Annotated in this window: 55 protein-coding genes (1 of these 55 only partly in view); 30 read left to right on the top strand and 25 right to left on the bottom strand. The window is 62.5% G+C overall.

The window, feature by feature from the left end:
* Window positions 1-129 precede the first annotated feature (129 nt).
* The gene (locus P8H27_RS15580) at window positions 130-5268 is read left to right on the top strand and encodes a RecQ family ATP-dependent DNA helicase (RefSeq protein ID WP_289638518.1); all 5139 of its coding nucleotides are present in this window, start codon (window positions 130-132) and stop codon (window positions 5266-5268) included.
* A 125-nt stretch (window positions 5269-5393) separates the two neighbouring features.
* On the opposite strand, the gene P8H27_RS15575 is transcribed toward P8H27_RS15580, so the two are convergent.
* The gene (locus P8H27_RS15575) at window positions 5394-6017 is read right to left on the bottom strand and encodes a trimeric intracellular cation channel family protein (protein ID WP_289638517.1); all 624 of its coding nucleotides are present in this window, start codon (window positions 6015-6017) and stop codon (window positions 5394-5396) included.
* Between the two features lie 7 nt (window positions 6018-6024).
* Window positions 6025-7383, bottom strand: coding sequence for a glutathione-disulfide reductase (gene gorA, locus P8H27_RS15570; RefSeq protein WP_289638516.1), 1359 nt, complete (start codon window positions 7381-7383; stop codon window positions 6025-6027).
* A gap of 94 nt (window positions 7384-7477) precedes the next feature.
* Between gorA and P8H27_RS15565 the strand changes: the two genes are divergently transcribed.
* On the top strand, window positions 7478-7900 hold the full coding sequence (locus P8H27_RS15565) for a VOC family protein (protein ID WP_289638515.1): 423 nt from the start codon (window positions 7478-7480) through the stop codon (window positions 7898-7900).
* 55 nt (window positions 7901-7955) lie between these two features.
* Here the strand turns inward: P8H27_RS15565 and galU are convergent, their stop codons facing one another.
* Window positions 7956-8795, bottom strand: a complete 840-nt coding sequence (gene galU / locus P8H27_RS15560) for a UTP--glucose-1-phosphate uridylyltransferase GalU (RefSeq protein WP_289638514.1) — start codon at window positions 8793-8795, stop codon at window positions 7956-7958.
* A 514-nt stretch (window positions 8796-9309) separates the two neighbouring features.
* On the opposite strand from galU, the gene P8H27_RS15555 reads away from it, so the two are divergent.
* The 9 genes from P8H27_RS15555 to P8H27_RS15515 all read left to right on the top strand — a co-directional run bounded on the left by P8H27_RS15555 (window position 9310) and on the right by P8H27_RS15515 (window position 15557).
* Window positions 9310-9840, top strand: a complete 531-nt coding sequence (locus P8H27_RS15555; protein ID WP_289638513.1) for an iron transporter — start codon at window positions 9310-9312, stop codon at window positions 9838-9840.
* 45 nt (window positions 9841-9885) lie between these two features.
* Window positions 9886-10218: a cupredoxin domain-containing protein gene (locus P8H27_RS15550; RefSeq protein ID WP_289638511.1), complete on the top strand. Its 333-nt coding sequence runs from the start codon at window positions 9886-9888 to the stop codon at window positions 10216-10218.
* A 23-nt stretch (window positions 10219-10241) separates the two neighbouring features.
* Window positions 10242-11108, top strand: coding sequence for an FTR1 family protein (locus P8H27_RS15545; protein WP_289638509.1), 867 nt, complete (start codon window positions 10242-10244; stop codon window positions 11106-11108).
* On the top strand, window positions 11096-12478 hold the full coding sequence (locus P8H27_RS15540) for a 4Fe-4S binding protein (protein WP_289638508.1): 1383 nt from the start codon (window positions 11096-11098) through the stop codon (window positions 12476-12478). The genes P8H27_RS15545 and P8H27_RS15540 overlap by 13 nt, the downstream gene beginning before the upstream one ends.
* Before the next feature lie 146 nt (window positions 12479-12624).
* Window positions 12625-13302, top strand: a complete 678-nt coding sequence (locus P8H27_RS15535) for a Crp/Fnr family transcriptional regulator (RefSeq protein ID WP_289638507.1) — start codon at window positions 12625-12627, stop codon at window positions 13300-13302.
* A 79-nt stretch (window positions 13303-13381) separates the two neighbouring features.
* Window positions 13382-13804, top strand: coding sequence for a putative zinc-binding protein (locus tag P8H27_RS15530; RefSeq protein WP_289638506.1), 423 nt, complete (start codon window positions 13382-13384; stop codon window positions 13802-13804).
* A gap of 219 nt (window positions 13805-14023) precedes the next feature.
* Window positions 14024-14533 (top strand): DnrO protein, encoded by a 510-nt coding sequence (locus tag P8H27_RS15525; protein ID WP_289638505.1) that lies wholly within the window; start codon window positions 14024-14026, stop codon window positions 14531-14533.
* 107 nt (window positions 14534-14640) lie between these two features.
* A complete protein-coding gene (locus tag P8H27_RS15520) occupies window positions 14641-15324 on the top strand; it encodes a Crp/Fnr family transcriptional regulator (RefSeq protein WP_289638504.1) in 684 nt (227 codons plus the stop codon).
* A gap of 41 nt (window positions 15325-15365) precedes the next feature.
* The gene (locus tag P8H27_RS15515) at window positions 15366-15557 is read left to right on the top strand and encodes a DnrP protein (RefSeq protein ID WP_289638503.1); all 192 of its coding nucleotides are present in this window, start codon (window positions 15366-15368) and stop codon (window positions 15555-15557) included.
* Window positions 15558-15660: 103 nt separating this feature from the next.
* On the opposite strand, the gene P8H27_RS15510 is transcribed toward P8H27_RS15515, so the two are convergent.
* The 6 genes from P8H27_RS15510 to P8H27_RS15485 all read right to left on the bottom strand — a co-directional run bounded on the left by P8H27_RS15510 (window position 15661) and on the right by P8H27_RS15485 (window position 21391).
* Window positions 15661-17502 carry a nitric oxide reductase activation protein NorD gene (locus P8H27_RS15510; protein WP_289638501.1) on the bottom strand — a complete coding sequence of 614 codons (1842 nt, stop codon included), beginning with the start codon at window positions 17500-17502 and terminating at the stop codon, window positions 15661-15663.
* A gap of 101 nt (window positions 17503-17603) precedes the next feature.
* Complete coding sequence (locus P8H27_RS15505) at window positions 17604-19034, bottom strand: cbb3-type cytochrome c oxidase subunit I (RefSeq protein ID WP_289638500.1); 1431 nt, start codon at window positions 19032-19034, stop codon at window positions 17604-17606.
* Between the two features lie 3 nt (window positions 19035-19037).
* Window positions 19038-19478 carry a cytochrome c gene (locus P8H27_RS15500; protein ID WP_289638499.1) on the bottom strand — a complete coding sequence of 147 codons (441 nt, stop codon included), beginning with the start codon at window positions 19476-19478 and terminating at the stop codon, window positions 19038-19040.
* Window positions 19479-19774: 296 nt separating this feature from the next.
* Window positions 19775-20029, bottom strand: coding sequence for a cytochrome C oxidase subunit IV family protein (locus tag P8H27_RS15495; RefSeq protein WP_289638498.1), 255 nt, complete (start codon window positions 20027-20029; stop codon window positions 19775-19777).
* A gap of 11 nt (window positions 20030-20040) precedes the next feature.
* Entirely contained in the window at window positions 20041-20628 is a 588-nt protein-coding gene (locus tag P8H27_RS15490) for a cytochrome c oxidase subunit 3 (RefSeq protein WP_289638497.1), read from the bottom strand.
* The gene (locus P8H27_RS15485; protein WP_289638528.1) at window positions 20612-21391 is read right to left on the bottom strand and encodes a CbbQ/NirQ/NorQ/GpvN family protein; all 780 of its coding nucleotides are present in this window, start codon (window positions 21389-21391) and stop codon (window positions 20612-20614) included. Before P8H27_RS15485 ends, P8H27_RS15490 begins: the two co-directional genes overlap by 17 nt.
* A 260-nt stretch (window positions 21392-21651) precedes the next feature.
* Between P8H27_RS15485 and P8H27_RS15480 the strand changes: the two genes are divergently transcribed.
* The 13 genes from P8H27_RS15480 to P8H27_RS15420 all read left to right on the top strand — a co-directional run bounded on the left by P8H27_RS15480 (window position 21652) and on the right by P8H27_RS15420 (window position 32898).
* Entirely contained in the window at window positions 21652-23337 is a 1686-nt protein-coding gene (locus tag P8H27_RS15480; protein WP_289638495.1) for a nitrite reductase, read from the top strand.
* 64 nt (window positions 23338-23401) lie between these two features.
* Complete coding sequence (locus P8H27_RS15475; protein WP_289638494.1) at window positions 23402-24013, top strand: NapC/NirT family cytochrome c; 612 nt, start codon at window positions 23402-23404, stop codon at window positions 24011-24013.
* Between the two features lie 45 nt (window positions 24014-24058).
* Entirely contained in the window at window positions 24059-24934 is an 876-nt protein-coding gene (locus tag P8H27_RS15470) for an ethylbenzene dehydrogenase-related protein (RefSeq protein ID WP_289638493.1), read from the top strand.
* A 106-nt stretch (window positions 24935-25040) separates the two neighbouring features.
* On the top strand, window positions 25041-25382 hold the full coding sequence (locus P8H27_RS15465) for a cytochrome c (RefSeq protein ID WP_289638492.1): 342 nt from the start codon (window positions 25041-25043) through the stop codon (window positions 25380-25382).
* Window positions 25379-26557, top strand: coding sequence for a cytochrome D1 domain-containing protein (locus P8H27_RS15460; RefSeq protein ID WP_289638491.1), 1179 nt, complete (start codon window positions 25379-25381; stop codon window positions 26555-26557). Before P8H27_RS15465 ends, P8H27_RS15460 begins: the two co-directional genes overlap by 4 nt.
* A 1-nt stretch (window position 26558) precedes the next feature.
* Complete coding sequence (locus P8H27_RS15455; protein ID WP_289638490.1) at window positions 26559-27017, top strand: Lrp/AsnC family transcriptional regulator; 459 nt, start codon at window positions 26559-26561, stop codon at window positions 27015-27017.
* The gene (locus P8H27_RS15450; RefSeq protein ID WP_289638488.1) at window positions 27014-27529 is read left to right on the top strand and encodes an AsnC family protein; all 516 of its coding nucleotides are present in this window, start codon (window positions 27014-27016) and stop codon (window positions 27527-27529) included. The genes P8H27_RS15455 and P8H27_RS15450 overlap by 4 nt, the downstream gene beginning before the upstream one ends.
* Entirely contained in the window at window positions 27522-27965 is a 444-nt protein-coding gene (locus P8H27_RS15445) for an Lrp/AsnC family transcriptional regulator (RefSeq protein ID WP_289638487.1), read from the top strand. The genes P8H27_RS15450 and P8H27_RS15445 overlap by 8 nt, the downstream gene beginning before the upstream one ends.
* The gene (locus P8H27_RS15440; RefSeq protein WP_289638486.1) at window positions 27940-28482 is read left to right on the top strand and encodes a nitrite reductase; all 543 of its coding nucleotides are present in this window, start codon (window positions 27940-27942) and stop codon (window positions 28480-28482) included. The genes P8H27_RS15445 and P8H27_RS15440 overlap by 26 nt, the downstream gene beginning before the upstream one ends.
* A 61-nt stretch (window positions 28483-28543) precedes the next feature.
* On the top strand, window positions 28544-29731 hold the full coding sequence (gene nirJ, locus P8H27_RS15435; RefSeq protein ID WP_289638485.1) for a heme d1 biosynthesis radical SAM protein NirJ: 1188 nt from the start codon (window positions 28544-28546) through the stop codon (window positions 29729-29731).
* A 59-nt stretch (window positions 29732-29790) separates the two neighbouring features.
* Entirely contained in the window at window positions 29791-30627 is an 837-nt protein-coding gene (gene cobA, locus P8H27_RS15430) for a uroporphyrinogen-III C-methyltransferase (RefSeq protein ID WP_289638484.1), read from the top strand.
* Entirely contained in the window at window positions 30618-32114 is a 1497-nt protein-coding gene (locus P8H27_RS15425) for a nitrite reductase (RefSeq protein ID WP_289638483.1), read from the top strand. Before cobA ends, P8H27_RS15425 begins: the two co-directional genes overlap by 10 nt.
* A 460-nt stretch (window positions 32115-32574) precedes the next feature.
* Window positions 32575-32898 carry a c-type cytochrome gene (locus tag P8H27_RS15420; RefSeq protein ID WP_289638482.1) on the top strand — a complete coding sequence of 108 codons (324 nt, stop codon included), beginning with the start codon at window positions 32575-32577 and terminating at the stop codon, window positions 32896-32898.
* A 197-nt stretch (window positions 32899-33095) separates the two neighbouring features.
* On the opposite strand, the gene P8H27_RS15415 is transcribed toward P8H27_RS15420, so the two are convergent.
* The 11 genes from P8H27_RS15415 to P8H27_RS15365 all read right to left on the bottom strand — a co-directional run bounded on the left by P8H27_RS15415 (window position 33096) and on the right by P8H27_RS15365 (window position 45734).
* Window positions 33096-33446 carry a hypothetical protein gene (locus P8H27_RS15415; RefSeq protein ID WP_289638481.1) on the bottom strand — a complete coding sequence of 117 codons (351 nt, stop codon included), beginning with the start codon at window positions 33444-33446 and terminating at the stop codon, window positions 33096-33098.
* 18 nt (window positions 33447-33464) lie between these two features.
* The gene (locus P8H27_RS15410) at window positions 33465-34208 is read right to left on the bottom strand and encodes an SDR family NAD(P)-dependent oxidoreductase (protein ID WP_289638480.1); all 744 of its coding nucleotides are present in this window, start codon (window positions 34206-34208) and stop codon (window positions 33465-33467) included.
* 157 nt (window positions 34209-34365) lie between these two features.
* Window positions 34366-35556 (bottom strand): NnrS family protein, encoded by a 1191-nt coding sequence (locus P8H27_RS15405; protein WP_289638478.1) that lies wholly within the window; start codon window positions 35554-35556, stop codon window positions 34366-34368.
* 320 nt (window positions 35557-35876) lie between these two features.
* The gene (gene tatA, locus P8H27_RS15400; RefSeq protein ID WP_289638477.1) at window positions 35877-36044 is read right to left on the bottom strand and encodes a twin-arginine translocase TatA/TatE family subunit; all 168 of its coding nucleotides are present in this window, start codon (window positions 36042-36044) and stop codon (window positions 35877-35879) included.
* 43 nt (window positions 36045-36087) lie between these two features.
* Window positions 36088-36639 carry a nitrous oxide reductase accessory protein NosL gene (locus P8H27_RS15395; protein ID WP_289638476.1) on the bottom strand — a complete coding sequence of 184 codons (552 nt, stop codon included), beginning with the start codon at window positions 36637-36639 and terminating at the stop codon, window positions 36088-36090.
* 85 nt (window positions 36640-36724) lie between these two features.
* Window positions 36725-37555 carry an ABC transporter permease gene (locus tag P8H27_RS15390; protein WP_289638475.1) on the bottom strand — a complete coding sequence of 277 codons (831 nt, stop codon included), beginning with the start codon at window positions 37553-37555 and terminating at the stop codon, window positions 36725-36727.
* A complete protein-coding gene (locus P8H27_RS15385) occupies window positions 37552-38478 on the bottom strand; it encodes an ABC transporter ATP-binding protein (RefSeq protein WP_289638474.1) in 927 nt (308 codons plus the stop codon). Before P8H27_RS15385 ends, P8H27_RS15390 begins: the two co-directional genes overlap by 4 nt.
* The gene (locus tag P8H27_RS15380; protein ID WP_289638526.1) at window positions 38475-39761 is read right to left on the bottom strand and encodes a nitrous oxide reductase family maturation protein NosD; all 1287 of its coding nucleotides are present in this window, start codon (window positions 39759-39761) and stop codon (window positions 38475-38477) included. Before P8H27_RS15380 ends, P8H27_RS15385 begins: the two co-directional genes overlap by 4 nt.
* Window positions 39762-39945: 184 nt before the next feature.
* The gene (nosZ, locus tag P8H27_RS15375; protein WP_289638473.1) at window positions 39946-41889 is read right to left on the bottom strand and encodes a TAT-dependent nitrous-oxide reductase; all 1944 of its coding nucleotides are present in this window, start codon (window positions 41887-41889) and stop codon (window positions 39946-39948) included.
* Window positions 41890-41945: 56 nt separating this feature from the next.
* Window positions 41946-44135, bottom strand: coding sequence for a transcriptional regulator NosR (nosR, locus tag P8H27_RS15370; protein WP_289638472.1), 2190 nt, complete (start codon window positions 44133-44135; stop codon window positions 41946-41948).
* Between the two features lie 348 nt (window positions 44136-44483).
* Entirely contained in the window at window positions 44484-45734 is a 1251-nt protein-coding gene (locus P8H27_RS15365; protein WP_289638470.1) for an acyl-CoA dehydrogenase family protein, read from the bottom strand.
* A gap of 134 nt (window positions 45735-45868) precedes the next feature.
* Between P8H27_RS15365 and P8H27_RS15360 the strand changes: the two genes are divergently transcribed.
* Entirely contained in the window at window positions 45869-46561 is a 693-nt protein-coding gene (locus tag P8H27_RS15360) for a disulfide bond formation protein B (protein ID WP_289638469.1), read from the top strand.
* Between the two features lie 175 nt (window positions 46562-46736).
* Here the strand turns inward: P8H27_RS15360 and P8H27_RS15355 are convergent, their stop codons facing one another.
* On the bottom strand, window positions 46737-47471 hold the full coding sequence (locus P8H27_RS15355) for an SDR family oxidoreductase (protein ID WP_289638468.1): 735 nt from the start codon (window positions 47469-47471) through the stop codon (window positions 46737-46739).
* Window positions 47472-47894: 423 nt separating this feature from the next.
* Here P8H27_RS15355 and P8H27_RS15350 point away from each other — a divergent pair, with 423 nt between their 5' ends.
* From P8H27_RS15350 to P8H27_RS15330, 5 genes are all read left to right on the top strand, one after another.
* Window positions 47895-48902, top strand: a complete 1008-nt coding sequence (locus tag P8H27_RS15350) for a TRAP transporter substrate-binding protein (protein WP_289638467.1) — start codon at window positions 47895-47897, stop codon at window positions 48900-48902.
* Window positions 48903-49201: 299 nt separating this feature from the next.
* Window positions 49202-50179, top strand: coding sequence for a ribose-phosphate pyrophosphokinase (locus P8H27_RS15345; RefSeq protein ID WP_289638466.1), 978 nt, complete (start codon window positions 49202-49204; stop codon window positions 50177-50179).
* Between the two features lie 41 nt (window positions 50180-50220).
* Window positions 50221-51336, top strand: coding sequence for a CapA family protein (locus P8H27_RS15340; protein ID WP_289638465.1), 1116 nt, complete (start codon window positions 50221-50223; stop codon window positions 51334-51336).
* A gap of 97 nt (window positions 51337-51433) precedes the next feature.
* A complete protein-coding gene (locus tag P8H27_RS15335) occupies window positions 51434-52000 on the top strand; it encodes a phosphoribosyltransferase family protein (RefSeq protein WP_289638464.1) in 567 nt (188 codons plus the stop codon).
* Window positions 52001-52489: 489 nt separating this feature from the next.
* A complete protein-coding gene (locus tag P8H27_RS15330; protein WP_289638463.1) occupies window positions 52490-52975 on the top strand; it encodes a BCAM0308 family protein in 486 nt (161 codons plus the stop codon).
* Window positions 52976-53136: 161 nt separating this feature from the next.
* Here the strand turns inward: P8H27_RS15330 and P8H27_RS15325 are convergent, their stop codons facing one another.
* The 4 genes from P8H27_RS15325 to P8H27_RS15310 all read right to left on the bottom strand — a co-directional run.
* On the bottom strand, window positions 53137-53802 hold the full coding sequence (locus tag P8H27_RS15325) for a dienelactone hydrolase family protein (RefSeq protein WP_289638462.1): 666 nt from the start codon (window positions 53800-53802) through the stop codon (window positions 53137-53139).
* A gap of 22 nt (window positions 53803-53824) precedes the next feature.
* Entirely contained in the window at window positions 53825-54508 is a 684-nt protein-coding gene (locus tag P8H27_RS15320; protein ID WP_289638461.1) for a phosphoribosyltransferase, read from the bottom strand.
* Window positions 54509-54660: 152 nt separating this feature from the next.
* Window positions 54661-56112 (bottom strand): efflux transporter outer membrane subunit, encoded by a 1452-nt coding sequence (locus P8H27_RS15315; protein ID WP_289638460.1) that lies wholly within the window; start codon window positions 56110-56112, stop codon window positions 54661-54663.
* Window positions 56109-56966, bottom strand: partial view of an efflux RND transporter permease subunit gene (locus P8H27_RS15310; protein WP_289638459.1) — the 3' portion only. Its footprint extends 2250 nt past the window's final position; only the last 858 of its 3108 coding nucleotides appear in the window; the start codon falls outside the window, past its right edge; its stop codon occupies window positions 56109-56111. The genes P8H27_RS15315 and P8H27_RS15310 overlap by 4 nt, the downstream gene beginning before the upstream one ends.

The raw sequence follows: 56966 nt of genomic DNA, 5'->3' as shown, positions 1-56966 counted from the left end.
GAGGACTGAACTAGAGCGCTCAGAACTAATTCATTGAACATAGTTTGCGCGACTATGACGCTCCCACCGCCGTCACTGATAGGTTAAAGTCCCTGCTTTTGTAGTAATTACTTCAGGGGCGTGTAGTACATGGCGCAGCTTCCTCAGCCCAAGTGTTTGGTGTTCGACCTTGAGGTAGTGCCCGAACAACCGAATCAACCGGCCAAGATTTTTAAGATTGGCGCTTTGCGGCCGGATACCGGTGAGGAACTCGAATTAAGCATTAACAAAAATCTTGCTGCGGCGCTGGAACGACTGGATCAAATGGCTGAGGGTGCCAGCTTTCTACTGGGGCATAACCTGCTCGCCCATGATCTGCCTTTGCTTCGCAGCGCCGCCCCCCATCTAAAGCTGCTAACCCTGCCGGTGATCGACACCCTACGTTTATCGCCACTGGCCTTTCCGCAGAACCCTTATCACCGTCTGATCAAAGACTACAAGCTGATCCGCGACAGCCTGAGTTCGCCGCTGGCCGATTGCCGCTCGACGCTGACTTTATTTCAAGACCAGCACCAAGCCTTTACGCGACTGGCTGAAAATCAACCAAACGAACTGCTGTGTTATCAAGCCCTCACCGCACCGCAAATCGGGACTGGTCTGGGTAATTTTTTTCTGGCCATGAGCGGCCAGCCGCCAATAGAGCTACTCCGGCTGCGCGAATTACTTCCTGCATTACTGCAAGAAACAGATCCCGCGCTAAAGCGGGACTTGAAGGTCTGTCGCACACGGCTTACCAGGCTTATTGAACAAGATCTGAGCCTGGCCGACTTGAACTGGCCAATGGCCTATGCCCTGGCATGGCTGCGGGCATCTGGAGGTAACTCTGTACTCGCCCCCTGGGTTCGCTATCAGTTCCCGGCGGTAAGCCGACTGATCTCAGAGCTTCGCGACGTGCCCTGCACCGACAAGAGCTGTCAGTACTGCCAAAGCGTTCACGATCCTCGTCTAGAGCTGAAGCACTACTTCAATTTCGATGATTTCCGTTACGAAGCCGACGGCAAAAGCGCGCAGTACGACATCGTTCTGGCTGGCATGCAGGGCAAATCGATATTGGCGGTACTCGCCACCGGCGGCGGCAAGTCCATTTGTTATCAATTGCCTGCGCTGAACCGCTATCACCGCAACGGTAGCCTGACGATCATCATCTCGCCGTTACAGTCGCTGATGAAAGATCAGGTCGACGGTCTGCTCGCCAGCAATGTGCAATGTGCTGCGGCGCTCAATGGTCTGCTGACGATGCCTGAACGCGCCGATGTGCTGGAAAAAATCCAGATGGGCGATATCGGTATTCTCCTAGTGTCGCCAGAGCAGTTTCGCAATAAGGCCTTCCGCAAGGCCATTGCCAATCGGCAGATCGGCGCCTGGATCTTCGATGAAGCGCACTGTCTATCCAAATGGGGCAACGATTTTCGTCCTGACTACCTGTATGCCGCGCGCTTTATTCGCGAGTTCAGTGCCGACGCACCTGTAGCGCCGCTTGGCTGCTTTACCGCCACGGCCAAGCAGGATGTGCTGGACGATATTCACCAACACTTCAAGGAAGAGTTGGGCGTTACATTTACCGCTTTTATTGGCACGCCCGAACGCACCAATCTGTGTTTTGAGGTGCTTCCAACGGGGGCAGGCGAGAAATGGCAGCGCACCCATCTGCTGCTGGAGGACGAGTTAGGCCCGCAAGACGGCGGCGCGGTAGTTTTTGTTTCCAGTCGCAAGAATGCGGAAGAACTCGCGGCTTTTCTGATTGAGCAAAACTGGGCCTGCCGCTTCTTCCATGCGGGTTTACAGCCCCATGAGAAAAAGGACATTCAGGACGACTTCAAAGCCGGGGCGCTACGCGTGATTGTCGCCACCAACGCCTTCGGCATGGGTGTAGACAAGCCCGATGTGCGACTTGTGGTGCATGCCAACATCCCAGGCTCGCTGGAGAACTATTTACAGGAGGCTGGCCGTGCGGGGCGCGACCAGCAACAAGCCAAATGCGTACTGCTGTACGACCCCCAAGACATCGAAACGCAGTTCGGCCTCAGTGAAAAGTCCAAGCTAAGCCTGCAAGATATTCAACAAATACTGCGCAAAGTTCGCAGTGAGGGTAATAGGCGCAAAGGCGGACAGCTGATTATCACCGCGGGTGAAATCCTTCAGGATGAAAGCGTTAATACCAGCTTCGAGGCTGATGACCGTGATGCCGAAACTAAAGTGGTCACGGCTATTGCCTGGCTTGAGCGCGGTCAATACTTAAGCCGTGAGGAAAACCATACCAAGGTCTTCCCTGCCCGCCTCTGCCTCAGCGAACAAGAAGCCGATGCGCGCTTATTAAAATCCAAACTACCCGCACGCCGACTCGAAGAGTTTCGAGCCGTACTGCGTTTTCTTTATGCGGCGGATGCCGATGAGCGAATCAATACCGATCAACTGATGGCGCTCACCGAGCAAAACCAGGAGGAAATCAGCAGCACGCTAAAACAGTTGGAAAATCTTGGCCTGTTGGAAAATGACTCGCAGCTGACGATCTACCTGCGCCATGGCGTAGTTGGCTCATCCAATGAACGTTTGAGCCAATCAGTGCAGCTGGAAAATGCGTTGTTCAGCGAACTGCGCGAGCAAGCGCCCGATGCCGATCAGGGCGGTTGGCAAGATATCAACTTGCCGCCGCTCACCGCGCAGCTTCGCCAGATCACAGCGCAAGCAGACCTGCTCCCCCTGCACATACTGCGTTTGTTGCGCAGCCTGACCCAGGATCGTGATGGCGAAAGCTCGCAGCGCAGTAGCTTCGAACTTCGCCAGTTAAACCGCGACTACCTGAAGCTGCGTATTCGCAATGGCTACACCTGGCAGAAAGTACAGGAACTTGGTGAAAAGCGCCGTGCCATCGCCGCGGTGCTGTTGCCATTTCTTATCGCCAAGTTGCCCAGCGGCGTGCGTGCCAAAGACCTACTGGTGCAAACGACTTTTGGCGAGCTCGTGAAAATGATCGAAAACGATCTAGTGCTCAACGCCACCATCAAGCCCGAGCAACGACCAAAGGCCATTGAGCATGTGTTGCTCTATCTGCACCAGCAGGAAGTGCTCACGCTGAATCACGGCATGACCGTGATGCGGCGCGCCATGACCATCGAAATCAACCCCGACAAGCATGGCCAGCGCTACCTCAAAGAAGACTTCCTCAAGCTCGATGAGCACTACCGGGAGAAGCGCATTCAGGTGCATGTGATGCGTGAATACGCAGAAGTTGCCCTGAAAGAGATGGCGGCTGCCTTGAGCTTAGTCATGCACTACTTCAAAGAGAGCAAGCAGGACTTCCTCAAGCGGTACTTTTCCGGCAAAGACGAGGTACTCAAGCTGGCGACCAGCGAGGCCTCATGGCAGTCGATTGTCTATGCGTTGAATACCACGCAAAAAATCGTGGTCGCAGACCCCGACGACCGTAACCGCTTGATTCTCGCGGGCCCTGGCTCTGGCAAAACACGCGTTATAGTCCACCGCATTGCGTACCTATTGCGCGTGCGCCGTATGCCGGCCAGCAGCATCATCGGCCTAACTTTTAACCGTCATGCCGCTAACGAAATCCGCCGTCGTCTGTTTGATTTGGTTGGTAACGAAGCCTACGGCTTAACCATATTGACCTATCACGCGATGGCAATGCGCCTGACCGGCGTGAGCTACTCACAACGCGAAAAGATCGATGACGGCGAGCTCGATGCGCTACTCGAACGCGCCGCCGAACTGCTCGAAGGCAAACACTTAGCAGAAGGTGAAGATGATCTGCGCGAGCGTCTACTGCGCGGTTATCGCTACATCCTGGTCGACGAGTATCAAGACATCGACGAGCGCCAGTACAACCTGGTCAGCGCCCTGGCCAAACGCCACAGTGAAAACGACGACGATCTGTGCATTTTGGCCGTCGGCGACGACGATCAAAATATCTACCAATGGCGCGGCGGCAGCAATCGGCATATCGAACGCTACCAGCAAGAGTACAAAGCCGACATCAGCTATCTGGTGGAGAACTTCCGCTCCAGCAAAATGATCATTGCGACCGCCAACCTGCTGATCGAAAAAAACCGTGAACGACTCAAAGCCAAACATCCAATCCAGATCAACAAGACTCGCCAGGAGCTGCCCCCGGGCGGCCGCTGGCAGACTCTTGATCACCTGCGGCAGGGCCGGGTTTCATGTATTCGGCTACCCGCAGCCGACAGCGCAACAGGCAACATCCAGGCACAAGCCGTATTGGCAGAGTTGCAGCGTCTCAAGGATTTAGAGCAGCGCGATGATTGGCGGGGCTGCGCAGTTCTCGCACGCACGCACCGCTTCCTGCTGCCGATTCAGGCCTGGTGTGAGCACAATTCGGTGCCCTACTACCTGGCTGCCGACAAACAGAGCGCACTCCCGCTAACGCGCCAGCGTGGTTACATCCAAGCCATTGAACATCTTCACGCGAGCGAAGCGCCGCTGCTCGATGCGAACAGCGCAAACGCCTCCCTGCAAAGCCTATCGCTCGATGAACAATGGACTGAGTTTTTCCATACGGCCTTCGAACAGCTCAAGGGCGAGTTCGGCGAGTGCCAGCTCGCACGGGCGACGCTGATTGATTGGCTTTATGACTACGCGCGGGAAATACGCCAACAACCGCGAGCCGGACTTTACCTCGGCACCGTGCACTCCGCCAAAGGCTTAGAGTTTCGCCATGTGGCTTTACTGGATGGCGGCTGGAACCCAAAACAGCAACAGTTAGAGGATGAACGCCGCCTGTACTACGTTGGCATGACCCGAGCCGAAGAAACGCTGACTCTTTGTGAATTTGCATCCACCAACGCCTTCACCCAGTCGTTCGGTGGAGCTCTGGTACAACAAAGTTTCAGCGGCCAGCATGACCCGGCATTGGATACCCAGTATCAAGTGTTCAGCATGAAGGACATCGATATTGGCTACCCTGGCCGTCAGCCTGCAACCGCCCTTATTCATCAGGCCATCCGAGAGCTTAAACCGGGCGATTCATTACGTTTACACGCTGAAGGCGAACGCTACTTACTCCAAGACCTGCAAGGACGTACCGTCGGCAGCACATCAAAAGCCTTCCGCTTGAGTCTTGAAGTCGAAACATGCGAGGTCGCGGGCATCATCACTCGCTATGCCGAAGACAGCGAGGATGAATACCGTATGCGCTGCAAATCTGAGCGCTGGGAAATTGTCATACCTAGGGTGAGTGGGCGGAGCACCGCCCAGTAACTCTAGGCCCGAACCATGCCCCCTCGCGTTGTAAAGGCTGAGGTCTTATCGGGCTGAAAGCTGCCCGTCGCAAACGGCAGTTTTCGACAAGGATCAGACCCGCTGATCCGGCCGTTCGATCATGCTCAGTCGCGATCGAGCAGATGGAAGCGTGGCAATGAGAAACGCCAGCGAATCGCCGCCAGACGGATAAACAGCACGGTGAGCATGGCGATGCCGGTATCCAGCCAGTGCGGCGTGTCCAGCGCGCGCAGTCCGATAAACACCAGGGCGCCGGCAATGCAGGCGGTGGCGTAGATTTCTTTCTGGAAGATCAGCGGTATTTCATTACAGATCACATCGCGCATGACGCCGCCAGCGACTCCGGTCATGACCCCCATGATCACCGCGGTACTCAACGGCACGTGGTGCTGCAAGGCCACTTCCGTACCGATCACGGTGAATACGGCCAAACCGAAGGCATCGGCGATCAGCAGTCCCTTCTCATGAATCGGTTGCGTGAAGCGTACCCACACCACGGTGCCGATAGCCGCCAGGGATGCGATGACGATATAGGTGTCGTCACGTATCCAGCTGACCGGATGATTGTCGAGAATCACATCGCGCAAGGTTCCGCCGCCCAGCGCGGTGATGACGGCGATCACCAACACGCCGAACAGATCCATGGATTTACGCCCGGCCATCAAGGCGCCGGTGATGGCGAATACGGCTACGCCGAACAGGTCGGACAGGTAAAAAAGTTGCGGCATGGGGTTTTCAGCTGGTCACGGGGGCGCGCATGGTAACAAACTCTTCGGCAGCCGTCGGATGCACGCCAATGGTCTCGTCGAAAATCTGTTTGGTCGCCCCAGCCTTCAATGCCACGGCAAGGCCCTGGACGATTTCGCCGGCTTCCGGACCGACCATGTGGCAACCCAACACCCGGTCGCTGTCGGCATCCACCACCAGTTTCATCAGGCTGCGCTCCTGGCATTCGGTGAGGGTCAGCTTCATCGGCCGGAAACGGCTTTCGTAAACCTCCACCCGGTAGCCCTCAGCCCTCGCCTGCTCTTCGCTGAGGCCGACGGTGCCGATATTCGGCAGGCTGAAGACCGCCGTCGGAATCGTCCGATAGTCGACCGGGCGGTATTCCTCGGGTTTGAACAGTCGGCGTGCCAGCGCCATGCCTTCGGCCAATGCCACCGGGGTCAGTTGTACCCGGCCGATCACATCGCCCAGCGCCAGAATCGACGGCGCGGTGGTTTGGTACTGCTCGTCGACCTTGATATAACCGCGCTCATCGAGTTCTACCGCGGTGTTTTCCAGGCCCAGATTGTCCAGCATCGGTCGCCGGCCGGTGGCATAGAACACACAGTCGGTTTCTAGTACCCGGCCGTCCTTCAGGGTCGCCTGCAGGCTACCGTCTGGCTGTTTGTCGATGCGTTCGATATCGCTGTTGAACTGCAGATCCAGGCCGCGTTTGCTCAGTTCTTCTTGCAGGTGCTGGCGCACGGCGCCATCGAAACCACGGAGGAACAACTCGCCGCGATACAGCAACGAGGTCTGGGCGCCGAGACCGTGGAAGATCGAGGCGAACTCCACGGCAATATAGCCACCGCCCACCACCAGCACACGCTTGGGCAATTGTTCGAGAAAGAAGGCTTCATTCGAGCCTATGGCATGTTCATGCCCGGGAATTTGCGGGATATGCGGCCAGCCTCCGGTGGCGATAAGGATGTGCTTGGCGCTGTAGCGCTGGCCGCCGAGCTCCACGCTATGCTCATCGAGCAGACGCGCATGGCCCTCGAGCAGGGTCACGCCGCTGCCCAGCAGCAGGTTGCGGTAGATGCCATTGAGACGTTCGATCTCACGGTTCTTGTTGCCGATCAGGGTCGACCAATCGAAGGTCGCTTCACCTAGCGACCAACCAAAACCCTGGGCCTGCTCGAAGTCCTCGGCGAAATGCGCGCCGTACACCAGCAGCTTTTTCGGCACACAGCCAACATTCACGCAGGTGCCGCCCAGGTAGCGGCTTTCGGCTACTGCCACGCGCGCACCATAGCCGGCGGCAAAGCGTGCAGCACGCACACCGCCGGAACCGGCGCCGATTACAAACAGATCGAAGTCATAGGTCATGGTTGGCCTCCAAAGCAGGCCGCCAGCATAACCCAATCGCGGCACAATCCTGTGCAGAGCCTAAGCTTGAGAGGTCGTAATGAGGAGAAACGCCATGCCCCCTACCCTCACCCATCTGGCCTTGCATGTGGCGGATCTAGATGCCTGCGTGGCGTTCTACGCCGATTTCTGTGGCATGCGCGTGATCCACCAGCGCCTGGGCAAGGGCTCGCGTATCGTCTGGATGGCCGAGCCTGGCAGAGAACATGCCTTCATCTTCGTGATCATGCCGGGTGGCCAGGATCGCCAGCTGGCCGCCGACGATTACAGCCATTTCGGTTTCGCCGTGGCCAGCCGCGAGCAGGTCGACCGGATCGCGGCCAAGGCGCAGGCGGCCGGCTGTCTGATCTGGGCACCACGCGATGAGCCCTACCCCGTCGGCTATTATTGCGGCCTGCGTGACCCGGCGGGCAACTACGTCGAGTTCAGCTACGGCCAACCGCTGGGGCCAGGCTCGGAAGCGCTGCCGATTCCCTGAGCCCTTAATACAGAAAGCCACCCGAAGGTGGCTGGCTGCTCGAGCTCAACTCGGCTCAGAAAGCCTTGCCCGGTTTGTAGAGGTTCTCGAAGCAGAAGTTGGTGGCCTCGATATAGCCTTCCGCACCACCACAGTCGAAGCGTTGGCCCTTGAACTTGTAGGCGAGTACGCAACCGTCCTGGGCCTGCTTCATCAGTGCATCGGTGATCTGGATTTCGCCGCCCTTGCCCGGGGGGGTGTCTTTGATGATGTCGAAAATATCCGGGGTGAGGATGTAACGACCGATGATCGCCAGATTCGACGGCGCATCTTCCGGTTTGGGCTTCTCGACCATGTGGTTGACCCGGTAGATGTCGTCGCGAATCATCTCGCCGGCGATCACGCCATACTTGTGGGTCTCCTCCGGCGGCACTTCCTGAATGGCGACGATCGAGCAGCGGAACTGGTTGTACAGCTTGACCATCTGGGTCAATACCCCGTCACCTTCCAGGTTCAGGCACAGGTCATCGGCCAGCACTACGGCAAAGGCCTCGTCACCGATCAGCGGACGGGCGCAGAGAATCGCGTGGCCGAGGCCTTTCATTTCGACCTGACGGGTGTAGGAAAAGCTGCACTCATCGATCAGGCGGCGGATGCCTACCAGGTATTTTTCCTTGTCGGTGTCGCGGATCTGCTGTTCCAACTCGTAGCTGATGTCGAAGTGATCCTCCAGCGAGCGCTTGCCGCGGCCGGTGACCATGGCGATCTCCGTCAGCCCAGCTTCAAGCGCCTCTTCGACGCCATACTGGATCAGTGGCTTGTTCACTATCGGCAACATCTCCTTGGGCATGGCCTTGGTTGCAGGTAGAAAGCGTGTGCCGTAACCGGCTGCTGGGAACAAGCATTTCTTGATCATGAGACTCCTCAAAGTTGGCAAATGCCCAGGCAGTCTATCAGGCTGTACTGGCCTTACAATCTCCGGGCCGTTCGAACGGCGTCGCGGCAGGGCAAGCCCGACACGGCGAGCTGCGCTGAACCGTCAAGGATGCCGGCCAGCGAATACGAGCGGCGCGCGCACCTCGTCACGGCTTCGACGGCACATGCGCGGAGCAGAGCTATCACGCCAGCACAACAGGCTTGTGACACCAGTGGCGGACGCTATCATGCAGCAGCACAGAATCAATATAATCAGCATGTTGAGCTATACTTTTAAGGTTGTTCATGCAAAGCCGCTTGCCTCCGCCAGGCGGTTATGGCTCCAGCCCCGCCGGCCAGTCGCCTCTCTTCGCCGGCACAGCGCTAAATGTCTACCGCTCCGCTCGAATATATTTCACCAATACAAACCTGAGTATTGACGAGAATCATTATGGTTAGTGTGGTTTGCCTTTAAGCTTGGTCTTCACCAGCCCCAAGCTAAGAGGACTACATCAATGCGTGCACCGCTTTCCCTTTCACTCGCCCTTTTGCTAACCGCCCCCTTGGCTCTGGCCAAGGAGTATCCGATTGGCCAGCCCCAGCAGTGCGCGGGCATGGAAGTCGGTGCGGTGTACCTGCAGCCGATCGAGATGGATCCGCCGGGCATGATGCGGCCCTCCGCCGACTCCGACGTGCACCTGGAAGCCGACATCAGCGCCCTGGAAAATAACCCGCATGGCTTCCAGGAAGGCAGTTTCGTGCCTTACCTGAACATTTCCTTCGTGTTGCGCAAGGTCGGTAGCGACGACGAAATCAAGGGCGATTTTCACGCCATGGTCGCCAATGACGGTCCGCACTACGGCGACAACCTCAAGCTGTTTGGTCCCGGCAAGTACAGCCTGACCTACAGCATTCTGCCGCCAGGCGGCCATTCGATGTTCGGCCGACATACCGACAAGGAAACCGGCGTTGCGCCTTGGTTCGAGCGCTGCGAACTGAACTACGAGTTCACCTATGCCGGCATCGGTAAGAAAGGCGGCTATTGATTCAAGCGGGCGCGGCACTCCAGCCGCGCCCCACCGGAGACCGTTATGTCGCGTTCCTTGCTAGTACTGCTGTGGGTGGCCTGTGGACTACCCTTATCGACCTTCGCGGCGAGCCTGCCCAGTTACGAGCTGGTCATCCGCGACGGGCATTTTTCCCCGCAATATTTGGAAGTTCCGGCCGGCCAACGCTTCAAGATCATCCTGCACAACCAGGGACAAGGTCCGGCCGAGTTCGAAAGCATGCCGTTGCGGGTAGAGAAGGTGCTTTCTCCCGGGGTCACCTCCTTTGTCGTGATTCACCCGCTCAGGCCTGGCCAATACCCCTTTTTCGACGAGTTCCATCTCGAGCTGCCCAAGGGCGGCATCATCGCCAAATGAAGTTGCTGCACCAGGAGTGTTGAATGAACCAGTCGCTGTTCATCGTATGGCGGGAAAGTGTCGAGGCTTTGCTGGTGATCGGCATCCTGCACGCCTGGATCAGCCAACAAGCCAGGCCTGGGCGGGCTCGGCTCTATCTTTGGGTCGGGGTGTTCTGCGGTTTGCTGCTGTCGGGTTTGTTGGCGCTGACCGTGCTGTTCGCCGGCGAGTGGCTGGCCGGCACGGCCGGCGAGTGGTTCCAGGCCACCCTGGTGCTGCTGGCCAGCCTGCTGATCCTGCACATGGTGGGCTGGATGCGCCAGCATGGACGCACGCTCGGGCGGAATCTGCGGCAGGCCGCCGACAGCCAGTTGAATAGGCGCGGCGGACTCGGCCTGCTGTTTCTGGCCATGCTCGCAGTGGCCCGCGAAGGCAGCGAAACCGTGGTCTTCCTCTATGGCATGGGCGTGCACAAACAAGGCCTGGAACTCTGGCGTTTCGCCCTGGGCGGAGCCTTGGGTCTGGGCTTGGCCCTGCTGACTTTCGTCATGCTGCAGCGCGGCAGCCGGCTGATCTCCTGGCAGCGCTTCTTCTCGCTCAGCGAGGCGGTGCTGTTGCTGCTCGGCGCGGCACTGCTGGTCGCCGGACTCGATCGCATCAGCGGCCAGTTGATGGCTATGGATCTGCCCGAACAGCTCTATGGCTGGTTCGGCGACGCCCTCTGGGACAGCTCCGCCGGGCTCGATGACGCCAGCGGGCTGGGGGCAGTGTTGGCCAACTTCGTCGGCTACCGGGCTCAGCCCTCGGCCGCCACGGTGACAGCCTTGGTCTGCTACTGGGGGCTGGTCGGCTGCTGGCTGCGACGGCTGTCGTCGAAAAGCTCAGCGGATGGCTCGACATGCCCGGCATAAGCCGACTGAACCAGATTGTCGGCGGTTTTGGCGATGCCCTGCGCCGGCATGCCCGGGTGATCCGAGCCGTGCAATGGGCGGTCGTGGTCTTCTACCTTCTGTTGCTGGTCGCTCCGGCGCTGCTGCCTTTGCCGGGCAATCAGGCGCGTATTCTCGACAACCTGACCCTGCTCGCCCAGTTCATCTTCTGGGGGCTCTGGTGGCCCTTCGTGCTGCTCTCGATCCTGCTGTTCGGTCGGCTCTGGTGCGGCGTGCTCTGCCCCGAAGGTTCCCTCAGCGAGTGGATCAGTTGGCGCGGCCTGGGCCGTGGTACGCCGCGCTGGATCCGCTGGAGCGGCTGGCCGACCCTGGCGTTTATCCTGACCACCGTTTACGGCCAGTTGATCAGCGTCTACGACTACGCCCAGGCGGCCTTGCTGATCCTCGGTGGCTCCACCGTGGCGGCGATGCTGGTGGGCTTTCTCTATGGTCGTGGCAAACGCGTCTGGTGCCGCTACCTGTGCCCGGTCAGCGGCGTGTTCGCCCTGCTCGCCCGTCTGGCGCCGCTGCACTATAAGGTCGACGAACAGCGCTGGCTGGACAACCTGCCGCCGCACCAGTCGCCGCCCAACTGCGCGCCGCTGCTCGACATCCGCCGCATGCAGGGTGGCGCCGACTGCCATGCCTGTGGTCGCTGCAGCGGTCAGCGCGGCGCCGTGCGGCTAAGCGCCCGCCCGCTGAATGCCGAAATACTGATCGTCGGCCCACGGCACGCCAGCCATTGGGACAGCAGCCTGCTGCTGTTCGGCGTCATCGGTCTGGCCATGGGCGCCTTCCAGTGGACGGTCAGCCCCTGGTTCATCAGCGCCAAACAGGCGTTGGCCGGCTGGCTGGTGGAGCGCGACATCTACTGGCCGCTGCAAGCCGATGCGCCCTGGTGGCTGCTGACCCACTACCCGTTGGCAAACGATACCTTCAGTTGGCTCGACGGCCTGCTGATCCTCGCCTATCTGTTTGCCAGCGCGCTGCTGCTAGGCGGCGGGCTGTGGCTGCTGCTGCGGGCTGCGGCCCGGCTGGTGGGGCGGACGGGGAATGCCTTCGAACACCTGGCGCTGAGCCTGATCCCGCTGGGCGCGTGCGGGCTGTTTCTCGGCCTTAGCGCCACCACCGTCAAGCTTCTGCGCTATGAGGGCCTGGCTCTGGCCTGGGCGCAACCGGCCCGCGGCGCCCTGCTCATCGGGGCAATTGCCTGGTGCCTGTGGCTCGGCTGGCAGGTGCTCGAGCGTCATGGCGCCCGCGGAGTGCGCCGACTTGCGGCATTTGCCTGCCTGCTGTTGGGCTCGGCCGGAGTCGGCTATGGTTGGTGGTTGCAGTTCTGGGGCTGGAGTTGAGTCCCATGCGGGGGGCCGATGCCCCCTTCCTTCTTGCCAGTCTTGTCCCATCGGCCGCAGACTTGTTCGAGATCAAGGAAGTACTGGCCGCCGACCTTCTAGCATGCACGTCCGAGTAATCCCGGGCTGGCGTTGTGGGAGAGACCATGCTGACCGAACCATCACTAGTTGCGCAGTTGCGCCGTCATCACCTGTTCAGCCGGCTACCGGAAGCGGCGCTACAGGAAGTGTGCGCCTCGGCCAATCTCAAACGCCTGCCTGCTGGCGCTGCATTATTCCATCAGGGCGATAAGGCCGATCGCTTCTATTTCCTCTTTAGTGGCCAGGTGAAGCTGCATCGGGTGGTCTGCGACGGCCAGGAAAAGCTGGTGGAAATCATTCGGGCCGGCGAATCCTTTGCCGAGGCCCTGCTGTTTACCGGCGCGCCGCATTATCCGGTCAGCGCCACCGCGCTCAAGACCTGCCAGATGGCCAGCCTGCACGCCTCGCAGTACCGGCGCCTGTTGGAAGAACACCCGAGCATCTGCCTGGATATTCTCGCCACCCTGAGCATCCGTCTGCACGAGCGGCTGAACGAGATCGACACCCTGACCCTGGCCAACGCCAGCCATCGGGTCAGACGGTTTCTGGCCCAGGCCCAGGAAGCAGGCGACGGGGTGATCATGCTCGATGTGCCGAAACGCCTGGTCGCCTCGAAGCTGGGCATCCAGCCGGAGACCTTTTCGCGCATCCTCCATCGGCTGATCGACTCGAAGGTGATTGCCGTACAGCGCAGGCGCATCGAAATCATCGACCTGCAGGGGCTGAACAGCTACGACGACTAACAGAATTGATCGCGATCAACGTCAGCCGCTGCATGGCCGTCAAACTGGACGGCCTGCTGACGTGTGAAGGGAGCACGCAATGTCCAAGACAACTCACCCTCTGGTCTACTCCTGCTCTGGTTGCTCCAACGTGGCGCAACTGGCGAACACCCTTGCCGTGCGCTTGGATCGTGCGGGCCTGGCGGAGATGTCCTGTATCGCCGGGGTCGGCGGCCACGTCCAGGCGCTGGTGAGCAAGGCCAGCTCCGGGCGGCCGATCCTTGCCATCGACGGCTGCCCGCTGCACTGCGTTCGCGCTTGCCTGGCCCAGCACGGCATCAGCGCCGACGTGCACATCACCCTCAGCAGCTACGGACTGCGCAAACGCTACCGCGAGGATTGCAGCGCGGCAGAAGCCGAGGAGCTGTTCGAAGACATGCGCCGCATCATCGCCAGCGACCTCGCTCGCCCGCGCCAGACCCCGACCACCCTTACCTCCCACGAGCAGCCGCGGCTGCTGTAGGCATGCCGCGGGCCGCCCAGAGCGGTCTCGCCGTCATGGTTAAAATCACCCGTTATGGTTTTTATGACCATTGCCCTCTGCGGTTATTTTTACCACAAATGCCAATTAAAGCCTTTATAATCAATGGGTTGTAGATGGCATGCGGCTTGCTATTGCTAAAAGGATAGCCGCCCATTTTCGCGCCAGCTAAGCGCGATGACCGCCATACAGGGAGTCTCCATGAAAAAAGTTATCCAGCCACTAGCCTGGTACCTGGTTCTGGCCTCGGTATTGGCCATGGCCAGTGGCATTGCCTTGAGCTTCGCCACCGGCCCGGCCATGGCCGCCAGCAGCCAGCACCAGCACCAGCACGGCGCCGGCGAGCACCTGCCACTACCGCCGCCAGGGCAGCAATGGGCCAGCGATGCCCCCTTGCGCGAGGGCATGGCCCACATCCGCCAAGCGTTTGTTCAGGCGTCTCACGAACCCATCGATGATGCTCAGGCCCGCGAACTGGCACAGAGGATCGAAGCCGAGGTTGCTTCGATGATCAGCCACTGCGTCCTGCCGGAAAAAGCCGACGCGGCCCTGCACGGCCTGTTCGGCGAACTGTTGCGGGGCACCCAGGCGCTGGTTGTCAAGGATCAGCGCGAGCAAGCCATGGCGCAGGTTGTGACGGCGCTGAATCGCTACCCGCAACTGTTCGACGATCCGCATTGGCACGCGTTGGAGATGCCTGCACAGCATTGAATTGGGGCGCCCGCTCGCTGCGCCCAGCACCGCCCGTACCGTCTGGGCTAAACTCCGAGGTGATCTCGGGACTGATCCTCACCCGCCAAGCAATCAGGATGCCTTTTATGGTGCTTCATCGCGTACATAACCAGATTCTTCGCAGTCACCATTTGTTCGAGCCGTTGAACGATGAGCAAATGGATGAGCTGATGAACTCCAGCCAACTGCTCAGCATCGACAAGGGCGAACCGCTGTTCCGTCAGGACGAACCGGCCCACTCGTTCTATTTCGTGATCGCCGGCGCGGTGAAGATCTACCGCCTGACACCGGACGGTCAGGAGAAAGTTTTCGAGGTCATCGGCAATCGGCAGACCTTCGCCGAAGCCATGATGCTGATGGATACCCCCAAATACGTCGCCTCGGCCGAGGCGTTATGCCCCACCCAGCTCTACCGCATCGCCAATAGCACTTACATGCGTCTGCTGCAGAGCAATAGTCGGCTGACCTTCGCCCTGCTCGGCAAACTCTGCGTGCGCCTGCACCAGCGGCTCAACGAGATCGAAACCCTGTCACTGAAAAACGCCACCCACCGCGTGGTGCGTTATCTGACCACCCAGCTAGCCAGCCTGCCGGCCGGCGGTAACAGTTTCGAGCTACCGATGGCCAAACAACTGATTGCCGGGCACCTGTCGATCCAGCCGGAGACTTTTTCGCGGATCATGCGCCGCCTGATCGACGAGGAAATCATCACCCAGGAGGGCCGTCAGGTCAGCATTATCGATCGCCTGCGCTTGGAGCAATTCGAGTGAAATCGCTGTCCTCGCCTCTACTCGAACAATGAGCGGTCGCCATGCCTAAATGCCTGTATTGCCAACAAGACAACCCACCCCGTGAGCCGGAGTGTCGCAACTGCGGCATGCCGCTGCCGGTGCTGGCCGACAGCGCCGGCGAACGGCGCCAGCGGCGCTTTCTGTGGTTCTGCATCGGCCTGAGCCTGTTCTGCGCCGCAATGATCCTCTGGCTGCCTCGCAGCATTGCCTGAGCCGCCGCGCGGGGTGCATGGCGCACTCCTGCGCGCAATCAGTCCCACCACCACCTAACAGCCGCGGACTGTGTCGCGCCCCGGCGCCTGACCGTTCGACCGTTCATGCCTGGGTCAACTGCCGATACAACTGCGGCAGGCGCAGCGGCAGTTGCTGCGGCTGGCGGATCTGGGTGTAGCCGTTGGCGCCGAACATGTACGGCAGATAGTCGCCGGCTTCGCTATCGATGGTGATGCAGAACGGCAACAGACCCTTGCGCCGTGCCTGCAGCACCGCCTCGCGGGTGTCCTCGACGCCGTAACGGCCTTCGTAGAGATCCAGGTCGTTGGGTTTGCCATCGGTTACCAGCAACAACAGCTTGCGCCGTTGCTTGCAGGCACCGAGCAACTCGGTGGCCTGACGGATGGCTGCGCCCATGCGCGTGTAATAACCGGGTTTGAGCGCTTGAATGCGCCCGCGGGTGCCATCGTCGTAGCGTTGTTTGAACGACTTGAGTTCCTGCATGCGCACCTGCTGGCGGCGCAGGGAAGAGAAACCATAGAGGGCGAACTGGTCGCCCAGGGCCGATAACGCCTCACCGAACAGCAGCAGGCTGTCGCCGATCACGTCGATCACCCGGTGTTCGTCGTCCAGGTGCGCGTCGGTGGACATCGACAAATCAGCCAGCAGCAGGCAGGCCAGGTCGCGGCGGTTGGGCCGCTGTTCCATGAACAAGCCCCGCTCGGCGCACTGGCCGTGCTGGCGCTCGACATGAAAATCCAGCCAGGCTTGCATATCCAGCTCAGATCCCTGAGGTTGCTGGCGCAGCCACTGGCGATCATTGCGCAAGTGCTCGAACTGCCGCCGCAGCCGGCTCGCCAAGGGCGCCAGGCGCAAGGGCAGCGGCTGCGGCTCGCTGCCGCGCGGCACCATCATTTGCAGGTTGACGAAGTCTTCACGCAGGCTCTGCTGGCGATAATCCCACTCCGGCAGCTTGATGCCCTCGCCCAGCGGAATGTCGTCGACATCTGCCGGCGGCAGATCGAGGTGCAACTTCAGCCCGCCGCCCTTGCGCATGCGCTGCTTGGACAGGGCCAGTTCGTCGAGATCCTCGGCGACCCGCGCAGCGTCCAGGTCTTCGCTGTCGTCGGTGCAGCGATCCAGCTCGACATGCTCGGACCAACTGAACAGGTTTTCCAGGCGGAAGATCAGTAGGCCGCCCTTGCTGGTGCTTTCCTCGACCCGCTTGGCGCGCTTGGGCCCGACCTTCTGCTCGCCCGGCGGAGTCAGCAGGTTGCCCTCGCTCTCCTCGTTCAGCTGGCTGGCCTGGGGTTCGCCAAGGTTTTCCGCCGGGTACAGCCACATCGGCAGCGGCCAGGGTGCCAGCTCGCTACGCGGGAAATGCTCGACGCTGCCCGGCTCGCGCAACGCCTGTTGCAAAGCGGCCTCCAGCGCGGCCTCGCCCCTGCCCAACTGGGCGGGATCCGGGCGCAATTGCAGATGGGCTTCGACCAGGCGCTGGTAGCGTGGACGCAGGGCCGGGTAGCGCTGCAGCAGGTTCAGGGTCCAGCGCTGATTGTCGCGCGCCCAGTGGCGCATCTCGCCCGCCTCGGCGGCCAGCAGCGCCAGCCAGCGATACAGATCCTGATTCAGCGCGACCTCGGGGTACACCGCCAGGCTCGGCGGCAGACGCAGATTGCTCGCATCGCACCAGGCCACTGGCAATTGCTTGCAGGTACCGGCCACCTGTTGCAGCAGGTTACGCCGCAGCACCAGATCGCGGGCACTGGCGGCTTCCACGCCAACTCCGCTGGCGCCCCCCATGGCGCGGAACAGCAGGGCCAGGGGCCGCTGCATGCTGCTCAGTTCGACTCGCGCTTCGGGAAAATCGGGGCTGGCGCGACGGGTGATAAAGCGGTGCCAGACACTGCCCACCCACTCTTCCAGTTCGACGGTAAAGGCCATCTGCTTCACCTTTATTGAATCACCCTGCCCCGTAGGGAAAGGCAAGAATGCAAAACGGCCCGCTGTACCAGCCGGGCCGAGATCTATTTACCGCGCACCGCTTAGGCCGAAACGGCTGCAGCGGACTCTTCACGGGCCGTGGCCCGGGCACGCTGTTTGAAGCTGTACAGGTAGCAGATCAAGCCAATCAGGAAGACCACCCCGGCCGCCAGACGCAGCCAGAAGAACACGGCCAACTGGTCGACGGTATTCATGAACGACAGCGCAGTGCCATCCACCGGCAAACGCTGCAACTGTACCTGCACCACGCCTGCGGCGGTGAGGAACAGGGTGATTGCCACCATCGACAGGGTCATCAGCCAGAAGCCCCAGATTTCAACGGTTTGCGCCCGCTCATCCGGCGCCTCGCCGAGGCCGCGCAAGCGTGGCATGGCGTAGCTGATCAGGGTCATCACGATCATCGCATAGGCGCCGTAGAAGGCCAGGTGACCATGCGCTGCGGTGAGTTGCGAACCGTGGGTGTAGAAGTTCACCGGCGCCAGGGTGTGCAGGAAGCCCCACACGCCTGCACCGAAGAAGGCGGTCACGGTAGTGCCCTTGGCCCACAGGGTGGCGGCGCGGTTCGGGTGCTGGCGACGGCGCTTGCCGACCATGGTGAAGGCGAACAACACCATGGCGAAGAAGGGAATCGGCTCCATCGCGGAGAAGATCGAACCGACCCACAGCCAGACCTCGGGCGCACCTATCCAGAAGAAGTGGTGACCGGTACCGAGGATGCCGGTGATCAGGGCCATGGCGATGATCACGTACAGCCACTTCTCGACCACTTCACGGTCTACCCCGGTAACCTTGATCAGGACGAAGGCGAGCATCGCACCCATGATCAGTTCCCATACGCCTTCCACCCACAGGTGCACCACGAACCACCAGTAGTACTTGTCGCGCGCCAGGTTTTCCGGGTTGTAGAAGGAGAACAGGAAGAACACCGCCAGGCCGATCAGACCGGTCATCATGACCATGCTGATGGTGGTCTTGCGGCCCTTGAGCAGGGTCATGCCGATGTTGTAGAGGAAGCCCAGGGCGACCACCACTATGCCCATCTTGGTGATGGTCGGCTGCTCGAGGAATTCCCTGCCCATGGTTGGCAGCAGGTCATTGCCGGTCATCTTGGCCAGGCCCGCATAGGGCACGAACAGATAACCGAGAATGGTCAGCACGCCAGCGGCAGCAAATACCCAGAACAGGATAATCGCCAGTTTCGGGCTGTGCAGCTCGCGGTCGGCCTCTTCCGGAATCAGGTAATAGGCCGCCCCCATGAAGCCGAACAACAACCAGACGATCAGCAGGTTGGTGTGCACCATCCGCGCCACGTTGAAGGGAATCAGCGGGAACAGGAAGTCACCGACCACGTACTGCAGGCCCATGATCAAGCCGAACAGGATCTGCCCAAGGAACAGCATCAGGGCAAACACGAAGTAGGGTTTAGCCACGGCTTGCGAGGCGAATTTCAGATGTGGATTGGCAATGGTCATCTATCAGCCCTCCTTGTTTGGCGGCCAGTCGTTGGTATCGATCTTCGAAGTCCACTTGAGGAACTCCGCCATATCGTCCACTTCTTGCTCGCTCAAGTTGAATTGCGGCATCGCCCGGCGACCTGGAATGCCCAGCGGTTGCGCTTTCATCCAGGCATGCAGGAACGGCTTGAAGGCCGCCTCATCGCCACGCCGGGTGAACACATTGCCCAGTTCGGGCGCGAAGTAGGCACCCTCGCCGAGCAGGCTGTGGCAGCCGATGCAGTTGTTGTTTTCCCAGACCGCTTTGCCGCGTACCACCGACTCGTTCATCTCCGACTCGTTGCTACGCTCTGGAAAGGTCTGCTCTGTGTGATAAGTCAGGGCCAGGAATACCAGGAAGAAGAACACGCTTCCCCCAAAGTAAATATTCCTGGCCATGCTTTTAGTGAAGGTCTCTGACATGGGCGCTTCCTCTTTGCTTGGCGTGACCATTCTAGAAAGCCGGCTAACGAAACCTGCTTGATCGCAATCAAGAAAGCCCGATGGTTTTGCTCGGATATGGTTTTGGAATGGGAAAGCCGGGAGCAGGACGCGGGAAATAATGGTGGCCAGGCCTGGCGTCCGCAGCATGAGCGGGCACAGGAGGCGAATGGGCTGGCGCACAACCTTGGCAGGTCGTAACCCCGTATGGCAACCCTGCTAGACCGCCCGAATAAGCGCCAGCAGGCACCGCGTTGCGCGGTTTATCCCGGCGCCGTTCACCAGAGCTGCAGCGTCAGCAGCACGCCCAGCGCCATCGCGACCGGCCAGCCGAGCAATAGCCCGCGCCACAGGCGCGGGGCGTGGCGCAGCTCCATGAAGCCGTCGGTGATCACCCAGGCCTTGCCCAGGGCTGCCAGCAGCACAGCCGCCGCCAGCAGCAGGGTCGCCCCGCTATTGCCCAGTTGCACACTGGCCACGGAGAGCATGGCCAAGGCCAGCCAGCAGAAAATCAAAGTACTCGAAGCAGACATGGTGGCCTCATCTAATTCAGCACATACACCAGCGGAAACAGCAGCACCCAGACCAGATCGACCATGTGCCAATAGAGCACGCCTGATTCCAGCGCGCTGCAATTGCCCGGGCCATAGACGCTCTGCCGGCAGCGCTTGGCCAGCCAACCGAGGATCAACAAGCCGAGCAATACATGGACGAAATGAAAGCCGGTGAGAATCCAGTACAGGGTAAAGAAGGTGTTGCGCTCCATACCCAGCCCGGCATCGATCAAATGGCTGTACTCGCCGAGCTTCAGCAGCACATAGACGCTGGCCGACAGCACTGCCGCCAGCAACAGCCATGCCCCGCGCCGCGCTCGAGCCTGGCGCACCTGCTCCTGGGCCAATGCGGCGAACAAGCCGGAGGTGAGCAGGCTCAGGGTCAGCGCCAGGCCGGTGGAGCTGTCGAGCAGTTGGCGACTGTCGTGGAACAGTTGGGGCTGCAATGCCTGAGCCACCGCGAAGGTGAGAATCAGCAGCGCGAAAACCGTTAGCTCGGCGAGGATGAAGAACCACATCGCCAGGTCGCCCGGCAGATGTCGGGGCGGCCGAGCGGCGGCGTCAAGCGAAGTGGACATCGACCACATCCATCAGGGCGGCGACGGTCTGCGGGTCGTCCGACAAGGGTTCGGCCAGACATGCCAGGCAGGCCTCGCGCGGGCTCATGCCGGCGCCGATCATGCGTGCGGTAAAAATCAGCAAGCGGGTCGAGGCCACCTCCTCCAGATCATGCTGCTCCAGGCGGCGCAATGCCTGCCCCAACTTGACCACCTGGGCCGCCAAGCCGATATCGACCCGTGCCTCGTTGGCGACGATGCGCTCCTCTTCGGCCACCGGCGGGTAGTCGAAACGCAGGGCGACGAAGCGTTGCCGGGTGCTCGGCTTCATGCCCTTGAGCAGGTTCTGGTAGCCGGGATTGTAGGACACCACCAGCATGAACCCGGGCGGCGCGCGCAACACCTCGCCGGTGCGTTCCAGGTACAGCTCGCGGCGATCGTCGGCCAACGAATGGAGAACCACGGCGGTGTCCTGGCGCGCCTCGACCACCTCGTCGAGGTAGCAGATGCCGCCCTCGCGCACCGCGCGGGTCAGCGGACCATCCTGCCACCAGGTGCCTTGCGCACCGATCAGGTGACGACCGACCAGGTCGGCGGCGCTCAGATCGTCATGGCAGGCCACGGTATACAGCGGCAAGCGCAACTGGTGCGCCATGTACTGAATAAAACGGGTCTTGCCGCAACCGGTCGGCCCCTTGATCAGCACCGGCATACCGTGCCGCCAGGCCTTTTCGAACAGCACTTCCTCGTTGCCCAGGGCTTGGTAGAAGGGCGTGGCGCGCACGGCGGCGGTTTCGACTGGATTCACGGGCGCATTCACAACGGGTACCTCACCTAGGGTGATTGATCATGCCTAAACCCTACCCGCGACAAGACGTCACGCTCAAGCACTCTGGCGAACTCACTTGATTGCCGTCAAGCAAGTCGGCGATGGGTTCCCCTAACGATGGCTTCGCGAGCAGAGCTAGACGAAGCAAAGAATCAGCCGTATCGCCGTTACTTAGCCGGAGTCGCTAAAGCACTCCACAAAGGAGCACCATCCATATGAGTATCGTCACACGCCCACTACTGACCGGTTTCATTGCCGGTCTGTCGTTACTCGGCCTGTCGGTCGCCCATGCCAACAATCCGCCCGATATGACGGCTGAGGAAAAGGAATCAGCCAAGCAGATTTACTTCGAACGCTGCGCCGGATGCCACGGCGTACTGCGCAAGGGCGCCACCGGTAAGAACCTCGAACCCCACTGGGAAAAGACCGACGCCGACGGCAACAAGACCAACGGCGGTACGCTGAAGTTGGGCACCAAGCGCCTGGAAAAAATCATCGCTTACGGCACCGAAGGCGGGATGGTCAACTACGACGACATCCTCACCAAGGAAGAAATCAACCTGATGGCGCGCTACATCCAGAACACCCCGGATGTGCCGCCCGAATTCTCCCTGCAGGACATGAAAGACAGCTGGAAACTGATCGTTCCGGTTGACCAGCGGCCGAAGAAGCAGCTGAACAAGATCAATCTGAAGAACGTGTTTGCCATCACCTTGCGTGATGCGGGCAAACTGGCGCTGGTCGACGGCGACACCCACAAAATCTGGAAGGTTCTGGACACCGGCTACGCCGTGCACATCTCGCGCCTGTCCGCCTCCGGTCGCTATGTCTATACCGTGGGCCGCGACGGCCTGACCACCATCATCGACATGTGGTACGAAGAGCCGACGACCGTCGCCACCGTGCGCCTGGGTTCCGACGCCCGCTCCGTAGACACCTCCAAGTTCGAGGGCTTCGAGGACAAGTACCTGATCGGCGGCACCTACTGGCCGCCACAGTTCTCGATCATGGACGGTGAAACCCTCGAGCCGATCAAGGTCGTTTCCACTCGCGGGCAAACCGTGGATGGCGAGTACCACCCCGAGCCGCGCGTCGCCTCCATTGTCGCCTCGCACATCAAGCCCGAGTGGGTAGTGAACGTGAAGGAGACCGGGCAGATCATGCTGGTCGACTACACCGACATCAAGAATCTCAAAACCACCACCATCGAGTCGGCCAAGTTCCTCCATGACGGTGGCTGGGATGCCTCCAAACGCTACTTCATGGTCGCGGCCAACGCCTCCAACAAAGTAGCGGCGGTCGACACCAAGACCGGCAAGCTGGCGGCATTGATCGACACCGCGAAGATCCCGCACCCCGGTCGTGGCGCCAACTTCGTGCACCCGAAATTCGGTCCGGTCTGGTCCACCGGCCACCTCGGCGCCGATGTGGTGTCGCTGATCTCCACCGCATCCGACGAGCCTCAGTACGCCAAGTACAAGGAGCACAACTGGAAGGTGGTGCAAGAGCTGAAGATGCCGGGCGCCGGCAACCTGTTCGTCAAGACCCATCCGAAGTCCGAGCATCTGTGGACAGATGCGCCGATGAACCCCGAGCGCGAAGTGGCCGAATCGGTCTATGTGTTCGACCTCAACGACCTGGACAAGGAGCCCAAGCGCCTGGATGTGGCCAAGGACTCCGGCTTGCCGGAAAGCAAGGCGATCCGCCGCGCCGTTCACCCCGAGTTCAACGCGGCGGGCGACGAAGTGTGGATTTCCCTGTGGGGCGGCAAGGCCGATCAGTCGGCCATCGTCATCTATGACGACAAGACGCTGAAGCTCAAGCAGGTGATCACCGACCCGGCGATCGTCACGCCGACCGGCAAGTTCAACGTTTACAACACCATGTACGACGTTTACTGACCCGAGTCGCAGGCGTACTCAGCCGTCGCCCGTCCGGGCGGCGGTTGAGATTAGGAGCAAGGCTATGATCAATCGAGACACACCACCCGAACACAAACAACCCACCGGACTTTGGGCTCGCCTGCGCAGGCCGAGCCTGACCTGTTCGCTGGGCGGCCTGCTGATTGTTGGCTTTGTCCTCGGCATCCTGTTCTGGGGCGGCTTCAACACGGCCATGGAGGCGACGAACACCGAAGGCTTCTGCCTGTCGTGTCACGAGATGCGCGACAACGTCTACCCGGAATACAAGGAGACCATCCACTACACCAATCGTACCGGCGTACGCGCGGTCTGCTCGGACTGTCACGTCCCCAAGGACTGGACCTACAAGATGCTCCGCAAGATCGAGGCCTCCAAGGAGGTGTGGGGCAAGATCATCGGCACCATCGATACCCGCGAGAAGTTCGAAGCCAAACGCTTGGAGCTGGCACGCCGCGAGTGGAAGCGAATGAAGGCGGCCGACTCACGCGAATGCCGCAATTGCCACAGCCTCGAAAGCATGGAAGCCGAATCGCAGAAACAGCGGGCGCGCAAGCAGCATGAAATGGCCCGCGAAGACAACATGACCTGCATCGATTGCCATAAAGGCATTGCCCACCATAAACCGCAAGGCATGACCGAAGCAGACGAAGAGTAGCGCCAGAACCCATGGCCGCTAACCGCTAGGAATAAGGAGAGCAGCATGAACACACGTATGATGACTTGCGCACTAGGGGCCACACTTGCCTGCGTCACCCTCCCTGCCTGGGCTGCTGTCCCGGCTGACTGGAGTTCGATCAAGTCCAACGACATCACCCTGTTCTACCCGGGCGTCTCGCCGGTCGAATGGGTCACCAAAGGCACCGAGCATGGTGGTGCGCGGGCGCTGAGGAAGGGCGAAATCTGCGCCGACTGCCACTCCGATGAAGCCCAAGACATCGGCAAGACCATCGTCAGCGGCAAGAAGCTCGAACCGGCGCCGATTGCCGGCAAGGCACCTTTCATCGACGTCAAGGTGCAGGCCGCCCATGACAGTGAAAATCTGTATCTGCGCTTCACCTGGCAGCAACCAGCCGCCTCGGGCGCGGCCAAGATGGACGAGCAGAACCCGGTGAAAATTGCCTACATGCTCGAAGCCAGCGATCAGGTTCAGCTGGCTTCCCAGGGCGGCTGCTGGGGCAGTTGCCACGGCGACGCACGCACCATGCCCGGTGCCGACGAGCACAAGACTAAGTACGTCAAGGATGGCTCGCTGGCCAATGGCGTGTTCTACGACCTCAACCAGTGGCGCAGCGGCGACAACAAGGCCTACGACGGCTATGTCGCCGAGAAGCGGGTCATGGAAGGTGGCCAGGCGCTGGTCGGCGCCACCGGCAAGCTCGACGGCAACACCTGGACGGTCGAGTTCACCCGCAAGTTCGCCGGTGGCGAGGGCGATGTGACCCTCGAGCCGGGCAAGGCCTACAACTTCGGCTTCGCCATCCACGACGACAATGCCACCGGGCGTTACCACCATGTATCGCTGGGCTACACCCTGGGCATCGACGCCGAGGCCAGCATCCAGGCGCTCAAACAATAACCTTGACCTGCGCCGGCCCGCGGGCCGGCGCAGCACTCGATACGAGTCAAGGTTCCTTGGCAACCGCCGCAACCTCCTGCTCCCACTGTTATTAGGGAACACCGCCATGCCGCTAGCCCACTCCGCTTTACGCACCCTGGGGCAGCTTCTATTGGTGCTTCTACCGCTTTCCCAGGTCGAGGCCGAGGCGCTTAGCGTCGAGCGTCAAACCCAGTTGCAACACCTGCTGGCACAGGATTGTGGTTCCTGCCACGGCCTGCGCATGACCGGTGGGCTAGGCCCCGCCCTGACCCGTCAGGCCTTGGCCAACAAACCGCGCGAAGCACTGATCGCCACCGTGACCCACGGCCGCCCCGGCACCGCCATGCCGCCCTGGAATGCCCTGCTCAACGAGCCGGACATCGCCTGGTTGGTCGACCGCCTCCTCGAAGGATACCCAACGCCATGATTCGTTCGACCCTGTTGCTGGCTGCGGCCAGCTTGCTACTCAGCGCCTGCGCGCAATCACCGCTGCGCGGCAGCGGCGACCTGGGAGTGGTGGTGGAGCGCGCCACCGGCAGCCTGCAAATCATCGAAAGCAGCCAGCAGTCCAGCCTGGCGCGGGTCGAGGGGCTGGGCGACCTGTCCCATGCCTCTGTGGTGTTCTCCCGCGATCAACGCTACGCCTACGTCTTCGGCCGCGACGGCGGCCTGAGCAAGGTCGACCTGCTGCACATGCGCATCGACAAGCGGGTGATCCAAGGCGGCAACAGCATCGGCGGCGCCATTAGCCAGGACGGCAGCCTGATCGCCGTGGGTAACTACGAACCGGGTGGCGTCAAAGTCTTCGATGTCGAAACCCTGACGCTGGTGGCCGATATTCCCGCCACCCCGCTGGCCGACGGCAGCAAGCATTCACGGGTGGTCGGGGTGGTCGATGCGCCCGGCCGCCGTTTCGTCTTCAGCCTGTTCGACACCGGCGAGATCTGGATCGCCGACTTCAGCCAGGGCAACACCCCGGCGATCAGCCGTTTCACCGGCGTCGGCAACCAGCCTTACGACGCCCTGCTGACCCCGGACGGCCGCTACTACCTGGCCGGCCTGTTCGGTGAGGACGGCATGGCCAAGCTCGACCTCTGGCACCCGGAACGCGGCGTCGAGCGGGTGCTCGGCAACTATGGCCGCGGCCAACAGAAACTGCCGGTGTATAAGATGCCACATCTGGAGGGCTGGGCCGTGGCTGGCAACCAGACCTTCGTGCCGGCCGTGGGCAGGCATCAGGTGCTGGTGATGGATTCGCAGAGTTGGACGCAAACCGCCGCCATCGAGGTCGCCGGTCAGCCGGTGTTCGTCATGGCGCGGCCCGATGCCCGGCAGATCTGGGTCAACTTCGCCCACCCGGATAACCACCGCGTACAGGTTATCGACAGCGAAACCCATGAAATCGTCGCCGACCTGCAACCCGGGCCCGGCGTGCTGCACATGGAGTTCACCGCCCGCGGCGACCAGCTCTGGCTGTCGGTGCGCGACAGCGGCGAGATCCAGATTTGGGATCCCTACCGGATTGAACTGCTACAGCGTCTGCCGGCGGCGAGCCCGAGCGGCATCTTCTTCAGCAGTCGCGCTCACCAGACGGGGTTATAGGATGAACATCGATCCACTCAGCAGTCGTTTGATCGAGCGCTACCAGCATGGCATGCCGCTGTGCGCCGAACCTTACCGGGTCATGGCCGACACCCTCGGTTGTGAGGAAGCCGAAGTGCTCGCCTGCCTCGAACGGCTGCGTGCTGCCGGCAGCCTGTCGCGCATCGGCCCGGTGTTCGACCACAGCCGCGCCGGCGCCAGTACCCTGGTCGCGCTGGCGGTGCCGGAGGCGCGCCTGGAACAAGTGGCCGAGCGCATCAGTCGTTACCCCGAAGTCAATCACAACTACCTGCGCGAGCATGCCTACAACCTGTGGTTCGTGCTGACCGGCCCGGATCGCGCGCACCTCGATCGGCTGCTCGATGAGATCGAAGCCGATACCGGCCTGCCCCCTCTCGACCTGCCAATGCGTAACGCCTATCGCATCGACCTGGGTTTTCCTTTGGTGGATCTACCATGAACCATGCACTCCCCCCCGCGCAGGCCATTAGCCTGCGCCGCCTGTTGGAAACCGGCTTACCGCTGGCGCCACGCCCTTACCGGGTACTCGCCGAACAGATCGGCGTCGACGAAGCGGCGGTACTCGAGCAGATGCAGCAGTGGCAGGCGCAGGGACTGTTTCGCCGCGTCGGCCTGGTGCTCAAACACCGCGCCCTGGGCTTTCTGGCCAACGCCATGCTGGTGATGGACATCCCCGACGAGCAGGTCGAAGCCGTCGGCCTGCGGCTCGGTCAGGCACCCGGCATCAACCTCTGCTACGAGCGCCCACGCCGCTTGCCGCATTGGCGCTACAACCTGTTCTGCATGGTGCATGGCCGCGAACGCGAACAGGTGCGCCAGCAGATCGAGCGTCTGCTGGCCGAGCAGCAACTGAGCGAGGTACCCCATCAACTGCTGTTCAGCAGTCGCGCCTTCAAACAGTGCGGCGGCCGTTACGCCCCCGCAGCAGCCGAGGCGGTGCGCCATGGATGAGTTCGACCGGCGCCTGCTCAATCGTCTGCAACTCGGCCTGCCTCTGGTGCGCCACCCGTGGCAGGCACTGGCCGAAGAACTGGGTAGCGACTCGGCGCACCTGCGCAGTCGCGTGCAAGCGTTGCTGGACGACGGCACCCTGAGCCGCTTCGGGCCGATGTTCGACATCGACCGGCTCGGTGGCGCTTTCACCCTCGCCGCCCTGGCGGTGCCCGAACAGCGTTTCGACGAAGTCGCCGAGCGGCTAGCGGCCATGCCCGAGGTGGCGCACAACTACCGCCGCGAGCACGCCTGGAACATGTGGTTTGTGCTCGGTTGCGCAACCCCGCAGGGCATTCTCGACACCCTGCAACGTATCGAAGCCGAGACCGGGCTGACGGTGCTCAACCTGCCCAAGGAGGAAACCTACCATGTCGGTTTGCACTTCCCCGTCTGAAGATCAGCTAACGCGTCGCCTGATCGAACTCACCGAGGCCGGCCTGCCGCTGCTGGACGACCCCTGGGCCTGGCTCGCCGAACAGTTGCAGCTGAGCGTCGAGGCGACCCTGGCGCTGCTGCAACGGCTGCAGGCCGAGGGCGCTATCCGGCGTATCGCCGCAGTGCCCAATCACTACCGCCTGGGCTATCGGCACAACGGCATGACCGTCTGGGACGTGGACGACAGCGAGATTGCCCGCCTCGGCCCGTTGCTCGGCGCCCAGGCGTTCGTCAGCCACTGTTACCGCCGCCCGCGGCGCGAGGGTTGGCGCTACAACCTGTTCGCCATGGTGCATGGCCGCAGCGCCGAACAGATCGATGCCTATCGCGAACAGATCCGCACCTTGCTGGGCGTTGCCTGCCGCGCCGACGAGATGCTGGTCAGTAGCCGCATCCTGAAGAAAACCGGACTGCGCCTGAGCGCCGCGCAGCGCTTTATTGTTCCCGGTCAAGGAGCGGCAATTCTTCCTCAGTGATGCTGCAAGCATAGAATTACGCGCCCGCCGGGAGCGCTACGATCTCCAAGGAATATCGCTCATGTTGAGAATCAGCCATTACCTGCGCGCCCTGACTGAACCGCACGCCCCAGTGCTCGGCGCCCGTGGCACCGGCCGACCCCGCCCGCCGGTGGTGATCTGGAATTTGCTACGGCGCTGCAACCTGACCTGCAAGCACTGTTATGCGACTTCCGCCGACAGCGAGTTCCGCGACGAACTGGACACCGCCGCCGCCCTGCGCGTGATCGACGATCTGCATGCCACCGGCGTACGCGTACTGATCCTTTCCGGCGGCGAACCCTTGCTCCGCGAGGACATCTTCCAGCTCACCGATTACGCCCGCGACCAAGGTTTCTTCGTCGCCCTGTCCACCAATGGCACGCTGATCGACGAGCGCAACATCGCGCAGATCGCCGCCGCGCGTTTCGACTACGTCGGCATCAGCATCGATGGCCTGGAAGCGGTGCACGACGAATGGCGTCAGCTCAAGGGCAGCTTCGCCGCCTCCCTGCGCGCCGTCGACCTGTGCCGCCAGCACGATATTCGCGTCGGCCTGCGCACCACCCTGACCCAGCACAACTATCCGCAATTGCCGGCGCTGCTGGCGTTGATGCGCGAGCACGACGTGCAGAAGTTCTACCTCTCGCACCTCAACTACAGCGGGCGCGGCAAGCGCAGTCGCAGTCGCAAGGCCGACGCCCACCACCAGATGACCCGCGACGCCATGCAGCAACTGTTCGCCCAGGCCTGGGACGATGTGCAGAACGGCCGCGAGACCGACTTCGTCAGCGGCAACAACGACGCCGACGCCGTCCTGCTGTTGCAGTGGGTCGAGACGCACCTGCCGCAACACCGCGCCCGCCTCGAAGGCATGCTCCAGGCCTGGGGCGGCAATGCGTCCGGCAGCGGTATCGCCAATATCGACAACATCGGCGACGTGCACCCGGACACCTACTGGTGGCAGCACAGCGTCGGCAACGTACGCCGGCAATCCTTTCGCGAGATCTGGCTGGATCAACCCCAGCCCCTGCTCACGCAGCTGCGCCAACACCCGCGGGCGGTCACCGGGCGCTGCGCCCAGTGCCGCTGGCTATCGATCTGCAACGGCAACACCCGCACCCGCGCCTGGGCCGAAGGCAGCCTCTGGGGCGAAGACCCCGGTTGCTACCTGAGCGACGAGGAAATCGGCCTGCAACCGATGCCCTGCATACCCAGCATGACGATCTAACCAAGGCTCCCCGTGGCCACCGACAACCGCTCAGCCCGATGACAGATTCAGGAGTTTGCATGGACCAGCCCATCGCCCTACCCGCTTCGCTGTGCGCCGCCTTCGCCCCCGGGGAGATCGCCCTGGTCGGCGCCGGCCCCGGCGACCCCGGCCTGCTCACCCTGCGTGCCTGGAGCCTGCTGCAACAAGCCGATACGGTGGTTTATGACCGCCTGGTGAGCCAGGCGTTGATGGATTTGCTGCCGGCGGATTGCATCCGTCACTACGTCGGCAAAACCAGCGGCCATCACAGCCTGCCACAGCCGCAGATCAACCAGTTGCTGGTCGACCTCGCCCACCAGGGGCTGCGCGTGGTGCGCCTGAAGGGCGGCGACCCCTTCATCTTCGGCCGCGGCGCGGAAGAACTGGAGTATGCCCTGGAGCGCGGCATCGACTGCCAGGTAGTGCCGGGCATCACCGCCGCCTCCGGTTGCAGCGCCTATGCCGGCATTCCCCTGACCCACCGGGATCTGGCCCATTCCTGCCAGTTCATTACCGGCCACCTGCAAGAAGACGGCGAACTGAAACTGCCCTGGAGCAGCCTCGCCCAGGGCGGCCAGACCCTGGTGTTCTACATGGGTCTGGCCAGCCTCGGGGAAATATCCCAGCAACTGATCGCCGCCGGATTGCCCGCGGATACCCCGGCCGCGCTGATCGGCAACGGCACCCGCGCCGACCAGCAGGTGGCGCGCGGCACCCTGCTGCAGCTGCCCGCCATGGCCGACCGGCATCTGCTGACGCCGCCGACCCTGACCGTGATCGGTAAAGTGGTGGATCTGTTCGCCGGGCTGAACCTCGAATACCCGGCGCGCTTGCGCGGCCATGCCTACTGCCAAATGGAGGCCGTATGCGGCTGATACCCTTGCCCCTGCTATTGCTCGCCAGCCTGGCCCAGGCCGCAACGCCCGCCAGCGTCCCGCACGAGCAAGCCGAAGCGCTCTACCAGCAACATTGCCAGAGCTGTCACGGCGCCAACCGCCTCGGCGCCGCCGGCCCGGCATTGCTGCCGGAAAGCCTCGGTCGAATTAAACCGGACGAGGTGCGCGCGGTGATCCGCGACGGCCGTCCGGCCAGTCAGATGGCCGCCTACGCCAGCGTGCTGGACGCGCCGCAGATCGACGCACTGGTCAGCTACCTCTACCAGCCGGCCGCCACCGCGCCGACCTGGAGCGATGCCGAGATCCGCGCCAGCCACCGTCTGCTCGCCGATCCCGACAAGCTGCCCAGCCGCGCGCAGCACGGCGCCGACCCGCTGAACCTGTTCGTGGTGGTGGAAGCCGGCGATCACCATGTCAGCATCCTCGATGGCGACAAGTTCGAGGTGCTGACCCGCTTTCAGTCACGCTTCGCCCTGCACGGCGGGCCGAAATTTTCGCCCGACGGCCGCTTCGTCTACTTCGCCTCGCGCGACGGCTGGATCAGCCTCTACGACCTGCACAACCTGACCCTGGTCGCCGAGGTGCGCGCCGGACTCAATACCCGCAACCTGGCGGTCAGCAACGACGGCCGCTGGGTGTTGGTGGGCAACTACCTGCCGGGCAATCTGGTGTTGCTGGATGCCCGCGACCTGTCGCTGGTCAAACATATCCCGGCGCTTGGTCAGGACGGCACCCCGTCGCGGGTCAGCGCCGTCTACACCGCGCCACCACGCGACAGTTTCGTGATCGCGCTCAAGGACGTGCAGGAGGTCTGGGAACTGTCCTACGCTGGCGAGCCGACCTTTGTCCCACGGCGCATCCAGAGCCGCGACGTACTCGACGATTTCTCCTTCACCCCGGATTATCGCCACCTCCTCGCCACCTCGCGCAAAGCCAAGGGCGGCCAGGTGATCGACCTCGACAGCGGCGCGGCGGTCATCGACATCGCCCTGCCCGGCATGCCGCACCTGGGTTCGGGCATCTACTGGAAGCGCGACGGCAAATGGGTGTTCGCCACGCCGAACGTCAGCCAGGGGCTGATCTCGGTGCTCGACCTGCAAAACTGGAAGCTAATCAAGGAAATCCCCACCGAAGGGCCGGGATTCTTCATGCGCAGCCACATCAACTCCGCCTACGCCTGGACCGACGTGTTCTTCGGCCCGAACAACGATGCGGTGCACCTGATCGACAAGCAAACCCTGGAGATCGCGCATACCCTGCGACCAATGCCCGGCAAGAACGCCGCCCACGTCGAGTTCACCCGGGACGGCCGCTACGTACTGCTCAGCGTCTGGGATCGCGATGGCGCCTTGATCGTCTACGACAGCAAGACCCTCGAGGAGATCAAACGCATCCCGATGAACAAACCCTCGGGCAAATACAACGTCGGCAACAAGATCGAATTTGCCGAAGGCACTTCCCATTGAGCACGAGCGGCCAGGGGGGCTGTTAACACTGCCCTCCTGTAGAAAAGCCACTGTCCTTAGGTTGAGGAGATCATTTCTTGCGCGCCTATTTCGTTAAATAGAGCGCCTACTCGCCTCAACCGCGCGCAACAGCTACTGCAAACCGAGCGCCCCCGACCGCGGACGATCAAGTTCGCCAGGCGGCTAACCGAGCGTGGTTGCCTGAGGCGATAGACCGCATTGAACCACTGCAGTGCGCAGGCGCATAGTTGGCGGGCGTATCGGTTGATTGAAATCAAGCAATGAAAAACGCCCCCAAGCTATGCTCGGTCGTTTGTAATAAACTGCTGTCGCAGCATTGCTTGCGATTACACATTGGTTGGGGCCGAAGTTGGTTCCGCAATGCAATGAATCACTACACAGGCTAGGTACAACGTTTACCAAGTCATATCGTCCGCGTCACTCGCCTTGAGGAAATACCATGAAGAAGTTTTTGACTCCGCTGTTGGCCTTGGGTGCTGTTCTGAGCATGCAATCTGCCCTGGCGGCCGACCCCGCAGCTGCTGAAGCACTGTTCAAGAGCAAGCCCTGTGCGGCATGCCATAACCTCGACATGAAAATGGTAGGCCCGGCTCTCAAGGAAGTCGCTGCCAAGTACGCGGGTACCGAGGGTGCCGCCGATCTGCTGGCTGGACGTATCAAGAACGGTACCGTCGGCGCCTGGGGTCAGATGCCGATGCCGGCAAACCCGGTCACCGACGAAGAAGCCAAGATCCTTGCCGAATGGGTGCTGGGACTTAAATGATTTACCGCAGGACGCCAGACTGCTGGCGTCCTGCGTCTCCCCTCTTCGCTTGAATCCCATGTGCTGCCGCAACTTGCCGGCGAGGCGACTCGGCGATAGGCAGCAGGCTGATAGCTGATGCTGTGCTGCGCGACGACCGCCCAAGCAAACTTCGCTCTTCCCTCACCCCCGCCTTGCAACTGCCCGCCTTGCAACTGTCAGTGCCGTACCGTCCGCCCTGCGCGGGTACTCGAGCCCGTGAGCGCCCTGCCTGAATGCACCGCCGCCTCGACGCCATGTAGTTGCTCGACTTGCCGGACGCAGTCGGGTTTTTGCAGACCGCGGTTGCCCTCGCCGTAGTGCCAGCGGTGGCTGTAAACCAGGAACTTGAGTGACGGCTCATCCAGGCTGGCCAGCTCGATGCCGGCCCGAAAGGCTGAGGCTTCAATAGCCTGGCGCAGGCTGTCGGCCAGCAGGTGCAGGGATTGCATCGCGCTCGCCGCCTGCTCGCTGGTGCTGCTGAAGCCCTTGGCATCAGGCCGCGGGCGGTTTTCTTCCAGTTGAGCCACATAGGCGGCTCATCCGCATCAGCTCAACGTGTAGCCATTGTCGACCACCCAGTCCTGGCCATAGACGCCGCGGGCGCCTGCCGACAACTGGAACAGGATAACGCTGGCGACAGCCGCCGCATCGAGAAAATGACCGGGCAGCAGACGCTGGGCAACGCTGTCGGCGACCTGACCCAGTTGCTCGTCGCTCAGCCCCAGGCTGCCCCAGATGGCGGTTGCCGTAGGCCCGGGCGAGACCAGGTTGACGCGCACACCGCGCGGCGCGAATTCCACGGCGATGGTGCGTGCCTGGGCGCCAAGCGCCGCCTTGCTGGCGATATAGGCGGCCAGGCCGGGAAAGCTCGAACGGGTGAGAAAACTGCCGATAAACACCACCGAACAGGGTGACGCCAGCACATCACGCAGCGCGGCCAGGGTATTCAAGGCTCCGGCACCGTTGACTGCCCACTGCCGATCGAACGCCGCCAGATCCAGGCTGTCGGCCAGTTCGGCGATACCCGCATTGGGCACCAGGTAATCCACCGGCCCCAGTTGCTCCGCGCGCAGGCGGAGGCTGGCGAGATCCTCGCTCGAGGTGACGTCGCCGGCATGCCAGAACAGGCGCTCAGGGTAGCTCTCCTGCAGACCTTGCAAACCGCCAAGGCTACGGGACATTGCCAGCACCCTGGCGCCGCGCTGCAGCAACGCGGCACACAAGGCCAGACCAATACCTGAACTGGCTCCGGTGACGACGGCCAGACGATCCTGGAATTCGATTCTCATCAGCTTCTCCGATGCTCGGCAGTGCCGAGCGGCAAGGCCACCCACGCCCAGGGCACTGGGGGCCAACTATCAATGACTGGGCAGCCCGCCGCACGCAGCGTTAGATAACACACCGGCAACCCATATTTGGCGTTCAGACGCCACTTAGTGCGGACGATCAGCCCGGGTGGCCATCCACCCTCGCCTTGACCAGCATCGGTACATAGCGCCAGGCATAGATGGCCAACGCCAAGGACCAACCGATTGCCGCCAACCACAGCCCTGCCAGCGGCCAGAGCGGGTAAACCAACACCCGTGCCACGCAGCCCAGGTTGAACAATGCAAAGGCCCAGACCATGCCCGACGGCAGTTGCAGCGGCCGTCCGGTATGCCCCAGGGTGACGCGGGCAAGCATGGCCAGAATCAACCCGCTCATGGCGCCCATGGTCAAGCCATGCAGGGCCGGACTGGGAGTGGCCAACAGGCCGAGATGCCACAACGCCAGACCGACACAAGCGACCACCAGCCAGAGTATCGCCAGGTGCAGGGACCACAGCAGCGGTACCGCCCAGATGCCCTTGTCGTACCAGCGCGCCAGGCGCAGCAAATGCCCCGCCGCCAGCGCCAGGAACAGCCCGGCCAGCAGCGTTCGAGGCTGCAAGGCCAGACCGCTGGCATAGAGTGCGGCGATCAAGCCGCAGCCGAGCAGCAGGGCAATATCCAGCCATACCCAGGGCTTGACCGCTTCCAGGCGGCCCAGGCCGCGCTGGGTAAAGAAGGGAATCACTCGGCCGCCGATCAGCCCCATCAGCGCTGCCACCAGCCATAATCCGGCCAGCACGCCACGGCGCTGCAGCTCATCGTCGCCCAGGGCCAGACCGGCCAGCAGCAAGGCATTGCTCGCCGCCAGCAGACACAACACCAGGACGATCGGATAGTTGCGCTTCTGCCGTACCACCCAGAGCATGCGCGCCAGCAAGGCGGCCACCGCCAGCAGAAAACTCAGGTCGAGCGGAACCAACAGCAGCAGCGGCGCACCGAACAACCAGCCCAGTCGCGCCGCGAGCCAGAGACCGGCCAGCAGCATCAGGCGCTTGCCGCTCAGGCCCGGCTGACCGGTCCAGGTCTGTGCAGCGGTCAGGAGAAAACCGGCCACTATGGCGGCGGCGAAGCCGAACAGCATCTCGTGCCGGTGCCAGGCCAGCCAACCGCCGGTGGGCTGCCAGTGCGGGCCGTTGCCGCTCCAGGCCAGCACCCAGAGGGCAATGGCCAGCAACGCGAACAGGCTGCCGGCGAGGAAGAACGGGCGAAAGGCAAGACGCCAAATGGGTGGAATACTCAGGGCGATACGCCGATCGAGAACGTGCACTGCAAGCCTCCTGAAAAGATCGTCAAGCGCCCGGCAAGCGGCAGATTCTGCACCGCCGGCCAGGGCATTGCGGCTCCGGGGAAAGCAGGAACCGTTATCGTCTTTTTACAGGGAGAGGAGGCTTTGGCGACTTGACCACAATCAGCTTTCCGCGTCAGGCCTGGAAAAGCGCCTGAGGCACAGCGGCTCGCAGATCGCGTTAGCGCAGCACGTGCAGGCGCCACAGCGGCAGGCGGCGGCGCAGCCGACAGGTACAGAGAGTTTGCGCCGCACAATGGCGGGGGGCGTTACGGCCGCCACCCGTAGCAAGCCTGCCTGTTCTAAGGCTGCTTGGTCGACTCCTGTGGTTTCGGGTCTGTGCCCATCGATTTACGAAAGCCGCCGATCGCGCCGCCCAGGTCGGAGCCTAAGCTGCGCAGGCGCTTGCTACCGAACAGCATGACCACGATCAGCAGAACGATCAGAAGCTGCCAGATACTGATACCCATGTGGATCTCCTAGTTGCGAATGATGGCGGGTGCAGGCGATCTGTTAGTGACTGGCTTGTCCGTGCATGCCGGCATGCGGCATGGCGGAGGCTTGTTGCAGCACGCCCTGATCGATTTCGTCGAAACGTAGCACCCGGGCGCCGTGGCTGGCGGCCAGTTTTTGTGCGGCCGCTTCATCGGCAAACGAGGCCAGCACCGCGCCCATGGCGCCCTTGAGCCCGCTGTCGGCGAGGCCGACCACATAGAAGGCCTGGGTGGCATCGATCAGGTGGCTGTCGTCGGGCTTGGCCCATTCGCTACGCCCCATGTCGTGTACATAGAGCTTGGCAGTGCCGATGCGGTTCTCCGGCTGCAGCCACCAGCCGAGCATCTCGGCGGCGGAGCAGAATTTCTTCACCCCGGTCTTATCCACCGCCTGGCCCTTGGGGCCGGGAAAGTCGTTGATGATCATGCCGCACACGTGACACTCGTCAGCCTCGTGAAAAGCCACGGGGCCAAGGCTTTGCTGGGGCTCTGGCGATTCGCTGCAGGCTATCAGCAGCAGGCCGAGCAGCCCTACCAGCAGGGTTCGCGTGGCGATATACAAGTTTTTCATTGCTGTTCTCTCTATCTGAAAAAAATCTCGCCGGGTGCGAGGTGCGCACCCAGGCAGATGCCACTGGCGATAGCGCTCTCGCAGCCTACGTCGGTCGGCGCAGGAATAGCCAATAGGCCAGCAACAGCGGCACGCCGACCCACAGCAGCAGGCACAGCCACAGCAGCGGGCCATCGATGGGCAGGTCGCCGCCCAGCGCCATCACTCCGGCGGCATTGCCGCTGCCCTCGAAGCCGGACAGGTTGATCAGCCGGTACACGTCGGCCGGATTGAGCAGCAGCAACCAGGGCAGTAGATCCGGGCTGAACTTGCCCTGGCTGAGCACCAAGAGCGCCAGCAACACCAGATCGAACACCAGCACGAACAGGAACCACAGCCCCAGGGCCAGCCCGGCGGCGCTGGATTTTTCGCTGGCGGAGCTGCTCAGGACATAGGCCATGGCCAGAAATACCCAGCCCAGTAGGGTGCTGGACAGCATAAAGCGGCCGAAGGACCACGCCAGCAGGCCCAGTTCGATATCGTCGACCAGCACGGCAATGGCCAGGGCCGCACAACCGAAGCCGATCAGGGTGGCCAAGGCGAGAATCAGGCCATGGCCGACGAACTTGCCGAGCAGCATCTGCCCGCGCCCCAGCGGGTAGGTCAGCAGCAACATCAGGGTGCCGGCTTCGTCCTCGCCGACGATGGCGTCGTAGGCCAGCAACAGTGCGATCAGCGGCACCAGGAAGGTGGCCAGACTGGCCAGGCTGGCGATGGTCGCCGGAATCGAGGTGAAACCCAGTTGCCCGGAAGCCGCGGCGCCGAGCCAGGCGATGCCCACCGCCAGCACGGCGAACAGCAGGCTGATGGCCAGCAACCAGCGATTGCGCAGGCCGTCGCTGAGTTCCTTGCGGGCGATATTCCACACCTGGTTCATGTTCTGCCCTCCGCGCTCGGCACAATGCCCGCGCGCTCCATGTAATAACGGTACAGATCCTCCAGCGACGGCTGGTGGATGTCGATGTCCTGTGCCTCGCCTTCACCGAGCAACTGGCGCAGCAGACCGAGCTTGTGGCCGTTGATGACCTCTACTTCGACGCCGTCGACGCCGACCGAGCGCGCCTCATGCCCGGCGACGTGCCAGCGCTGCAATAGTTGCGCGCTCTGCTTCAGTCCGCTGGCACGGATCACTGCCGGCAGACCGGCATTTTCGCGCAGGCAGGCCAGGCTGCCGACCGCCTGCAGCCGACCGTGAGCGAGAATCGCGGCACGGTTGATATGCGCCTCGACCCCCGGCAAGACATGCGAGCAGAGGATGATGCTGGTGCCCTGCTGACGCAGACGGTCGATTAACCGATAGAGATCCTGGGTGGCGATGGGGTCGAGGCCGACCGTGGGCTCGTCGAGCAGCAACAGGCGTGGCACGCCGAGCAAGGCCTGGGCCAGGCCGAGACGCTGGCGCATGCCCTTGGAGTAGGTCTTGACTCGCCGGTTCATAGCGTCGGCCAGGCCGACCTGCTCCAGCAGGTCGTCCACCTGCGCCAGCGCGGCGCCCTTGAGACGGGCGAAATGGCGCAGGGTCTCGCGTCCGCTGAGCTGCGCGTAGAAGGTCACGTTCTCCGGCAGATAGCCGAGCTGGCGGCGTACCGCCGAATCGTTCGGCGTGCGCCCGAGCACCGCGACCCGCCCCTGGCTGGCCTGCAGCAGGCCGAGAATCAGTTTCATAGTGGTGGTCTTGCCGGCACCGTTATGGCCGAACAGGCCCAGTACCTCGCCTTCGCCCAGGCACAGGTGTAAGTCGTGCAGCACGGTCATGCGACCGTAGTGCTGGCTGACGCCTTCGATTTCGACGGCATTCATGGCGTTGGCTCCTGGCTGGCGGGCAGCAGATCGGTGGTCGGCAGTTGCATCAGCGGATGGCTGTCCTGCACCCCGGGCGACTTCATTACCGGAAAAGCACGCTGTACCCAGCGCAGCAACTCGATACTCGGGCTGTTCATCAACAGGCGCACCTGTGGATACAGCCACAGCAGACGGTCGACGTTGTCGTTGGGTTCGTAGGCGATATCGCCCAGGCCGTCTTCATTGCGGTCCCAGCCCAGGTAGTCGCTCCAATAGTTACCGCGCCCGTCCAGCGACCACTCCTGGGTGCGGGTGGCGACATACTTGACCTGCTGCTGGTTACCGACAAAGGCATTGCCGGCGATGCGGTTGTCTTCGGAACCGGCGGTCAGGTGGATGCCCAGGGCGCTGCGCTCGAAGTGGTTGTGCTCGATGCTGTTGAACAGCGAGTTGTAGATGAACAGCGCCTTGCCTTCGGCACCGGAGATCATGCTGTCGCCGGTCGAGCCGCTGCGCACATCGCTGACGAAATTGTCGCGCAGGGTGGAGTAGGTGATGTAGTTCATCAGGATGCCGTAGTTCTCGTCCTGCTCGGAACGATTGCCGATCACCGTGAGCTTGCGGCTCTGCATCAGCGCATAGCCGGTGCGGGTGCGGCGGGTGATGTTGCCGAGCACCTGGTTGTCGTTGGAGAACATGTAGTGCACGCCGTAACGCAGGTCTTCCAGGGTGTTGCCCTCGAGCAGGTTGCCGTTCGAGGTATCGATGTAGATGCCGTCGCGGGCATCGCGCACCTGGTTGCCGATGACCTTGGCGCCACGTACCGCATACAGGTGGATGCCATTGCCGCGATCCTGGGAACGAATGCTCGGATCGCCCTGGATGCTGTTGCCAAGCAGGCTGACATCCGCCGCGCCATCGACCCAGATGCCGAAGCTCGCGCCTTGCAGGCGGTTGTCCTTGATCACCGCGCCGCGGGCCTTGGGCTGAATGAACACGGCGGCGTTCATGGCCGTCATGTCCCGCCCCCAATCGAGCAGCGTGCAGCCCTCGATGGTCACCTCGGGCGCGTTGATCAGCAGGCCGTTACCCTGCCCCTGACCCTGCAATACGGCGCCTGGCTCGCAGCGAATGTGCATCGGCTGATCGACGCTGAACGAACCTTGGTATTGCCCGGCGGGCAGTCGCCAGCGATTGTCACCCTCGGCCTGCAGCGGCAGATCGGTGATCGGTTGCGGCGCTGCCTGGGCAGCGCCGGGAAGAATAAGCAGCAATAGAGCCGTGGCATGCAACCAGGCTATTGCCTGAGGTTTTAACACTGAGGTTTACCTTGTACCTTGAAGCATTCAAAGCGTGTGTCGTGACTGGAGGAGTCAGTCTGCTGGCGATCGAGAGAAATCGCCAGCAGACTGACTCCTCCAAGAGCCACGGGTTCAGCCGTTGCGCAAGGGGTTCCCGGGCTGGAGCCCGGAAACCCTCCCGGAGTTACGCGGGTTCGACCATCATGCGCCCGACCATTTCCATGTGCAGGGCATGGCAGAACCAGCTGCAGTAGTACCAGTGCAGGCCAGGTTTGTCGGCGATAAAGGTGATCGACGAGGTCTGCTGCGGGCTGATTTCCATGCTCGCACCATGGTTGACCATGACGAAACCGTGGGACACGTCCTCGATCTGGTCGATGTTGGTGATGGTCACGGTGACTTCATCGCCCAGCTTGACGTTGAATTCCTGGACACCGTATGCCGGCGCCATGGACGTCATGTACACCCGTACCTTGTTGCCGTCACGGATAACCTTGTTGTCGGTATCCAGGTTGATGCCATCCTTTTTCGCCATGGCCACGGTGCCGGCAAAGAACGGATCGTCGCGATCCCAGATCTTCTTGGTCTTGACCTGATCACGACGCGCCATGGTGCAGTCGTGCGGCTCGGCGAAGGTCGGGCCGTCGTGCACCAGCTTCATTTCCTCGCCGGAGATGTCGATCAGTTGGTCGTTCTCCGGGTGCAGCGGGCCGACCTGCAAGAAGCGGTCCTTGGAGAACTTGCACAGGGCAACCAGCCACTTGCCATCGGCTTCGCTGGTTTCACACAGCGAGGCGTGGATGTGGCCCGGCTGGTAATGCACATCGAGTTTCTGCTTGATGTAGTCGACCTTCTCGCCCTTGTAGGCACGCACGGCATCGGCCATGTTCCACTTGACCACCTGGCTGTCGATAAACAGGGTGGTGTAGGCATTGCCGCGGCCGTCGAAGGTGGTGTGCAGCGGGCCCAGGCCCAGCTCCGGCTCGGCGGCGATCACATCGCGCGGATCCTTGAGCTTGCCGGCGAACAGGTCGGGCAGCTTGGCGATCTCGATCATCGATACGGTCGGCGACAGCTTGCCGTTGGCGATGAAGTACTTGCCGTCCGACGAGGTGTTGCAGCCGTGCGGGTTCTTCGGCACCGGGATGTAACGGGTGAACTCGCTGTCCTTGTCGCCCTTCTTGCGACCGTCGAGCACCGGCACCTTGGAGTCGCCCAGGGTGATGAACTTGCCGGCCTTGACCGCTTTTTCCGCCGCATGCATGTCGAACACCACGACCCAGTCGCGCTCGTTGCGCATCATGCCGCCGAGATCATAGGCTTTCTCGGAGTTGTAGCAGGTGGCTGCGGTGAAGCGGCCGGTGTAGTCGGCGTCGGTGTTGTCCAGGTTGCCGTCGACGATGACCTGGAAGGCCATTTCCATGGTCTCGGCATCAATCACGTTGTACATGGTGTAGCTGTTCTCATCCTGCAGATCGAAGATCTTGCCATCGTTGGGATGGGGGATGACGAATTCGGCGTTGGCGTACACGTACTTGGTGTACGGCACCTTCTGCAGGCGCAGGCCGTGGATGGACTGGCAGTTCGGCACGGTCAGCATCTTGTCGCACTTCATGATATCCAGGCGGATACGTGCAACGCGGGTGTTGGCCTTGTCGTTGATGAACACGTACTTGCCGTCGTACTTGCCGTCAACCATGGAGATGTGCGGGTGGTGGCAGTCGCCGTTGAGGAACTTGACGCTATCGCCCATGATGGCGCGGCTTTCGTTGGTCAGGCCCCAACCGGTGGCCGAATCCACGTTGAATACCGGGATGCGCATCAGTTCGCGCATGGACGGAATGCCCAGCACGCGCACTTCACCCTGATGGCCACCGCTCCAGAAGCCGATGTAGTCGTCCAGTTCACCCGGCGCAACATGGTAGTTCTGCTTCGCTTCCTTGGCCGCTGCCGCCCAGGATTCGCGAGTCATCACCGCGCTGCCCAGCGCCGTGGCGCCGACCAAGGCCGCCCCTGTCGCGGCGCTGGCACCGAGGAAGCCGCGACGGCTCAAACCGGTGGTTTCCAGCTTTTGCGTCGCTTGTTTTGGATCGATCGCTGGCGTGTTCTTCGACTCTTTATCGCTCATCAATTGTGCTCCTTGGCTGGATAAATACGGTCTTGCGACCGTCCATGCACATGCCGTCAAAGGGCTCGCGCAGGGACTACTACTTGCACTACGGGTATCAGTTCGGCGCTAACGGGGGCCTTTTTGCTGCGTTTCTTCTGCTTGAGAATCAGCGGCGGGCACTTGTCGTCGTTGTGGTAAGTCATCTGGCAATCGAGGCAGTAGTGGCACTCGTTGGCATTGATCTGGCCGTCGGGATGGATCGCCTGGATTTCGCATTCTTTGGCACACAGCTGGCACGGACTGCCACACTCCTTGCGGCGTTTCAGCCAGTCGAACAGACGGAACTTGCTCGGAATGGCCAGTGCCGCGCCCAGCGGGCAGACATAGCGGCAGTAGACCTTGCGGGTGAAGATATTGATCACCAAGAGCAGTACGGCATAGAGCACGAACCACCATTGGCGGTCGAATCTCAGGGTGATGGCAGTCTTGAACGGTTCCACTTCGGCGAAACGCTCGGCGGTGGCCAGCGACTCCAGAGAGAGGCCAAACAGCAGCAGCAGGATGATGTACTTGATCGCCCAGAGCCGCTCATGCACCGCAAAGGGTAGCTCGTACTGGGGGATTTTCAGCTTGCGCGCGGCCTCGTTGATCAGCTCCTGCAGGGCGCCGAAGGGACACAGCCAGCCGCAGAACACGCCGCGGCCCCAGAGCAGGATGCTGGCGGCGGTGAAGGTCCAGATAATGAAGATGACCGGGTCGGTGAGGAACAGCTCCCAGCGGAAACCCTGCACCAGGGCATGGACGAAGGTCAGCACGTTGACCACCGACAATTGGCCCAGGGCATACCAGCCGATGAACACCACGGTGAAGATCAGGTAGCCACGGCGCAACCAATGGAGGAAGTGCGGACGCTGGGTGAACTTGTCCTGGAGAAACAGGATCACCGTGAGCAGCAGCAAGGCCACACCGATCACGCCGATCTGGAAGCTTTTCTGGTACCAGATATTCAGCCACAGCGGCCGATTGGCTTCTTCGATCGCGGCCAGTTCTGCGGCGCTCGGCTGTGGTCGTTCGAGGTATTCCTCAGGCATCTGATAGGGCAGTTCGAAACTGCTGAAGATGCCGCTGGTCGGCCCGGTCTGCCGTTTCACCAACAGCTCCAGGACCCAGGGCGAACCCGGATCGAAGCCGGCCGGCGCGCGCACGATAAAGATCGCCATCTCGCGGAAGTCCGGCATGCCCTCGGCATAGACATCGCTCAAACGCTCGAAATCGCGGTCATGAAAGCTGATGGTTTCGCCGAACTGGCGCAGTTGCACCCGATCGAAAATGCCGCCACGGACATAGCCCGAGCCCTTGAACGAATACGCGCCGCTGCCGAGCACGGCAATCGCGTGCTCGCCGGGTTTGAGTTCCTCCATGAGGAAGCGGTACTGGTTGTCGCCCAACAGATTACGGCCGATGGTCGGCGCATTCAGGTGAGCGGTGTAGAGGTCGATAAAGGTGTCGTCGACTTGATCGGCCGCGGCCTCGTCGAAGCCTTCGGCTTCGCTGCCCTTGAAGGCTTCGTCGACCTGACCGCGGGTCAGGTGCAGGCGGCGGATAGCGCCATTGCCGGTGAGTTGCGTCCAGTCGGCGGCTTGATAAACATCCTCGCGCACCGTAGCCGGCTTCTGCGCCAGACCGGCATTGTCTTCAACCAGACCAAGCGACACCGCCACCGCGTGGGCGGCGCGCATCACCACCTCATTGACCACCATGACCGTAACGGTGGCGCCGGTGACCGCATCGACAGTCACCGCTTCGGGGTCGCTGGAACGGCCGACCACCACCCGTTGGTTGACCTGGATGCCTTTGTACTTGGCGTTGAAGTCGTGCAGTTTCGACTCGGGGATGCCGACCAGCAGAATCGGCTCGTGGTGCTCGAGCACATAGGCGTCCTGAATCACGCCTGCGTTGTCGAGGATCACCTGCATGTTGATCGGCTTGCCGGAATAGGCCGGAATATCGACCACGTCCAGACTCTGGAACACATAGCCGAGCACCGTGTCGCCATCGGACAGGGTGCGCACCTTGAACTCGCCTTGCGGCTCGGAAACGTTAACCCCTTTGGGGAAAACCTGGTCGATGCGCTGTTGTTCGATAGCGCCGTAGCTCTTGGCTTGCACGCCCTGAAGCGCCGCCCAGACTAAAACCAGCAAAAACAGGCAAGCATTTTTCCATGAATACAGATGACTGCTCGTGAAAAACCGATTGATCTTCATGGGGTTATCTAAAGCCAACAATGAATGTGCCTGCATGGTACTGATCCCACTCCCTCTTCCGATTGACACAAGTCAAGTCAAGCCGCGACCAGGTGCGGCAAGGTGCCGCAAGCCCACTCAAGGACGAACCTATAAAGCTTGCCGGCAGGGACTCAGGGACGGGCGGTGCAGATTAGGCTCCAGCCCGTCTCGCCGCAATTGCTGCGCAGGCGAGTATACCCAGCCCGACCGGCCTAACGCACGGGCGACTTAGACCGGAGTTTACCCTACGCAAGGCCGCCGCCTGTCGCCCTCTGAGTACGCCGGGCGCACCAGGCGCTCGAAAACCTTGCTGCGCCGACGTGGCTCTCAGCTTTGGCTGAATGGGGTCAGGTAGGCCGCCGTCGCCCCGCGCGTGGCTTCGCTGGCCTTGAGCTCCAGGCGGGCGATGCTGCGCAGGTGCACCTGATCCGGGCCATCGGCGAAACGCAAGGCACGACCGCTGATCCACATGTCGGCCAAGGGCGTGTCCGGGGTCAGGCCCATGGCGCCGTAGACCTGCATGGCCCGGTTGACCACCCGGGTGTGCATGGCCGGCACCAGCGCTTTGATCATGGCGATTTCCTTGCGCGCCGCCTTGGCGCCCACTTCGTCGATCATCCAGGCGGTCTTGAGCACCAACAGACGCGCCTGTTCGATCTCGATGCGCGACTCGGCGATCCAGTCGCCGATATTGGCGTATTGGTGCAAGTATTTGCCGAAGGCCTTGCGTTCCTGACAGCGTTCGACCATCAGTTCCAGGGCCAGCTCGGCCATGCCGATCGAGCGCATGCAGTGGTGGATACGCCCCGGACCGAGACGTGCCTGAGCCATCATAAAGCCCGCACCCTCCGCGCCCAGCAGATTGCCAACCGGCACCCGCACATTGCGCAGCAGCAACTCGCTGTGGCCTTCCGGGGCGATGTGGTGCATCACCGGGATATTGCGCAGCAACTCCACTCCCGGAGTATCGAACGGCACCAGGATCATGCTCTGCTGTTGATGCGGGCCGGCGTCCGGATCGGTCTTGCCCATGACGATCAGCAGCTTGCAATCGGGGTGCGAGGCATTGGTGATGAACCACTTGCGGCCGTTGATCACGTACTCGTCGCCCTCGCGGCGGATCAGGGTCTGGATGTTGCTGGCATCCGATGAGGACACGTCCGGCTCGGTCATGGCGAAAGCCGAGCGGATCTCGCCGTCGAGCAGCGGCAACAGCCAGCGCACGCGTTGCTCAGGCGTGGCAAACAGATGGAGCAACTCCATGTTGCCGGTGTCCGGCGCGTTGCAGTTGAACACCTCCGAGGCCCAGGGTACGCGACCCATGATTTCCGCCAGGGGCGCATATTCCAGATTGCTCAAGGCAGTGCCTGGCTCGTCCTCATGCAGCGCCGGCAAGAACAGGTTCCACAGCCCCTCGGAGCGCGCCAGGGCTTTGAGGTCGGCCATAAAGGGCACGGGGAAATGACCGGCGGCAACCGCGGCGTGCCAGGCGCCAATACGCGGGACTATGTGCCGGTCGAGAAAGGCGCGGAGCTGTTGGCGCAACTCCTCTGTACGCGGGCTGTAGGCAAAGTGCATGGCGAACCTCGGTCGGTGGTTGTGTGTACCGCCACCTTAGCCATACCCAAGCGGCAACCCCAGCAAACTGTAGCGCCTGAATCGGCGCCAATCACGGCCGCCAAGGCGGCAACTAATCTTGACCGGGATCATCATTGCTGTCGCCAGAGCTGCTATGTGCGGCTATTTACCCCGCCCCCAAGCGTGCCCTGAATGGGATTTGCCCCCAGCGCTACACAGTCGTTTGCAGTTTCAGCCAAGAGTTGCTGGCACACCCAACAGGTAACTGGTACATAGCCATGCTTTATGTTCTTGCCTGGCTGCCCTCGGAGATTGCTATGACTCGCCAGAAATCCATGGTTGCGCTGCTTTCGAGCGTTGCCTTTGCCTGTTTCGCAATGCTCGGCGGTGCTTTGCTCATGCAGCACCTGCTCGCTTGGGAGCCTTGCACGTTGTGCGTGCAGATCCGCCTGTGGTTGCTGCTCGGCGGCGTTCTGAGCCTGCTGATAATTGCGGCCGAGGGTATTGGGCAACGCTGGTTGACCCTGTTTTTCTGGCCATTGTTGCTGGCCGCGGGATTTATGGCGATGTTCGACAATGGCCATTTGGTGCTGATCGAGACCGGCATCCTGGAAAGTTTCAGTTGCTCGCCCTTCCCGTTCTATTCGTTCTACCTCCCCCTGCACGAGTACTTGCCCGCGGTATTCATGAGCGCAGGCGTCTGTGGGCAAAACGATTACGCCATCCTGGGCCTGCCGTTCACCAACTGGACCCTGCTGAGCGTGACGTTGCTGTTCGGTTTGATCCTGTTTGCCGCGTGGCGTGCCGTTGGCCAATCCGGCAAATAGCCGCCTGTATGCGCTTACCCCGCTCGGCTGATTAGCAGGTTGTTGAAAAATGTAGGCGAGGCAGGCAAGACAAGGCAAAAACGGCCGAGGAAGCGGAGTTTGCTGGCTGTAAATGAGCATTCCGAGGCCGTTTTTAACGCAGTATTGCCAACGCAGGTAGTTTTTCAACGGCCTGCTAGATGATGCCGCCATTGACCCGCAGGGTCTGCCCGTTGACCCAGGCGCCCTGCTCGCTGACCAGAAAGGCCACGACATTGGCGATATCCTCGGGCGTGCCCAGGCGCTGCAAGGGTGGCTGTTTAGCCATTCGTTCGATTTGCTCGGCGGATTTGCCGCTCAAGAACAACTCGGTCGCTGTTGGCCCGGGCGCTATAGCGTTGACGCAGATGGCCCGCCCGCGCAGTTCCTTGGCGAAGATCGCGGTAAAGCTTTCCACTGCGGCCTTGGACGCGGCATACACCGAATAACCAGGCAGCGCCAAGCCCACCACGCTGGTGGAAAAGTTGACGATACGCCCGCCTGCGCGCAGGTGCCTGGCCGCCAGGCGCAGGGTGTTGAAGGTGCCCTTGGTATTGATCGCGAAGATTCGCTGATAGAGCGCATCGTCGCTGTCGGCCAGGCTGACCGTACCGGGCTGGATGACCCCGGCGTTATTGATCAGGATGTCGATGCCGCCGAACTTCATCTCGGCCTGGTCGAACAAGGCTTCGACCGCCACCGAATCGCTGATGTCGGCCAACACGGCATAGGCCTGGCCGCCAGCGCTGACGATATCGCGCACCACCTGCTCGGCATCCGCCGGCTGCGCGGTGTAGTTCACCACTACGCTGATGCCGTCGGCGGCTAGGCGTTTGGCGATGGCCGCACCAATCCCCCTTGAGGCGCCGGTAACTATGGCTACTTTTGACATGCTTACTCCTGCTGATAAGGAGCGAAGGAAAGTACAACTCAACTCTCACTACCCAAGGCTCAGGCTGCACGGCTTGTAATAACTGGTATAGCTGCCATCGGCGCAGGGCGTTCGACCGGTGGTCACGTCGTTTTCGACGCCCCGCCCTCCGTAGATGGGGAGGAAGCGCTTGCCGACAGCGAAAACCAGCGGATAGCCGCTCACCCGCATCCAGGCAAAGGCGGAAAACCGCCAGCCCATGCGAACTGGGTCACATGCTTCTGGCGACGCCTGAGGGGCTGCACAGCAAGCGCGTCGTTGGCACAGGCATTGCGATACATAGCAAGCGTTTGGTGGACGGCAAGCCGCCGCCATCGTCACGAATGCCCCGCAGGCACATGCCCACCCGGCTCAGACCGGTCAATAACAGGAAAGGACTGTCAGATGTTCAAGTCGATCTTCGCCCTGGCCGCCTGCGCCCTGGCGTTCACCTCCGCCAGTGCGTACGGCGCCCAAGAAAACACCCCCATCCTGATCAAATTTTCCCATGTGGTTGCCGACAATACGCCCAAGGGCCAGGGTGCCCTGCTGTTCCAGCGGCTGGTCGAAGAGCGTCTGGCGGGCAAGGTCAAGGTCGAGGTCTACCCCGACTCGGCGCTCTACGGCGATGCCAACGAACTGGATGCCCTGCGCAACAACGAGGTGCAACTGCTGGCCCCCTCACTGGCCAAGTTCGAGAAATACACCAAGCAACTGCAGGTTTTCGACCTGCCCTTCCTGTTCGACGACCTGGCTGCGGTCAATCGTTTTCAGAAACGTGCCAAGGGCCGCCAGCTGCTGCGCGCCATGGAGGATCACGACATCGTCGGCCTGGCCTATTGGCATAACGGCATGAAGCAGCTGTCGGCCAATAAGGCGTTGCTGGTACCAGCCGACGCGGCTGGCCTGAGCTTCCGTATTCAGCCATCCAGCGTGCTTGAGGCGCAGTTCGCTCAGTTGCACGCCACGCCGCAGGTGCTACCTTTTGCCGAGGTCTTTGACGCGCTGAAAAACGGTCGGGTGCAAGGGGCAGAAAATCCCTGGTCGAACATTTCCAGCAAGCAACTGCACAGGGTTCAACCGTTCATCAGCGAAACCAATCACGGCGTGCTCGACTACATGTTGGTGAGCAATCCGCGCTTCTGGTACGCCATCCCCCATCAGCTCCGTACGGAGCTGGAAGGCATCATCGACGAGGTCACCTACGAGGTGAATCGTCAGGCCGAGGCCGCCAACCTGGCCGACCGCCAGCGCATCGAAGCCTCGGGCACAAGCCGGATAATCGCGCTGAACGAAGAGCAACGCGATGCCTGGCGCCAGGCCATGCAGCCGGTGTGGCAGCAATTCGAAACAGTCATAGGCGCGGATGTCATCAAGGCGGCGCAAACCGTTAACCGGAAAAAACGCGATTGAGCGGGGTGATCGGCCGGCGCTTGAGCTAGAGCCGGCTGGAATCGCCGCTTCCGAGCCGGCCCGGCTGCGGTAGCGGGGTTTGCCGACACGTGGCAGGGCCTATAGCCGAACCGCCGCGCCGGCTCGACTAAGCTGAATAAGACCCGCCAGCGAGTGGCCTGGGCATTCAGGTTCCCCCGGCGCGCTTGTGGCCAGCCTGCGCGGCTGACTCGCCACGGTCGATCTCGACCCACAATGGCTGGGCGCCACGGCTCACAGTTGCATCGGCCTGCGGAGCCTGTCCCAGAAGGAGTTCCAGCATGCGCCCAGCGTACCCCCTGTTGTTTGCTTTGCGCGGCAACCAGGACTATGGCACCCGCGTGGCGCAGCGACTCGGCTGCCGCCTGGCCGCGCACGAGGAGCATGTGTTCGAGGATGGCGAGCACAAGAGCCGAGCGCTGGATCCGGTCAACGGCCGCCAGGCGGTGGTCTTTCACGGGCTCTACGGCGACACCCAGTACAGCGTCCACGACAAGCTCTGTCGCCTGATGTTCTTCTGCGCCGCGCTGAAGGACGCCGGAGCCCGTCGGGTACAGGTAGTCGCCCCCTACCTGTGCTATGCGCGCAAGGAACGGCGCACCGCGGCGCAGGATCCGATCATCAGCCGTTACGTCGCCACCCTGCTCGAGGCCAGCGGGGTCGATCGGCTGTTGAGCCTGGAGGTGCATAACCTTGCCGCCTTCGACAATGCCTTCCGTATTCCCACCCAGCACCTGCACAGCGCCGAGCTGTTCGCCGAGCATTTTGCCGGTTCGATCGGCGCCGCCGAGGTGGTGGCGGTCTCCCCCGACACGGGCGGGGCCAAGCGTGCCGAGCAGTTCCGCCAGGCCCTCGAACGACGTCTGGGGCGGCCCGTGAGCGGCGCCATCATGGAAAAGTACCGCAACGACGAAGCGCTCAGCGGCACGCGGCTGAGCGGCGAGCTGCAAGGTAAGACCGCGATCCTCTTCGACGACATGATCAGCACCGGCGCCACCCTGCTGCGCGCCGGTCATGCCTGCCGGGTCGCCGGCGCCACGCGCCTGTTCGCCGCTGCGGCGCATGGCCTGTTCACCGGCGGCAACGAACTGCTCGACGGCGCCCTGTTCGAGCGCCTGGCGATCTGCGACAGCGTGCCGCCGTTTCGTCTCGACCCCAGGCTGGCGGCACAACGTCTGGACATCCTCGACACCACTGCGTTGGTGGCGACGCTACTGGCCGAAGAGTATGGCTTGCCGGTCATCGAGCCTCGGCCATGACCACCGCCCGGCTCTAGGGGCGGCGCGACCGCGAGGCAAGCATGCACAGAGCCAGCTACAGGGTGTTTCTCGGCGGCGACCTGATGACGGCCCGCGGGGTCGATCAGATCCTGCCGCACCCAGGCGACCCTCGTCTCTATGAAGCCTACGTGCAGGATGCCCGTGACTACGTGCGGCTGGCCGAACGGCGCAACGGGCCGATTTCGCCTCCGGTGGATTTCACCTATGTCTGGGGCGTGGCGCTGCAGGCACTGCAGCGGCGCCGCGTGAATCTGCGCCTGGTCAATCTGGAGACCGCGCTGACCCGCCGCGGCCAGCCGCAGGCGAAAGGCATCAACTACCGGATGAATCCGGCCAATTTGGCCCTGCTCGAAGTGGCCGGCATCGACTGCTGCGTGCTGGCCAACAACCATGTGCTGGATTGGGGCGAAGCGGGCCTGATCGATACCCTGCACAGTCTGGACAAGCTGGGTCTGCAACATGCCGGCGCGGGGCTCAGCCTGGCCGCGGCCGAAACCCCGGCGATTCTCCCCCTGGCCGATCGCCGCCGGCTGCTGCTGTTCGCCTGGGCCACCCCGGACTGCGGGGTGCCGCCAGACTGGGCGGCCGACGAGCGGCGGCCGGGCGTCGCCCGCCTGGAGAACCTCTCGGCGCACAGTCTGGAGCGGGTGGCGGCGCGCATCGCGGCGGCGAAACGTCCGGGCGATTTGATCGTCGTCTCCCTGCACTGGGGCGGCAACTGGGGCTTCGCCATCGCGCCGGAGCAAGTGCGCTTCGCCCACGGCTTGATCGACCAGGCTGGGGTGGATGTGCTCTACGGCCACTCCTCGCACCATATCAAGGCGCTCGAGGTGTACCGCCAGCGCCTGATTCTCTACGGCTGCGGCGATCTGCTCGACGACTACGAAGGCATCGACAGCCATGCCGGTTACCGCGCCGACCTGGGGCTGTTGTATTTCGCCGAGTTGGCCGCCGACGGTCGCCTGCTGGCCCTGGAGTTGCAGCCCACTCGCCAGCGGCGGCTGAGCATCCAGGCTGCCGAAGGAGCGGATCGCCAGTGGCTGCTGGACAGCCTGCTACGCGAGTGTGCAGGTTTTGCTTGCAGCGTGCGGCCTGACAGCGGCCAGGGCTTCAGCCTGGTTTGGCCGGCCCGGTAGTGCCCGGGCGAATCGACCGAGCGGGCCTCGCCGTGCCCGGCGGCACCGGCGCGGCGCGCTATGGTTAACTCATCAGCCCGCCACCAGGAGCCGTCACATGCAGCCGAAACCCGCAGGCCAACGGTTCTGCTTGTACAACGCGGAGGAACTCGACGAGATTTTGCAGCTGATGGCGCGTCAGGCTGCCGCCCTGCTGCCCCCTGGGCGAGCTGCGCTGGTGGGGATTCTGCGCCGCGGCGAGCCGCTGGCGCGCAGGCTCCAGCAGTATCTGGCGCGGGATACCGGGCAACCCGAGTTGCCACTGTATCCGCTCAAGGTGAAACGCTATGCCGACGACCTCAGCCTGCTGCATGCGCAGACGGCATTGACCGAAAACCCGCAACTGGCCGCACTCGACCTGGGCAATACCACGCTGTTGGTGGTCGATGATGTGCTCTATGAAGGGCATTCGTTGCTGCGCACCTGCAGCTATCTGAGCAGTCTCGGCGCGCAAGAGGTGCGCACCGCGGTGCTGGTCGACAGACGCAGCAGCAAACAGCCGATCCACGCCGATATCGTCGGCGCGTGCCTGCAGGTCGCGCCCAACGACATCATCGAGTGCAACGTACCGCCCTACGAGGACACCTGGCGTATCGAGGTGGTGCGCCACGGTGCGAAGCGCTGATCGGCTCGATGGCGTTTGCAAAATAAGGCGCTAGAAGGCCGGTTTGGCTAGTCGATTAGCTCAGATTCGCCGGCTTGGGTCTTATCTGTGGGAGGCCCGACCTCGGGGCGAAGCCGTTGTCCAGCAGCGCGCCCCCACAACTTGGCAGCCCTGCGGGCTGCATTCGCCGCGGGGCGCGCCTCCTACATGGTTGCGGACAGGCTTGAGTCCATGGCTAAACGGCTTAATCGATCAGGCCGCTAGGCGATCTTGGCGCCGCCTGGCGGGATCGAGTCTGCCCGTGAAACCAGGCCCGAACAGACCCAGGCTTAGGCCGTTGGTTGAGACTGACCAGGCCAGGCCGCAACTCAGCGCAATAAAGAACCAGCACAGGTGATTGTCGGGAAGCTGTTCCAGGCGTAGCGTTTCTCTAGCAGGTGTCTGGCAGACAGCCTTGCACTGCGACGTCCGACAACCTGCATGCGCCCCATCGGCTTCCAGGAGAAGGTCATGGACAAGCAACAGCAAAGTCAGAAAACCCAGCTTTATCCCGCTCGCAACGGCGACCCCTACTTGAAGCCACCGCGCAATGGCGTGGCACTGTGCCCGGAGTGTGGCGTCATCTACCAGCAGGGACGCTGGGCCTGGCAAGACGCGGCCCCAAGCGCTGCGCAGAGCGTGGTTTGCCCGGCCTGCCAGCGTATCGCCGACGATCAGCCCGCCGGAACCCTGCAACTCTCAGGCAACTTCCTGGGTGAGCATCGCGATGAAATCCTCAATCTGATCCACAACACCGAGCAGTCGGAAAAGGCCCAGCACGCGCTCGAGCGCCTGCTCAGGATCAGCGAGCAGGACGACGGCATGCAGGCGACCACCACCGGCCTGCACCTGGCCAACCGCATTGGTCATGCCCTGGGTGCCGCCTACAAGGGCCGCATCGAGTACAGCTACAGCGAGGATGAGCACCACGTCGACATCCACTGGCATCGTGACTGACCGCGCTTAGGCCAAGTTCGAGCCGCCTGTGCACCTGTCAGGAGAACGTCGGGCGGGCCTGCTCGGTGTCGAGCCAGTTGGGCGCAACGCTTAGGCTTCTGGGCGATTTCTCGGCCCAGCGCCAGGCAGACCTTGTCGACGGCCATCCCGTGCGGTGCGGGCTATCGCGTGGCAGTGCCCAGATAACGCTCGAACCAGTCGCCGGCCTCGCGGGCCACGATCTCCAGGGCGCCGGGTTCCTCGAACAGGTGGCTCGCCCCGGGGATCACCGCCAGCCGCTGGATACAGCGCAGTTGCTCGCCGGTCTGGCGATTGAGTTGCAACACCAGGGAATCCTCGCCGCCGACGATCAGCAGGGTCGGCGCCAGCACCTCGGCCAGCATTGAACCGGCGAGGTCGCTGCGGCCGCCACGACTGACCACCGCCTGCACCCTCTGCGTGCGCTGCGCCGCAGCCAGTAACGCGGCGGCCGCGCCGGTGCTGGCGCCGAACAGGCCGAGGCGCAAATGGCGCAGTTGGCTGTCGGCGCCGAGCCAATCGATCACCCCGAGCAGGCGCCCGGTCAGCAATGGGATGTCGAAGCGCAGCTCACGGCTGACCCGATCCAGGCGCTGCTCCACCTCGCTCAGCAGGTCGAACAGCAAGGTGGCCAGCCCGCGCCCATTGAAATAGCGCGCCACCTGTTGATTGCGCGGGCTGAGCCGGCTGCTGCCGCTGCCATGCACGAACACCACCAACCCCGTCGCGGCGGCGGGCAGCAGCAAGTCGGCAGCCAGCTGCACATCGCTCAGGGTCAGGTTCAACACGCGTGTGCCAGGGGTTTGCATCGGCTTCGCCTCCTGTCGGGAATCACACCGTTGTTTCGCAGCTGCGCTGCCAGGCGCGCTGCAACAGATCGAGCACCTCGCGGTCGGTGGTCTGGTCGAAATCCAGGTACCAGCGCCCGATGGCCACCAGCATCTCGGGCATCAACGGGCAGACCAGTTCGTCGACCTGGCTGCGCAGCAGTTGCGCGCTGTCAGGTGCCGCCACCGGCACGGCGACCACGATGCGCGCCGGGCTCTGCTGGCGTACCGCGCGGATCGCCACCTGCATGGTGGCGCCGGTGGCCACGCCATCGTCGACCAGGATCACCTGCTGGTCGCGCAGCACCGGCGCCGGCCGTTCGCCGCGATAGGCCCGGTCACGGCGCTGCAGTTCCTCGGTTTCCCGCGCGGCCACCGCGTCGAGGCTGGCCTGGTCGATGCGGGCGTAGTGCAGCACGTCGTGGTTGATCACCCGCACCCCGCCACTGGCGATGGCGCCCATGGCCAGCTCCGCATGGCCGGGGACGCCGAGCTTACGTACCAGCAGCAGATCCAGGCGCACGTCCAGGGCGTTGGCGATCCGGTAAGCCACGGGCACCCCGCCGCGCGGCAGGGCCAGGACGATCACGTCGGGGCGCTGGCGATAGGCTACGAGTAGCCGCGCCAAGCCCTCACCCGCGGCCACCCGGTCGCGAATCGGAAGGTGCAGGAAAGCGTCTCGGCTCATAGCTCCACCCTTGCCCGCGCACTGGCGCGAGAGGCGCCAGGCATGTACGCGGCCTGTTAATAGTCCGGCGCTGTTACTGCGGCAGCAACCGCTGGTTTATACCGCTTTCCGCTAACGAGCATGCCAACCCGCATATTGCAGCGGCACCTTATCTACTCCTGTGGCACCGCCTGCCAACCGCCGCCCAGGGCGGCGATCAGCTGCACGCTGGCGGTCAGGCGGTTGCCTTGCAGGGTCAGGCGGGTGCGCTCGTTGCTCAGGGCGCTGGTTTGCACGCTGACCACGTCGCTGAAGCCCAGGGTGCCGGCCTGGTACTGGTTGAGGATCAGCCGTAGCGACTCGCGCGCGGCCTCCAACGCCTGTTGTTGCACCACGGCCTCACGCTCGAACACCGCCAGCTGCACCAGGAAGTCCTCCACTTCGCGGAAGCCCTGCAACACGGTTTGCCGGTAATCGGCCACGGTCTGGTCGTAGCGCGCCTCGCTTTGCTCGACCTGGGAGCGGATCAGGCCGCCGTCGAACAGGTTGACGGCGAACGCCGGGCCGATCGACCAGAACCGGTTAGGCGTGCTGATCCAGCCGTTCAGGCCGCCGCTGCGGTAACCGCCGCTGGCGGACAGGGTCAGATCCGGGTAGTAGGCGGCCTTGGCCACACCGATGGCGGCGTTGGCCGAGATCACCCGGCGTTCGGCCGCGGCGATGTCGGGGCGGCGTTCGAGCAGTGCCGAGGGCAGGCTCAGCGGCACCGTCGGCAGGCTGGGGACATGCTCGCGACTGGCCAGGGCAAACTCGGCCGGCGCCACGCCAATCAACACCGCCAGGGCATGTTCGAGCTGAGCGCGCTGGAACTCCAGGTCGATCGCCTCGGCCTCGGCGCTCTTCAGTTGGGTCAGCGCCTGGGTCACGTCGGACTTCGGCACTATGCCGGCGCGGTACTGGTTGTCGGCGATCTTCAACGCGCGCCGATAGGCCGCCACCGTGGCGTCCAGCAGGCGCTTCTGCTCATCCAGCACGCGCAGCTGCAGGTAGCTCTGCACCAGCTCCGCCTGCTGGCTCAGGCGCACGGCCGCCAAGTCGGCGGCGCTGGCCTGCATGCTGGCGTTGTCGGTCTGCAGTTGCCGACGCAGCTTGCCCCAAATATCCAGCTCCCAGCTGACGCCGAGGTTGGCGTCGTAGGTCTTCGAGACCTGCGCGGCGTTGGAGCCGCTGACGCTGATGCCGCCGCTGGTGCCAATGGTGCTGTCGCCGCCGCCCTGCCCGGCGCGGGTCACCCCGCTATTGAAACCGACGCTGGGAAACAACGCCGCCCGTGCGCCGCGCGCCAGGGCGACGGCCTGGCGATATTGCGCTTCGGCGCTGGCCAGGCTCTGGTTGTTCGCATTCAGGCGTTCGACCAACTGGTTCAGCTCGCTGTCGCCATACAGCCGCCACCAGTCGCCGCGCAGCGCCTCATCGGCCGGTGCGGCGGCCTTCCAGCCGGCGGCCTGCTTGAAGTGCAGGGCGCTGGCCGAATCCGGGCGCCGGTAGTCGGGGCCAATGGCGCAGGCACTGAGGGCCAAGGTGGCCAGGCTCAGGCACAGCGAACGCAGGATTACAGGCTTCATACGGGGGTTTCCAGGGCGGCATCGGTGCGTACGCCGCGCCAGCGGTTGACCCGGTGGCGCAAGCGGTCGAAATACAGGTAGATCACCGGAGTGGTGTAGAGGGTCAGCAACTGGCTGAGGATCAGCCCGCCGACGATGGTGATGCCCAACGGCTGGCGCATCTCCGCGCCTTCGGCGCTGCCCAACACCAGCGGCAGCGCGCCGAGGATCGCCGCCAGGGTGGTCATCATGATCGGTCGAAAGCGCAGCAGGCAGGCGCGGCGGATCGACTCCTGCGGGCTCAGCTGTTCCTGACGTTCCAGTTGCAGGGCCAGGTCGATCATCAGGATGGCGTTCTTCTTGACGATGCCGATCAGCAAAAACAAGCCGAGCAGCGAGATCAGACTGAATTCGATGCTCATCAGCTGCAGGGCGAGCAAGGCGCCGACCCCCGCCGAGGGTAAGGTGGAGAGGATGCTCAGCGGGTGGATGTAGCTCTCATAGAGCACGCCGAGGACGATATACACCACCAGCAGCGCCAGCAGGATCATCCACGGCTGATTCTGCTGGGTCTGCTGGAAGGCGCCACCGGTACCGCCGAGCATGCCCTGTACCTCGGTCGGCAGGTTGAGCCGCGCCACCGCGCGCTCGATCGCCACACTGGCCTGCTCCAGGCTGATCCCTTCGGCCAGGGCGAAGCCGATATTCTCGACGGCGAACTGGCCCTGGTGATGCACCCGGTCTTCCTCCAGGCCGCGCTCCCAGCGGGCCAAACTCGACAGCGGCACTCGTGCCCCATCGGCGCCGATCAGCTGGAGTTGGTCGAGGGTCTCCGGGTATTGCGCGTATTGCGGGTTGATTTCCATGACCACGCT

Origin of the sequence: Pseudomonas sp. sp1636 (genome assembly GCF_030376615.1) — a bacterium.
Classification (GTDB): domain Bacteria; phylum Pseudomonadota; class Gammaproteobacteria; order Pseudomonadales; family Pseudomonadaceae; genus Aquipseudomonas.
The sequence above is the reverse complement of the archived record's forward strand: the minus strand, read 5'-3'. Positions and strand labels throughout refer to the sequence as shown.

Coding starts and splice junctions, on each gene's coding strand:
- P8H27_RS15580 (WP_289638518.1), top strand. CDS start 130: ATGGCGCAGCTTCCTCAGCCCAAGTGTTTGGTGTTCGACCTTGAGGTA.
- P8H27_RS15575 (WP_289638517.1), bottom strand. CDS start 6,017: ATGCCGCAACTTTTTTACCTGTCCGACCTGTTCGGCGTAGCCGTATTC.
- gorA (WP_289638516.1), bottom strand. CDS start 7,383: ATGACCTATGACTTCGATCTGTTTGTAATCGGCGCCGGTTCCGGCGGT.
- P8H27_RS15565 (WP_289638515.1), top strand. CDS start 7,478: ATGCCCCCTACCCTCACCCATCTGGCCTTGCATGTGGCGGATCTAGAT.
- galU (WP_289638514.1), bottom strand. CDS start 8,795: ATGATCAAGAAATGCTTGTTCCCAGCAGCCGGTTACGGCACACGCTTT.
- P8H27_RS15555 (WP_289638513.1), top strand. CDS start 9,310: ATGCGTGCACCGCTTTCCCTTTCACTCGCCCTTTTGCTAACCGCCCCC.
- P8H27_RS15550 (WP_289638511.1), top strand. CDS start 9,886: ATGTCGCGTTCCTTGCTAGTACTGCTGTGGGTGGCCTGTGGACTACCC.
- P8H27_RS15545 (WP_289638509.1), top strand. CDS start 10,242: ATGAACCAGTCGCTGTTCATCGTATGGCGGGAAAGTGTCGAGGCTTTG.
- P8H27_RS15540 (WP_289638508.1), top strand. CDS start 11,096: ATGCCCGGCATAAGCCGACTGAACCAGATTGTCGGCGGTTTTGGCGAT.
- P8H27_RS15535 (WP_289638507.1), top strand. CDS start 12,625: ATGCTGACCGAACCATCACTAGTTGCGCAGTTGCGCCGTCATCACCTG.
- P8H27_RS15530 (WP_289638506.1), top strand. CDS start 13,382: ATGTCCAAGACAACTCACCCTCTGGTCTACTCCTGCTCTGGTTGCTCC.
- P8H27_RS15525 (WP_289638505.1), top strand. CDS start 14,024: ATGAAAAAAGTTATCCAGCCACTAGCCTGGTACCTGGTTCTGGCCTCG.
- P8H27_RS15520 (WP_289638504.1), top strand. CDS start 14,641: ATGGTGCTTCATCGCGTACATAACCAGATTCTTCGCAGTCACCATTTG.
- P8H27_RS15515 (WP_289638503.1), top strand. CDS start 15,366: ATGCCTAAATGCCTGTATTGCCAACAAGACAACCCACCCCGTGAGCCG.
- P8H27_RS15510 (WP_289638501.1), bottom strand. CDS start 17,502: ATGGCCTTTACCGTCGAACTGGAAGAGTGGGTGGGCAGTGTCTGGCAC.
- P8H27_RS15505 (WP_289638500.1), bottom strand. CDS start 19,034: ATGACCATTGCCAATCCACATCTGAAATTCGCCTCGCAAGCCGTGGCT.
- P8H27_RS15500 (WP_289638499.1), bottom strand. CDS start 19,478: ATGTCAGAGACCTTCACTAAAAGCATGGCCAGGAATATTTACTTTGGG.
- P8H27_RS15495 (WP_289638498.1), bottom strand. CDS start 20,029: ATGTCTGCTTCGAGTACTTTGATTTTCTGCTGGCTGGCCTTGGCCATG.
- P8H27_RS15490 (WP_289638497.1), bottom strand. CDS start 20,628: ATGTCCACTTCGCTTGACGCCGCCGCTCGGCCGCCCCGACATCTGCCG.
- P8H27_RS15480 (WP_289638495.1), top strand. CDS start 21,652: ATGAGTATCGTCACACGCCCACTACTGACCGGTTTCATTGCCGGTCTG.
- P8H27_RS15475 (WP_289638494.1), top strand. CDS start 23,402: ATGATCAATCGAGACACACCACCCGAACACAAACAACCCACCGGACTT.
- P8H27_RS15470 (WP_289638493.1), top strand. CDS start 24,059: ATGAACACACGTATGATGACTTGCGCACTAGGGGCCACACTTGCCTGC.
- P8H27_RS15465 (WP_289638492.1), top strand. CDS start 25,041: ATGCCGCTAGCCCACTCCGCTTTACGCACCCTGGGGCAGCTTCTATTG.
- P8H27_RS15460 (WP_289638491.1), top strand. CDS start 25,379: ATGATTCGTTCGACCCTGTTGCTGGCTGCGGCCAGCTTGCTACTCAGC.
- P8H27_RS15455 (WP_289638490.1), top strand. CDS start 26,559: ATGAACATCGATCCACTCAGCAGTCGTTTGATCGAGCGCTACCAGCAT.
- P8H27_RS15450 (WP_289638488.1), top strand. CDS start 27,014: ATGAACCATGCACTCCCCCCCGCGCAGGCCATTAGCCTGCGCCGCCTG.
- P8H27_RS15445 (WP_289638487.1), top strand. CDS start 27,522: ATGGATGAGTTCGACCGGCGCCTGCTCAATCGTCTGCAACTCGGCCTG.
- P8H27_RS15440 (WP_289638486.1), top strand. CDS start 27,940: ATGTCGGTTTGCACTTCCCCGTCTGAAGATCAGCTAACGCGTCGCCTG.
- nirJ (WP_289638485.1), top strand. CDS start 28,544: ATGTTGAGAATCAGCCATTACCTGCGCGCCCTGACTGAACCGCACGCC.
- cobA (WP_289638484.1), top strand. CDS start 29,791: ATGGACCAGCCCATCGCCCTACCCGCTTCGCTGTGCGCCGCCTTCGCC.
- P8H27_RS15425 (WP_289638483.1), top strand. CDS start 30,618: ATGCGGCTGATACCCTTGCCCCTGCTATTGCTCGCCAGCCTGGCCCAG.
- P8H27_RS15420 (WP_289638482.1), top strand. CDS start 32,575: ATGAAGAAGTTTTTGACTCCGCTGTTGGCCTTGGGTGCTGTTCTGAGC.
- P8H27_RS15410 (WP_289638480.1), bottom strand. CDS start 34,208: ATGAGAATCGAATTCCAGGATCGTCTGGCCGTCGTCACCGGAGCCAGT.
- tatA (WP_289638477.1), bottom strand. CDS start 36,044: ATGGGTATCAGTATCTGGCAGCTTCTGATCGTTCTGCTGATCGTGGTC.
- P8H27_RS15395 (WP_289638476.1), bottom strand. CDS start 36,639: ATGAAAAACTTGTATATCGCCACGCGAACCCTGCTGGTAGGGCTGCTC.
- P8H27_RS15390 (WP_289638475.1), bottom strand. CDS start 37,555: ATGAACCAGGTGTGGAATATCGCCCGCAAGGAACTCAGCGACGGCCTG.
- P8H27_RS15385 (WP_289638474.1), bottom strand. CDS start 38,478: ATGAATGCCGTCGAAATCGAAGGCGTCAGCCAGCACTACGGTCGCATG.
- nosZ (WP_289638473.1), bottom strand. CDS start 41,889: ATGAGCGATAAAGAGTCGAAGAACACGCCAGCGATCGATCCAAAACAA.
- nosR (WP_289638472.1), bottom strand. CDS start 44,135: ATGAAGATCAATCGGTTTTTCACGAGCAGTCATCTGTATTCATGGAAA.
- P8H27_RS15365 (WP_289638470.1), bottom strand. CDS start 45,734: ATGCACTTTGCCTACAGCCCGCGTACAGAGGAGTTGCGCCAACAGCTC.
- P8H27_RS15355 (WP_289638468.1), bottom strand. CDS start 47,471: ATGTCAAAAGTAGCCATAGTTACCGGCGCCTCAAGGGGGATTGGTGCG.
- P8H27_RS15350 (WP_289638467.1), top strand. CDS start 47,895: ATGTTCAAGTCGATCTTCGCCCTGGCCGCCTGCGCCCTGGCGTTCACC.
- P8H27_RS15345 (WP_289638466.1), top strand. CDS start 49,202: ATGCGCCCAGCGTACCCCCTGTTGTTTGCTTTGCGCGGCAACCAGGAC.
- P8H27_RS15340 (WP_289638465.1), top strand. CDS start 50,221: ATGCACAGAGCCAGCTACAGGGTGTTTCTCGGCGGCGACCTGATGACG.
- P8H27_RS15335 (WP_289638464.1), top strand. CDS start 51,434: ATGCAGCCGAAACCCGCAGGCCAACGGTTCTGCTTGTACAACGCGGAG.
- P8H27_RS15330 (WP_289638463.1), top strand. CDS start 52,490: ATGGACAAGCAACAGCAAAGTCAGAAAACCCAGCTTTATCCCGCTCGC.
- P8H27_RS15325 (WP_289638462.1), bottom strand. CDS start 53,802: ATGCAAACCCCTGGCACACGCGTGTTGAACCTGACCCTGAGCGATGTG.
- P8H27_RS15320 (WP_289638461.1), bottom strand. CDS start 54,508: ATGAGCCGAGACGCTTTCCTGCACCTTCCGATTCGCGACCGGGTGGCC.
- P8H27_RS15315 (WP_289638460.1), bottom strand. CDS start 56,112: ATGAAGCCTGTAATCCTGCGTTCGCTGTGCCTGAGCCTGGCCACCTTG.